This is a genomic window from Salinivibrio sp. KP-1 (genome assembly GCF_000968645.1).
In the GTDB taxonomy this organism is placed as follows: domain Bacteria; phylum Pseudomonadota; class Gammaproteobacteria; order Enterobacterales; family Vibrionaceae; genus Salinivibrio; species Salinivibrio siamensis.
This window is the reverse complement of record NZ_LAQR01000001.1, coordinates 865,073-921,297: the sequence shown is the minus strand read 5'-3', so window position 1 is coordinate 921,297 and position 56,225 is coordinate 865,073. Positions and strand designations below refer to the sequence as shown.

General features: G+C 51.7%; 57 protein-coding genes, 3 tRNA genes and 1 pseudogene (2 of these 61 running past the window's edge). 18 read left to right on the top strand and 43 right to left on the bottom strand.

Translation table 11 applies throughout. The features are described 5' to 3' along the window. A protein-coding gene (gene proB / locus WN56_RS04185) for a glutamate 5-kinase (RefSeq protein WP_046073743.1) crosses the window boundary here: on the top strand, positions 1-931 show its 3' portion. The gene continues 224 nt to the left of window position 1, outside the view; only the last 931 of its 1,155 coding nucleotides appear in the window; its start codon lies off the left edge, out of view; its stop codon occupies positions 929-931. 21 nt (positions 932-952) lie between these two features. Further along, positions 953-2,206: a glutamate-5-semialdehyde dehydrogenase gene (locus WN56_RS04180; protein ID WP_046073742.1), complete on the top strand. Its 1,254-nt coding sequence runs from the start codon at positions 953-955 to the stop codon at positions 2,204-2,206. Positions 2,207-2,278: 72 nt separating this feature from the next. Here the strand turns inward: WN56_RS04180 and lipA are convergent, their stop codons facing one another. From lipA to leuS, 12 genes and pseudogenes are all read right to left on the bottom strand, one after another. Beyond that, positions 2,279-3,244: a lipoyl synthase gene (lipA, locus tag WN56_RS04175; RefSeq protein WP_046073741.1), complete on the bottom strand. Its 966-nt coding sequence runs from the start codon at positions 3,242-3,244 to the stop codon at positions 2,279-2,281. Next, positions 3,241-3,891, bottom strand: coding sequence for a lipoyl(octanoyl) transferase LipB (lipB, locus tag WN56_RS04170; RefSeq protein ID WP_172969991.1), 651 nt, complete (start codon positions 3,889-3,891; stop codon positions 3,241-3,243). The genes lipA and lipB overlap by 4 nt, the downstream gene beginning before the upstream one ends. An 84-nt stretch (positions 3,892-3,975) precedes the next feature. Beyond that, entirely contained in the window at positions 3,976-4,245 is a 270-nt protein-coding gene (gene ybeD, locus WN56_RS04165) for a DUF493 family protein YbeD (RefSeq protein WP_046073739.1), read from the bottom strand. A gap of 129 nt (positions 4,246-4,374) precedes the next feature. Further along, the gene (locus WN56_RS04160) at positions 4,375-5,526 is read right to left on the bottom strand and encodes a serine hydrolase (RefSeq protein WP_369795687.1); all 1,152 of its coding nucleotides are present in this window, start codon (positions 5,524-5,526) and stop codon (positions 4,375-4,377) included. A gap of 112 nt (positions 5,527-5,638) precedes the next feature. Continuing rightward, positions 5,639-6,460, bottom strand: a complete 822-nt coding sequence (locus WN56_RS04155; RefSeq protein ID WP_046073738.1) for a septal ring lytic transglycosylase RlpA family protein — start codon at positions 6,458-6,460, stop codon at positions 5,639-5,641. A gap of 2 nt (positions 6,461-6,462) precedes the next feature. Beyond that, positions 6,463-7,581: a rod shape-determining protein RodA gene (gene rodA / locus WN56_RS04150; RefSeq protein ID WP_046073737.1), complete on the bottom strand. Its 1,119-nt coding sequence runs from the start codon at positions 7,579-7,581 to the stop codon at positions 6,463-6,465. Further along, positions 7,578-9,458, bottom strand: coding sequence for a penicillin-binding protein 2 (gene mrdA, locus WN56_RS04145; protein WP_046073736.1), 1,881 nt, complete (start codon positions 9,456-9,458; stop codon positions 7,578-7,580). The genes rodA and mrdA overlap by 4 nt, the downstream gene beginning before the upstream one ends. A 6-nt stretch (positions 9,459-9,464) precedes the next feature. After that, complete coding sequence (gene rlmH, locus WN56_RS04140) at positions 9,465-9,935, bottom strand: 23S rRNA (pseudouridine(1915)-N(3))-methyltransferase RlmH (protein WP_046073735.1); 471 nt, start codon at positions 9,933-9,935, stop codon at positions 9,465-9,467. A 3-nt stretch (positions 9,936-9,938) separates the two neighbouring features. Further along, the gene (gene rsfS, locus WN56_RS04135; RefSeq protein WP_046073734.1) at positions 9,939-10,256 is read right to left on the bottom strand and encodes a ribosome silencing factor; all 318 of its coding nucleotides are present in this window, start codon (positions 10,254-10,256) and stop codon (positions 9,939-9,941) included. 68 nt (positions 10,257-10,324) lie between these two features. Further along, the gene (gene holA / locus WN56_RS04130; RefSeq protein ID WP_046073866.1) at positions 10,325-11,347 is read right to left on the bottom strand and encodes a DNA polymerase III subunit delta; all 1,023 of its coding nucleotides are present in this window, start codon (positions 11,345-11,347) and stop codon (positions 10,325-10,327) included. Further along, positions 11,347-11,970, bottom strand: coding sequence for an LPS assembly lipoprotein LptE (lptE, locus tag WN56_RS04125; RefSeq protein ID WP_231637399.1), 624 nt, complete (start codon positions 11,968-11,970; stop codon positions 11,347-11,349). Before lptE ends, holA begins: the two co-directional genes overlap by 1 nt. A gap of 32 nt (positions 11,971-12,002) precedes the next feature. Beyond that, positions 12,003-14,561, bottom strand: a pseudogene (leuS, locus tag WN56_RS04120) (leucine--tRNA ligase); the annotation flags it as partial. Between the two features lie 106 nt (positions 14,562-14,667). Between leuS and WN56_RS04115 the strand changes: the two are divergent. Then, positions 14,668-15,153 (top strand): zinc ribbon-containing protein, encoded by a 486-nt coding sequence (locus WN56_RS04115; RefSeq protein ID WP_046073731.1) that lies wholly within the window; start codon positions 14,668-14,670, stop codon positions 15,151-15,153. A gap of 66 nt (positions 15,154-15,219) precedes the next feature. On the opposite strand, the gene WN56_RS04110 is transcribed toward WN56_RS04115, so the two are convergent. Genes WN56_RS04110 through WN56_RS04095 form a run of 4 tightly spaced genes read right to left on the bottom strand, consistent with a single transcriptional unit; the run spans position 15,220 to position 18,136 of the window. Further along, the gene (locus tag WN56_RS04110; protein ID WP_046073730.1) at positions 15,220-15,633 is read right to left on the bottom strand and encodes a DUF2069 domain-containing protein; all 414 of its coding nucleotides are present in this window, start codon (positions 15,631-15,633) and stop codon (positions 15,220-15,222) included. A gap of 33 nt (positions 15,634-15,666) precedes the next feature. Next, complete coding sequence (gene wrbA / locus WN56_RS04105; RefSeq protein WP_046073729.1) at positions 15,667-16,260, bottom strand: NAD(P)H:quinone oxidoreductase; 594 nt, start codon at positions 16,258-16,260, stop codon at positions 15,667-15,669. Then, entirely contained in the window at positions 16,257-16,613 is a 357-nt protein-coding gene (arsC, locus tag WN56_RS04100) for an arsenate reductase (glutaredoxin) (RefSeq protein WP_046073728.1), read from the bottom strand. The genes wrbA and arsC overlap by 4 nt, the downstream gene beginning before the upstream one ends. A gap of 23 nt (positions 16,614-16,636) precedes the next feature. Further along, the gene (locus WN56_RS04095; RefSeq protein WP_077605821.1) at positions 16,637-18,136 is read right to left on the bottom strand and encodes a M48 family metalloprotease; all 1,500 of its coding nucleotides are present in this window, start codon (positions 18,134-18,136) and stop codon (positions 16,637-16,639) included. Between the two features lie 125 nt (positions 18,137-18,261). Between WN56_RS04095 and WN56_RS04090 the strand changes: the two genes are divergently transcribed. The 3 genes from WN56_RS04090 (at position 18,262) to WN56_RS04080 (ending at position 21,113) form a co-directional block, all read left to right on the top strand. Further along, positions 18,262-18,480 (top strand): sulfurtransferase TusA family protein, encoded by a 219-nt coding sequence (locus WN56_RS04090; protein WP_046073727.1) that lies wholly within the window; start codon positions 18,262-18,264, stop codon positions 18,478-18,480. A gap of 10 nt (positions 18,481-18,490) precedes the next feature. Continuing rightward, positions 18,491-19,570: an AI-2E family transporter gene (locus WN56_RS04085; RefSeq protein WP_046073726.1), complete on the top strand. Its 1,080-nt coding sequence runs from the start codon at positions 18,491-18,493 to the stop codon at positions 19,568-19,570. A 106-nt stretch (positions 19,571-19,676) separates the two neighbouring features. Then, the gene (locus WN56_RS04080) at positions 19,677-21,113 is read left to right on the top strand and encodes an FAD-dependent oxidoreductase (RefSeq protein WP_046073725.1); all 1,437 of its coding nucleotides are present in this window, start codon (positions 19,677-19,679) and stop codon (positions 21,111-21,113) included. Positions 21,114-21,215: 102 nt separating this feature from the next. On the opposite strand, the gene bcp is transcribed toward WN56_RS04080, so the two are convergent. Further along, complete coding sequence (bcp, locus tag WN56_RS04075; RefSeq protein WP_046073724.1) at positions 21,216-21,686, bottom strand: thioredoxin-dependent thiol peroxidase; 471 nt, start codon at positions 21,684-21,686, stop codon at positions 21,216-21,218. 267 nt (positions 21,687-21,953) lie between these two features. On the opposite strand from bcp, the gene dapA reads away from it, so the two are divergent. Genes dapA through purC form a run of 3 tightly spaced genes read left to right on the top strand, consistent with a single transcriptional unit; the run spans position 21,954 to position 24,648 of the window. After that, positions 21,954-22,832 carry a 4-hydroxy-tetrahydrodipicolinate synthase gene (dapA, locus tag WN56_RS04070; RefSeq protein ID WP_046073723.1) on the top strand — a complete coding sequence of 293 codons (879 nt, stop codon included), beginning with the start codon at positions 21,954-21,956 and terminating at the stop codon, positions 22,830-22,832. Positions 22,833-22,847: 15 nt separating this feature from the next. Further along, positions 22,848-23,876 carry an outer membrane protein assembly factor BamC gene (gene bamC / locus WN56_RS04065; RefSeq protein ID WP_046073722.1) on the top strand — a complete coding sequence of 343 codons (1,029 nt, stop codon included), beginning with the start codon at positions 22,848-22,850 and terminating at the stop codon, positions 23,874-23,876. A gap of 58 nt (positions 23,877-23,934) precedes the next feature. Then, positions 23,935-24,648, top strand: a complete 714-nt coding sequence (gene purC, locus WN56_RS04060; protein WP_046073721.1) for a phosphoribosylaminoimidazolesuccinocarboxamide synthase — start codon at positions 23,935-23,937, stop codon at positions 24,646-24,648. Between the two features lie 68 nt (positions 24,649-24,716). On the opposite strand, the gene WN56_RS04055 is transcribed toward purC, so the two are convergent. Genes WN56_RS04055 through WN56_RS04040 form a run of 4 tightly spaced genes read right to left on the bottom strand, consistent with a single transcriptional unit; the run spans position 24,717 to position 27,110 of the window. Continuing rightward, a complete protein-coding gene (locus WN56_RS04055; RefSeq protein ID WP_046073720.1) occupies positions 24,717-24,911 on the bottom strand; it encodes a DUF2897 family protein in 195 nt (64 codons plus the stop codon). After that, entirely contained in the window at positions 24,899-25,666 is a 768-nt protein-coding gene (locus tag WN56_RS04050; RefSeq protein ID WP_046073719.1) for a M15 family metallopeptidase, read from the bottom strand. The genes WN56_RS04055 and WN56_RS04050 overlap by 13 nt, the downstream gene beginning before the upstream one ends. After that, a complete protein-coding gene (gene dapE, locus WN56_RS04045) occupies positions 25,594-26,727 on the bottom strand; it encodes a succinyl-diaminopimelate desuccinylase (protein WP_046073718.1) in 1,134 nt (377 codons plus the stop codon). Before dapE ends, WN56_RS04050 begins: the two co-directional genes overlap by 73 nt. A gap of 38 nt (positions 26,728-26,765) precedes the next feature. Continuing rightward, on the bottom strand, positions 26,766-27,110 hold the full coding sequence (locus tag WN56_RS04040) for an ArsC family reductase (protein WP_046073717.1): 345 nt from the start codon (positions 27,108-27,110) through the stop codon (positions 26,766-26,768). 224 nt (positions 27,111-27,334) lie between these two features. Here WN56_RS04040 and WN56_RS04035 point away from each other — a divergent pair, with 224 nt between their 5' ends. Further along, on the top strand, positions 27,335-27,613 hold the full coding sequence (locus tag WN56_RS04035; protein WP_025740011.1) for a helix-turn-helix domain-containing protein: 279 nt from the start codon (positions 27,335-27,337) through the stop codon (positions 27,611-27,613). Here the strand turns inward: WN56_RS04035 and WN56_RS04030 are convergent. Both WN56_RS04030 and WN56_RS04025 read right to left on the bottom strand, forming a co-directional pair. Continuing rightward, positions 27,610-27,990, bottom strand: a complete 381-nt coding sequence (locus WN56_RS04030) for a DUF1499 domain-containing protein (protein ID WP_052708012.1) — start codon at positions 27,988-27,990, stop codon at positions 27,610-27,612. The two genes, WN56_RS04035 and WN56_RS04030, sit on opposite strands and share 4 nt — an antisense overlap. A 65-nt stretch (positions 27,991-28,055) precedes the next feature. Continuing rightward, the gene (locus WN56_RS04025; protein ID WP_046073715.1) at positions 28,056-28,406 is read right to left on the bottom strand and encodes a DUF2956 domain-containing protein; all 351 of its coding nucleotides are present in this window, start codon (positions 28,404-28,406) and stop codon (positions 28,056-28,058) included. 121 nt (positions 28,407-28,527) lie between these two features. On the opposite strand from WN56_RS04025, the gene WN56_RS16520 reads away from it, so the two are divergent. Beyond that, entirely contained in the window at positions 28,528-28,977 is a 450-nt protein-coding gene (locus WN56_RS16520; protein ID WP_158011352.1) for a DUF2919 family protein, read from the top strand. A gap of 72 nt (positions 28,978-29,049) precedes the next feature. Here the strand turns inward: WN56_RS16520 and crr are convergent, their stop codons facing one another. The 5 genes from crr to cysZ all read right to left on the bottom strand — a co-directional run bounded on the left by crr (position 29,050) and on the right by cysZ (position 33,850). After that, the gene (crr, locus tag WN56_RS04015) at positions 29,050-29,559 is read right to left on the bottom strand and encodes a PTS glucose transporter subunit IIA (protein ID WP_046073714.1); all 510 of its coding nucleotides are present in this window, start codon (positions 29,557-29,559) and stop codon (positions 29,050-29,052) included. Positions 29,560-29,598: 39 nt separating this feature from the next. Beyond that, entirely contained in the window at positions 29,599-31,326 is a 1,728-nt protein-coding gene (ptsI, locus tag WN56_RS04010; protein ID WP_046073713.1) for a phosphoenolpyruvate-protein phosphotransferase PtsI, read from the bottom strand. A 50-nt stretch (positions 31,327-31,376) separates the two neighbouring features. Next, positions 31,377-31,634: a phosphocarrier protein Hpr gene (ptsH, locus tag WN56_RS04005; RefSeq protein WP_046073712.1), complete on the bottom strand. Its 258-nt coding sequence runs from the start codon at positions 31,632-31,634 to the stop codon at positions 31,377-31,379. A gap of 317 nt (positions 31,635-31,951) precedes the next feature. Beyond that, positions 31,952-32,920: a cysteine synthase A gene (gene cysK, locus WN56_RS04000; RefSeq protein WP_046073711.1), complete on the bottom strand. Its 969-nt coding sequence runs from the start codon at positions 32,918-32,920 to the stop codon at positions 31,952-31,954. A gap of 171 nt (positions 32,921-33,091) precedes the next feature. After that, the gene (cysZ, locus tag WN56_RS03995; RefSeq protein WP_046073710.1) at positions 33,092-33,850 is read right to left on the bottom strand and encodes a sulfate transporter CysZ; all 759 of its coding nucleotides are present in this window, start codon (positions 33,848-33,850) and stop codon (positions 33,092-33,094) included. 309 nt (positions 33,851-34,159) lie between these two features. Between cysZ and zipA the strand changes: the two genes are divergently transcribed. From zipA to gltX, 3 genes are all read left to right on the top strand, one after another. Then, positions 34,160-35,122, top strand: coding sequence for a cell division protein ZipA (gene zipA, locus WN56_RS03990; RefSeq protein WP_046073709.1), 963 nt, complete (start codon positions 34,160-34,162; stop codon positions 35,120-35,122). A 111-nt stretch (positions 35,123-35,233) separates the two neighbouring features. Next, complete coding sequence (ligA, locus tag WN56_RS03985) at positions 35,234-37,249, top strand: NAD-dependent DNA ligase LigA (protein ID WP_046073708.1); 2,016 nt, start codon at positions 35,234-35,236, stop codon at positions 37,247-37,249. 168 nt (positions 37,250-37,417) lie between these two features. After that, on the top strand, positions 37,418-38,842 hold the full coding sequence (gene gltX / locus WN56_RS03980) for a glutamate--tRNA ligase (protein WP_046073707.1): 1,425 nt from the start codon (positions 37,418-37,420) through the stop codon (positions 38,840-38,842). Positions 38,843-38,913: 71 nt separating this feature from the next. Here the strand turns inward: gltX and WN56_RS03975 are convergent, their stop codons facing one another. Further along, a complete protein-coding gene (locus WN56_RS03975) occupies positions 38,914-40,164 on the bottom strand; it encodes a uracil-xanthine permease family protein (RefSeq protein WP_046073706.1) in 1,251 nt (416 codons plus the stop codon). 260 nt (positions 40,165-40,424) lie between these two features. Here WN56_RS03975 and WN56_RS03970 point away from each other — a divergent pair, with 260 nt between their 5' ends. Then, positions 40,425-41,594, top strand: coding sequence for a DUF2066 domain-containing protein (locus WN56_RS03970; RefSeq protein WP_052708010.1), 1,170 nt, complete (start codon positions 40,425-40,427; stop codon positions 41,592-41,594). A 94-nt stretch (positions 41,595-41,688) separates the two neighbouring features. Here the strand turns inward: WN56_RS03970 and WN56_RS03965 are convergent, their stop codons facing one another. The 6 genes from WN56_RS03965 to miaB all read right to left on the bottom strand — a co-directional run bounded on the left by WN56_RS03965 (position 41,689) and on the right by miaB (position 47,816). Continuing rightward, positions 41,689-42,267, bottom strand: coding sequence for a YSC84-related protein (locus WN56_RS03965; RefSeq protein WP_046073705.1), 579 nt, complete (start codon positions 42,265-42,267; stop codon positions 41,689-41,691). A 74-nt stretch (positions 42,268-42,341) separates the two neighbouring features. Then, positions 42,342-43,907: an apolipoprotein N-acyltransferase gene (gene lnt / locus WN56_RS03960; RefSeq protein WP_046073704.1), complete on the bottom strand. Its 1,566-nt coding sequence runs from the start codon at positions 43,905-43,907 to the stop codon at positions 42,342-42,344. Beyond that, positions 43,894-44,766 carry a CNNM family magnesium/cobalt transport protein CorC gene (corC, locus tag WN56_RS03955; RefSeq protein WP_046073703.1) on the bottom strand — a complete coding sequence of 291 codons (873 nt, stop codon included), beginning with the start codon at positions 44,764-44,766 and terminating at the stop codon, positions 43,894-43,896. The genes lnt and corC overlap by 14 nt, the downstream gene beginning before the upstream one ends. 18 nt (positions 44,767-44,784) lie before the next feature. Beyond that, entirely contained in the window at positions 44,785-45,255 is a 471-nt protein-coding gene (ybeY, locus tag WN56_RS03950) for an rRNA maturation RNase YbeY (protein WP_046073702.1), read from the bottom strand. Then, positions 45,252-46,337: a PhoH family protein gene (locus WN56_RS03945; RefSeq protein ID WP_052708009.1), complete on the bottom strand. Its 1,086-nt coding sequence runs from the start codon at positions 46,335-46,337 to the stop codon at positions 45,252-45,254. The genes ybeY and WN56_RS03945 overlap by 4 nt, the downstream gene beginning before the upstream one ends. A 54-nt stretch (positions 46,338-46,391) precedes the next feature. Next, the gene (gene miaB / locus WN56_RS03940) at positions 46,392-47,816 is read right to left on the bottom strand and encodes a tRNA (N6-isopentenyl adenosine(37)-C2)-methylthiotransferase MiaB (protein ID WP_046073700.1); all 1,425 of its coding nucleotides are present in this window, start codon (positions 47,814-47,816) and stop codon (positions 46,392-46,394) included. 283 nt (positions 47,817-48,099) lie between these two features. Here miaB and WN56_RS03935 point away from each other — a divergent pair, with 283 nt between their 5' ends. Both WN56_RS03935 and WN56_RS03930 read left to right on the top strand, forming a co-directional pair. Then, positions 48,100-49,260, top strand: coding sequence for a 2-octaprenyl-3-methyl-6-methoxy-1,4-benzoquinol hydroxylase (locus WN56_RS03935; RefSeq protein WP_046073699.1), 1,161 nt, complete (start codon positions 48,100-48,102; stop codon positions 49,258-49,260). A 21-nt stretch (positions 49,261-49,281) separates the two neighbouring features. Beyond that, entirely contained in the window at positions 49,282-49,893 is a 612-nt protein-coding gene (locus WN56_RS03930; RefSeq protein WP_046073698.1) for an HAD family phosphatase, read from the top strand. A gap of 62 nt (positions 49,894-49,955) precedes the next feature. On the opposite strand, the gene WN56_RS03925 is transcribed toward WN56_RS03930, so the two are convergent. The 8 genes from WN56_RS03925 to lolB form a co-directional block, all read right to left on the bottom strand. Continuing rightward, positions 49,956-50,030: transfer RNA gene (locus WN56_RS03925), tRNA-Gln, on the bottom strand. Between the two features lie 17 nt (positions 50,031-50,047). Continuing rightward, positions 50,048-50,134: transfer RNA gene (locus WN56_RS03920), tRNA-Leu, on the bottom strand. A gap of 50 nt (positions 50,135-50,184) precedes the next feature. Then, positions 50,185-50,261: transfer RNA gene (locus WN56_RS03915), tRNA-Met, on the bottom strand. A gap of 269 nt (positions 50,262-50,530) precedes the next feature. Then, positions 50,531-51,622, bottom strand: coding sequence for a redox-regulated ATPase YchF (gene ychF, locus WN56_RS03910; protein WP_046073697.1), 1,092 nt, complete (start codon positions 51,620-51,622; stop codon positions 50,531-50,533). Between the two features lie 24 nt (positions 51,623-51,646). Continuing rightward, positions 51,647-52,237 (bottom strand): aminoacyl-tRNA hydrolase, encoded by a 591-nt coding sequence (pth, locus tag WN56_RS03905; protein ID WP_046073696.1) that lies wholly within the window; start codon positions 52,235-52,237, stop codon positions 51,647-51,649. Between the two features lie 192 nt (positions 52,238-52,429). After that, entirely contained in the window at positions 52,430-53,377 is a 948-nt protein-coding gene (locus tag WN56_RS03900) for a ribose-phosphate pyrophosphokinase (protein ID WP_046073862.1), read from the bottom strand. Positions 53,378-53,409: 32 nt separating this feature from the next. Then, positions 53,410-54,267 (bottom strand): 4-(cytidine 5'-diphospho)-2-C-methyl-D-erythritol kinase, encoded by an 858-nt coding sequence (ispE, locus tag WN56_RS03895; protein ID WP_046073695.1) that lies wholly within the window; start codon positions 54,265-54,267, stop codon positions 53,410-53,412. After that, on the bottom strand, positions 54,260-54,850 hold the full coding sequence (gene lolB / locus WN56_RS03890) for a lipoprotein insertase outer membrane protein LolB (RefSeq protein WP_046073694.1): 591 nt from the start codon (positions 54,848-54,850) through the stop codon (positions 54,260-54,262). The genes ispE and lolB overlap by 8 nt, the downstream gene beginning before the upstream one ends. 318 nt (positions 54,851-55,168) lie before the next feature. Between lolB and hemA the strand changes: the two genes are divergently transcribed. Continuing rightward, a protein-coding gene (hemA, locus tag WN56_RS03885) for a glutamyl-tRNA reductase (protein WP_046073693.1) crosses the window boundary here: on the top strand, positions 55,169-56,225 show its 5' portion. It continues 203 nt past the right edge of the window; 1,057 of the gene's 1,260 nt are visible here — the first part of the coding sequence; the start codon lies at positions 55,169-55,171; the stop codon falls past the right edge of the window.

Below are 56,225 nucleotides of genomic sequence, written 5' to 3'. Positions count from 1 at the left end.
CTATCCAGTACTCGCTGACACGGTTGCCAACAAGCAAATGCTGGCTGCGGTGGGTCAGTGCCGTTTAATACAAACCTGGGAGCATTTATTTGGTTTGTACGGCTTTCAAGTCGGACAGATGCTGCTTACCCGGGCCGATCTAGAGCACCGTGAACGCTTTCTCAACGCGCGTGATATGCTTCAGGCCTTACTGGACAATGGCATTGTGCCGATTGTGAATGAGAACGATGCGGTTGCAACGTCTGAAATCAAGGTGGGCGATAATGATAACTTATCTGCCTTGGTGGCCATCCTCGCCGATGCAGACAAACTCCTCCTTTTAACTGACCAACCCGGCTTGTTCACGGCCGATCCGCGTTCAAACCCGGATGCCGAGCTGATTCGTGAAGTCCATACCATTGATGAAACCTTACGCAAATTAGCAGGTGGCAGCGCAGGGGGCTTGGGCACAGGTGGTATGGCGACCAAGCTTCAAGCGGCTGATATTGGCCGTCGAGCGGGAGTAGAGGTGACCATCGCCGCGGGGAGTAAGCCTGAAGTGATTCAAAAAGTCACCGCTGGGGATAACGCAGGCACGCGCTTTTTGCCCTTAGAAAGCCCCTTAGAAAGCCGTAAACGCTGGATCCTTGCCGGACCGCCACCCGCGGGGGATATTGTCGTCGATGCGGGCGCCATTACCGCCGTGACGCAAAAAGGTAGCAGCCTGTTAAGTAAGGGGATTGTTGCGGTGAAAGGGGCGTTTGCGCGTGGCGAAGTGGTGCGTATTCTCTCGGTTGAAGGGAAATGCGTCGCGCGCGGTATTTGTCGCTATACCGCCAGTGATTTGCGCCGTATCGCTGGCGCTCATAGCCAGCAAATCGCAGATATTCTTGGTTATGAATACGGTCCTGTCGCGATGCACCGTGATGACCTAGTCGTAGTAGACAATTAAAAGAGCAAAGACGGGGACACAATGAGTTTACAAAACATGGGCAAAGAAGCCAAAGACGCTGCGCACCAACTGGCCGTCACATCGACGAGCAACAAGAACCGAGCACTCGCCATTATTGCTGACGAGCTGGATGCACAGCAAAGTGCAATATTAGCCGCCAACCAAAGCGATCTCGCCGCCGCTCGTGAGGCAGACATGGATCCTGCGATGTTGGACCGTTTAACCCTGACCCCAGACCGTTTAACCAATATGGCGAGCGATGTGAGGCAAGTGATTGCGCTGGCCGATCCAGTGGGCCAAATGCTTGATCATAAGCTGCTTGAAAATGGAATGTCATTATCAAAGCGCCGTGAACCACTAGGAGTGATTGGGGTCATTTATGAGGCGCGCCCGAATGTCACCATTGATATCGCGGCATTGTGCTTAAAAACGGGCAATGCAGCGATTCTGCGGGGAGGGAAAGAAACCTTCGCGACTAACCAGGTTTTAGTGAAGGTGATACAAACTGGATTGGAGAAAGCGGGGCTGCCGCATGCCTCGGTGCAATATATTGAAAAACCTGATCGTGCGCTGGTCTCTGAGTTACTGACTCTTGATGATTATGTCGACATGATCATTCCACGCGGTGGTGCCGGACTGCACAAAATGTGCAAACAAAACAGTACCATCCCTGTGATTATCGGGGGGTTTGGCATTAGCCACTTGTATGTCGATCACAGTGCCGATCTTGATAGAGCACCCGATGTGATCCTCAATGCCAAGACAGACCGCCCATCCGCCTGCAACGCGCTAGACACCTTGCTGGTTCACAAAGACGTGGCAGCACAATTATTCGCTCGCTTGCTGACGGCGTTTAATCAGCATGGGCTGCACATCGTCGCCGGATCAAGTGCGTTACCGTATCTGGATGGCGTGGCGCAACTGCGTGAGGCGCAATCAGGAGACTTTGATACGGAATGGCTCGGGCCAACCCTTGGAGTGGTGGTGGTTGATAGTGTGGATGAGGCACTCGCGCATATGCGCGCGCACAATGCCAGCCATTCCGATGCCATTTTGACCAACGACTTGCAGGCGGCAGAAACCTTTATTAATGGTGCCGGCTCGGCGGCAGTGTACGTCAACGCCTCAACGCGCTTCACCGATGGTGCGCAGTTTGGGCTTGGGGCAGAAGTGGCGGTTTCGACGCAAAAGCTGCATGCACGTGGCCCGATGGGGCTTGAGGAGCTGACTACCTATAAATGGGTGGGGCGTGCGGACTATTTATCACGTCACTGAGTACCCAAGGTAACCGATAATAAAAAACCGCTAGTCTGGCTAGCGGTTTTTTTGTCTCAACAGCTTGGGCGTTTATTTAATTTCCACGCCTTTTGCCTGTAGATCGGCATGGTAGGAAGAGCGAACAAAGGGGCCGCATGCGGCATGCGTAAAGCCTAAATCAAGAGCAATGTCTTTCAGCTCGTCAAACTCTTCAGGCGGGACGTAACGCTCTACTGGCAAGTGGTGGCGGCTTGGTGCCAAGTACTGGCCAAGCGTGAGCATGGTGACGCCGTGAGCACGCAAGTCCTTGAGAACCTCGATGATCTCTTCTTTGGTTTCACCCAAGCCCATCATCAAGCCCGATTTGGTCGGCACCTCTGGGTGCATCTCTTTGAACTTTTTCAGCAGATCCAGCGACCATTGATAGTTGGCACCAGGACGCGCTTTTCGGTACAACCGTGGCGCTGTTTCTAAATTATGGTTGAAAACATCGGGTGGGTTGTTTTGCAAGATATCGAGTGCGCGATCCATACGGCCACGGAAGTCAGGAACCAGTGTTTCAATTTGGATCTCTGGATTGAGCGCGCGGATTTCTCGGGTACAGTCAACAAAGTGTTGGGCGCCCCCGTCACGTAAATCATCACGATCAACCGATGTAATGACCACATAGCGCAGTTTCATGTCTTTGATGGTTTGCGCCAGATGCTTTGGCTCTTCGCTATCAGGGGCGACGGGGCGACCGTGGGCAACATCACAGAAAGGGCAACGGCGGGTACAAATCGCCCCGAGAATCATAAAGGTTGCCGTGCCGTGACTAAAGCACTCCGCCAAGTTAGGACACGATGCCTCTTCACACACGGAGTGAAGATTGTTTTTACGCATCGCGTCTTTAATTTCTTTAATACGCGCAGTCTCAGCTGGGAGTTTGATCTTCATCCAATCAGGCTTGCGCAGCACTTCTTTTTGCTCGGTCGGCATATTTTTGACCGGGATAAGCGCCATTTTGTCGGCGTCGCGGTACTTAACACCGCGTTCCATCTGAATCGGTTTGCTCATAAATCGCTGCTTTCCGTTGTAAACTCAACCTCAGAGTACGTCAGCTGTTGAGTTAAAGTGTCTACCAGCACAGGTTGAACGTCCTCGAGCGTGACTTTGCCAACCTGATCGCTCAGTTGCGTCATGGCCATACCAGCGTAACCACATGGGTTAATACGCTGAAACGGTGATAAGTCCATATTGATGTTGAGTGCCAGTCCATGGAATGAGCACCCGCGACGGATACGGAGCCCAAGAGAACATATTTTTGCGTCGTTAACGTAAACACCGGGCGCATCTGGGCGGGCGTAAGCGTCAACGTGGAAGTGTGCTAGTGTGTTCACCACAAGATCTTCAATATGGCTCACGAGCGCTCGCACACCGACTTTTTTACGTTTGAGGTTAATCAGGAAATAGGCGACGAGTTGCCCTGGCCCATGATACGTCACCTGTCCGCCGCGATCTGATTGTACGACAGGGATGTCGCCTGGGACCAACACATGTTCCGTTTTTCCCGCTTGTCCTTGGGTAAAAACCGGATCATGCTCAACCAGCCAAACTTCATCACGCGTATTGTCGTCACGCCGATCGGTGAAGTGGCGCATCTGTTCCCAGACGCGGAGATACGGTTGACGGCCAAGGTGCCTTACAACGAGTTGGTGCTGCAAACCCATTTCCCATGTTGTTGTCAGTGGCGATATTATAGAGGCTGGCAGCGCGATTTAAAGCCGCCAGTCGTGTGGGTATTCGAATTAGAGCACCATGCGGACGATGTCAATTTCACCCAGCTCTTTATAGAGGATTTCCACTTGCTCAATGGAGGTCGCCTTAATGGTGATCGACACCGAGTGATAGGTACCCTTGGCACTGGGCTTGACGGCTGGGCTATAGTCGCCTGGCGCGTGGCGTTGGATCACGGTCAATACATGATCGGGTAGCTCAGGTTTTGCCTGGCCCACCACCTTGTAGGTGAATTGGCAAGGAAACTCCAACAGATCTTTTAATTTCGGTTGCTCTTGCATGTTAACTCCCAACTGCAGGCTGATAGAGGCACGCGTTTGTGCGATTGATCACGATTAACGCGAAATACTAATCTGCCAAGCGCGAGAAAACAAGCCGCCCACCAAGTTGGTGGGCGGCACAGAGAGGGATTAACCGACGAGGTTTTTAAACATCATCACGATGTAATCTATTAAGCGACTAAAAAGCCCGCCTTTTTCAACATCGTTTAGGGCGACAAGCGGGTATTCCGCCACATCTTCATCATCCACTTGATAGAAGAGTTTACCGACGACATCACCTTTACTGATCGGGGCTTCCAATGTGTTGTCGAGGACAAAACTGGCTTTCAGATCTTGCGCCTTGCCACGGGGAAGCGTGACAAAGGTATCTTCAGTGACGCCGAGCGCGACTTCGTCTGTATCACCCATCCAGACCTTCTCAGTCACAAAGGTTTCGTTGGCTTTATGGGGGGCCACGGTCTCGAAGAAGCGGAAACCATAGTTGAGTAGTTTTTTGCTCTCTGCTTTGCGGGCGTTGGCGCTCTTGGTGCCCATCACCACCGAGATAAGACGCATGTCGCCTTCAGTGGCTGAGGTGACCAAGTTGTAGCCTGCACCGTCGGTGTGGCCAGTTTTGATACCGTCAACGTTCAAGCTTTTATCCCATAGCAAGCCGTTGCGGTTGTATTGCGTGATACCGTTGTAAGTGAAGGCTTTTTCTTTATAAATACGATATTCCGCAGGCACATCGCGAATCAGGGCTTGGCCGAGCAGCGCCATATCGTACGGTGTGGTGTAAAGATCTTTGGAGTCCAAACCGTGAACATTGGAAAAATGGGAACTGTCCATACCTAGGGTTTCGCCCCAGCGGTTCATCAAGTCGACAAAGGCGTCTTCTGACCCCGCAACATGTTCAGCCATCGCTACACAGGCGTCGTTGCCTGACTGGATGATAATGCCACGATTGAGGTCGGCCGCTTTCACCGTGGTACCCACTTCGATGAACATCTTCGAAGAGCCGGGAAAGTTTTTGGCCCACGCATTCTCACTAATGACGACGTCATCATCCATTGAGATATTGCCACGCTCAACTTCCTGACCAATTACGTAACTGGTCATCATTTTCGTCAAACTGGCAGGATTAAGGCGTTGATAGGCGTTGTTTTCAGCCAGTACCTCGCCAGAATGATAATCCATCAATACGTAGCCTTTGGCGGCAATTTGCGGCGCATCAGGGACAACAGCAGGTGCGGCTTGAGCGGTAGCAGAGGCGAATAAGGCTGCAGAAAGCAGTGTACGCATGCGGAAAACGGTTTTATTCATCATTGTTAGTACTTATGTCGGTTATCGATGTCGATACTGTGCCCTCACTATACCAAATTGCGGATAGAGGGACAGGCTCGATTTCTTTAACTTATTGATTGTTTGTTTTAGCACTTGTGACAGATGTGTCGCCATTAACAAGTGCTTCGGTGACGATAAATGCCCCCGGCAACTGATGCTGCTTTGCCGTGCGCATCGCTTGTTGCGCTTGGTCTCGATCATAAAAAGGACCAAAGCGAACACGATACACGGTATCACGGCGGGCGATATGTGTAGGTAGACCATGGGTCTTCGCCAATTGTTCCGCTTTTTGATTGGCTTTTAGGCCATCAGAGAGGGCAGCCAATTGCACATAATAGGCATGATGGCGAGCGGAATGCCACTCGTCATCCGCTGGTTTACTCGGTGAGAGTAGACGCAGTGACACGGGGGCTGTCCCCGTCTTTAATACATCCAGCTTCTTGGCCGCGGCATAACTCAGGTCTATCAAGCGCTTATTGTGAAAAGGCCCGCGGTCATTGACGCGCACAATGGCCTTTTTACCATTATTTTGGTTGGTGACTTCCACGTAACTGGGCAGGGGAAGGGTTTTGTGCGCGGCTGACATGGAGTACATATCATACACCTCGCCATTGGAGGTACGATGGCCATGAAACTTCTCCCCATACCAGGAGGCAATGCCCGCCTCTTGGTAGCCTTTTGGATCGCGTAAGATTTGGTAGCGCTGACCATTTAACGTGTAATCTTTGTTACCCGCGAGGCTGTAAGGCTCATACCGGGGTTGGGCGTTTTCTGCGTGAATAACTTGTGGCACCGTTTCGGGTGCTTTATCACTTTGCATGTCGTAGCGACCTTGCTGGCTGCTGCATGCACTTAATAAGACGATAGCGCTAGAAACGATAATAGCTCGCATGTTTATGCCCTGGATAACATTTTACGATGAGTGTGGATAGACATCAGAATGCCAAAACCGGCCATCAGTGTGACCATTGAGGTGCCGCCATAGCTGATGAGTGGTAAGGGTACCCCAACCACAGGAAGAATGCCGCTGACCATGCCAATATTGACAAAAACATAAACAAAAAAGCTTAACACGATACTGCCAGCCATCATTCGGCCAAATGCCGTTTGGGCGCGGCTGGCGAGCATTAGCCCTCGGCCGATCAAAAAGAGGTACAGGGCTAACAAGACACAGACACCGATCAACCCCCATTCTTCAGCGATAACGGCGAAAATAAAGTCTGTGTGTCGCTCAGGGAGAAACTCCAATTGAGACTGTGTCCCCTGTAGCCAGCCTTTGCCGCTTAAGCCACCAGAGCCAATGGCAATTTTAGATTGAATGATGTGATAGCCTGCGCCCAAGGGATCGGACTCTGGGTTAAACAGGGTCAGCACGCGGGTACGCTGGTAATCATGCATTAGGAAAAACCAGAGTACAGGGACAAAACTGGCCAGCGCAATCACCGCTGCTGTGATAATTTTCCAGCTTATTCCGGCCAAAAACAGCACGAACACCCCAGAGGCGGCAATCAGTATTGAGGTACCCAAATCTGGCTGCTTAGCAATCATAATGGTGGGCACAAACAATAACACTAGGGCGATGAGCAAGTGAGTAAATTTGGGGGGGAGCGGATCTTTGCCAATAAAGCGGGCAAGCATGAGCGGTACCGCAAGTTTAATGATCTCTGAGGGTTGGAAGGTGACCACTCCGAGATCAAGCCAGCGCTGCGCGCCCTTTGCGGTTTCGCCAACCAATAGAACCGCTGCCAGTAACACCACCCCCACGGCATACAAATAGGGCGCCCAAAACTCATAGTGGCGCGGCGGCACTTGGGCGAGGGCAAACATGACCGCGAGTGCCAATAGCATGCGGATCGCCTGGCGCTCCATCATCACCATGCTTTGGCCACTGGCGCTATACATCACCACTAGGCCGAAGCCCATCAGTAACAAAATGCCCACGAGCATGGGTAAGTCGAGATGCAAGCGATCGAACAAAGAGCGTTTCGCGCTGACTTGGGCAAGTGAACTCATTGTTTGGCCTCTTTGGTCTCTTTGTCTTCTAACAAGATATGGTCGAAGATCCGGCGGGCAATGGGGCCCCCGTTGCTCGAGCCCCCCCCTGCGTTTTCCAGTACCATAGAGACCGCGACTTCCGGGTTTTCAAAGGGGGCAAAGCCGATGAAAAGTGCGTGGTCTCGCAGGTGTTCAGCAATTTCGTCTGCGTTATATTCTTCATCTTCACCCAGCCCGAAAACCTGTGCGGTGCCTGACTTACCGCCCGATAAATACTCCGCCGAGCGGAATGAACGACGCGCGGTCCCTTTGCGACCGTGGTTAACCAGTTGCATACCTTTGAGGCCGACATCCCAATATTTATCGTCGACCCCTTTAATCGGTGGAAACGGCTCGGCGTCGGGTTTGTGGGTGCCGTGTTCATCACGTGTTTTGTTTAACAGTTTGGGGGCTTTGACTTCGCCACGGTTGAGCAGCACGGTCAAGGCTTTGACGATTTGCATCGGGGTGGCAGTCCAATAACCTTGCCCAATTCCGACGGGAATCGTGTCACCTTTATACCAGGGTTGACGGTAGCGACTCATTTTCCATTCACGGTTAGGCATATTAGCGCTGCTTTCTTCTTGAATGTCGATGCCTGTGTATTGGCCAAAGCCAAATTTTTCCATCCACATAGAGAGTTTATCGATCCCCATGTCATAAGCGATTTGATAGAAGAAGGTATCGACTGACTCCTCGATCGACTGCACGATATTTACCCGTCCGTGCCCCCAAGGGAGCCAGTCACGGAAAGGGCGCGTATCCGAGTTAGGGATCCGCCAATAACCAGGGTCGTTACGCGTGGTCTTGGTGGTGATAACGCCTTCTTCTAGCGCGGCGACAGCAATGAAAGGCTTCACGGTGGAAGCTGGCGGGTAAATGCCTAGGGTGGCGCGATTCACCAAGGGACGATCTTTATCATTGAGCAACTGCCGATATTGGGTACCGGAAATACCATGCACAAATAAGTTAGGATCGTAGCTGGGCGTTGACACCATCGCCAGGACGCCCGAGGTGTCAGGGTCGACCACCACCACCGCGCCTCGTCGGTCACCGAGGATGCCGCGCACGTAAAGTTGCAGGTCAATGTCGAGATTAAGAATCAGATCCTTACCCGGTTGCGGGGGCACATATTTAAGCGTACGTATTACACGGCCACGGCTGTTCACCTCAACTTCTTGGTAGCCCGCTTTACCATGCAGTGTTGATTCGTAGTATTTCTCTATCCCCAGCTTGCCAATATCACGGGTTGCTTTGTAGTTATTGAGCACCCCTTTTTGCCTGAGTTTGGCAATATCGCGATCATTGATTTTGGCGACATACCCGAGCACATGGGTCAGTGCATCGCCGTAAGGGTAATGGCGCTTTAAGTAGGCTTTGATTTCCACCCCAGAAAATTGATGCTGGTGCGCGGAAAAAATCGCGACTTCTTTATCGGTGAGCTGTGTTTTCAATGCCACGGCATTAAAACGTCGCGAGCGGCGACGCTCTTTTTGAAAGCGCGTAATGTCTTTGTCGGTCAATGAGAGTAAGTCTTTTAGCTGGGCGAGGGTTGCCGGCATATCATCGACTTGCTCAGGCGTCACTTCTAAGTGATAAACGGGGCGGTTTTCCGCCAGCAATTTCCCATTGCGGTCATAAATGAGGCCACGGTTAGGCGCCACTGGGACGACTTTAATGCGGTTATCGTTCGAGCGGGTTTGGTAGTCTTGGTGTTCGGTCACCTGAATATGATAAAGGTTGGTTAGCAGCACCCCAACCAACGCCATGATACCGACAAAGCAGACGATAGCGCGTCGCACAAACAAGGCCGCCTCGGCGCTGTGGTCTCGGATTTCAACTCGTTGGCGCTTCATCTTTGCTTATTCTCGATGATACGGGTGATTGGTGGTCAAGCTCCACGCTCGATATAGGCTCTCGGCCATAATGACGCGTACCAGCGGATGGGGGAGGGTCAGTGGCGATAGCGACCAGCTTTGCTCCGCGGCCGCTTTACACTGTGGTGCTAGCCCCTCTGGCCCACCGATCAAAATGGCGACATCGCGGCCATCAAGTTTCCACTTTTCCAACTGGTTAGCCAATTGCGGTGTGTCCCAAGGCTTGCCGGGAATATCGAGTGTCACAATGCGGCTACTACGGTTGACGGCCGCCAACATCGCTTCCCCTTCTTTTTGCAAGATACGGGTGATATCGGCATTTTTGCCCCGCTTGCCAGCAGGTACCTCTACCAGCTCGAGTGGCATGTCTTTTGGAAAGCGGCGTTGATATTCTTCAAAGCCTTGCTCCACCCATTTGGGCATTTTATTACCCACCGCAATCAATTGGATTTTCATGGTTTAGTTCCAGAGTTTTTCCAATTGGTAGAGTTGGCGTTGCTCCTCTTGCATGACATGCACCATAACGTCACCTAAATCGACCACAACCCATTCGCTGTCATCTTGTCCTTCCGTGCCGAGAGAGTCGATATCGACCGCTTGGGCCTGTTCACACACATGCTCGGCAATGGAGGCAACATGACGGCGAGAGTTGCCGGTGCACAGCACTAAAAAGTCGGTAATACATGATTTGTCGCGTACATCCAGAGTCACAATATCGCTGGCTTTTAACTCATCGACCTTATCGGTCACAAACTGTTTTAACTCGTTAGCTTGCAAAGAAAACCTCTATGTGTTGCTGATGGTCTTATTAGGCCAGTATACCATTTGCTAACCCGTTGGACACGCTAGGGCGTGAGTGGTTCGGACGCTTGGCACATGAGTGCACAAAAATAATGCAGATCTGGCCAAGGGTCGCTACCAAAGTCCGTTTTTAGCCTGATCTCTAACTGTGCTAAGCGGCGTAGCAGTGCGGTTAATCGGGCTTTGTTGAGCCGATTGAGAGCGGCGGTGAGCATGGGACGACGTGTTTGCCATACACGAAGTTGGTCAAAGATGGCATTCAGCGGCCTGCCTTTTTGCCCCTGCTCGTGAATGGTATACAACTGTTTGAGCTCCTTTTGGATCAGTCGTAAAAGGAGAGTGGGCTCTTCACCTTCAGCATGCAGTTGCTCAAGTATCCGTTGCGCGCGTTGTGCCTTTCCTGCTAGCAGCGCATCGGTGAGCTGAAAGGGTGTAAAGTGATGGTGGCGTGACAGGGCACTCTCTATGCGTGGCAGGGTTAAGGCGCCATCCGGATAGAGCAGTTGTAGAATGTGCAGGCTTTGTACCAATGCCAATAGGTTTCCTTCATGCCATTGTGCTAACAACTGTAGCGCTGGTTGGTCTGGCTTTAGCCCTAACTGGCGACACCGTTGCTCAATAAAACGCGGGAGTTGACGGGCATCCGGGGTATTACACACCACGTATAAGCCGTGTTGGGCGAGCGCTGAAAACCATTTAGCGCTTTCTTGCTTCTTGTTGAGTCTTTCCCCTTGCACCAATAGGAGGATATCAGGATGCAGATAAGCGGCCAGCTCGGTAAGCTGCTTGGCTTGCGTGCTGGTGAGGCCATTATCAGGGCAGGAAAGTTCAATAATTTGCCGAGAAGCAAACAAGCTAAGCGCTTGACAGCAGTCGATAACCTCTTGCCAATCTAGTTGCCCATCGATGACAAATTTATGATGCTCTTCAAAACCTTGGGTGCGTGCCGCGCTTGTAATGGCGTCACGCGCTTCGAGTTTGAGTAATGGGTCGGAGCCAAAGACCAAGTAAGTTTGGCGCAGCGGTTGATTGAGCTGCTGCGCCAATTGGTCGGGATAGGTTCTCATCATTGCGCGGTATTCGTCTCGGTTTGTCGCGTTTCGATGATCACGTTGGGCTCTGTTGGCGTTTCACCTTGCTCGAGCTTCTCCATGGCCGCTTGTTCGGCCTGTTGGCGTTCAAACTCGGCGATATCGCCTTTTAATTGGGAAAGTTGACGCATAATTTGCCGAGTGGCTTCTGTACGCATCTCAGCGACTAACTTATCTTCTTCCACCGATTTTGCCAGCGCTGTCAGCGGGTTATCTAGGAAATTACGGCTTAAGGTGGTGTTGTAGGTATAACTGCCTTTATCAGGCACGGTGACGCGATAGCGCGCGACATAGCGAAACTCTTTCTCCGCCACGCGGCTGTTTTGATAAAGCGATAGCGTCTGTTCGCTATTGCTTTCACCGAGCAAGTGGATATTGGCCACGTCCTTGGAAGGGGAGACAAGATCGACCTTGTGTTGACGTAAGGCATTTCGCATTTGCCGGGTGAGCTCACCATAAGGGTCAAAGCTCGTTAACGACACCTTATCAACCTCATCGGGCAGGTTGTAGCTGCCACGCAAGGCAAACCCGCAAGACGCGATGGTCAAACAGACCATCGCGACAAGCAGGGAGCGAAGCATTGTCTTAAACAGATTCACTCCATCGCTCCTTGTTAGTTGGCAACAATGTTAACCAGCTTGCCAGGTACATAAATCACCTTGCGCACGGTTTTGCCTTCGGTAAATTTCACCACGTTTTCATCTGCCATCGCTTGGGCTTCCACTGCGTCTTTCTCCGCATCTGCGGCGACGGTGATCTTGGCGCGTAGCTTACCGTTGACTTGGACGATAATCAGCTTTTCGTCCTCAACCATGGCTTCTTTATCTGCCTCTGGCCACGCTGCGTCATCAATGTGGGTCTCACCCAATGCATTCCACAGGCTAAAGCAGATATGTGGGGTAATGGGGTAAAGCATTAGCACCACCGCTTTGAGGGCTTCGTCGAGCACCGCGCGGTCTTGTTCGCTTTGTTGTGGGGCTTTCACCAATCGGTTCATTAGCTCCATAATCGCCGCGATGGCGGTGTTAAAGGTTTGACGGCGCCCCATGTCATCACTGACTTTCGCAATGGCTTTGTGCACCTCGCGGCGCAGCGCTTTTTGCTCATTGGTGAGCGCGCTAGCATCCAGTGCCACGACAGGTCCTTGTTGGCTGTGCTCGTAAACCAGTTTCCAGACGCGACGCAAGAAGCGGTGTGACCCTTCAACCCCTGATTCTTGCCACTCCAGCGTCATATCCGCAGGCGCGGCGAACATCATGAACAGGCGCACCGTATCAGCCCCGTACTTCTCGACCATGAGCTGCGGATCAATGCCGTTGTTTTTAGACTTCGACATCTTGGTCATGCCCGCATGGGTCACCGCATTGCCTTGGCTGTCTACCGCATTAACAATTTGCCCTTTGCTGTCACGCTCAACGGTGACATCGGTTGGCGAGACCCACACGCGCACGCCTTTGTCATCGGTATAGTAGAAGGCATCAGCCAGTACCATGCCTTGACAGAGCAGTTGCTTGAAGGGTTCATCGCTATCGACCATGTTTTCGTCACGCAGCAACTTGTGGAAGAAGCGTGAGTAAAGCAGGTGCATACAGGCGTGCTCAATCCCACCAATATACTGATCGACAGGCAGCCAATAGTTGGCAGCGCTTGGGTCGAGCATCTGATCGGCCTGCGGCGAGCAATAGCGTGCATAGTACCAAGACGATTCCATAAAGGTATCGAAGGTGTCGGTTTCACGCAGCGCTGGCTTGCCTTGATACTGGGTTTGTGCCCATTGTTTGTCAGCTTTAATCGGGCTTTGCACCCCGTCCATTACTACATCTTCTGGCAGGATAACCGGCAGCTCATCCGTCGGAACAGGGACCACGTCACCGTCTTCGGTGTTCAGCATTGGGATAGGTGCGCCCCAATAACGCTGACGAGAAACGCCCCAGTCACGCAAGCGGAAGTTGACCGTTTTTTGCCCTTTACCCAAAGACTCAAGCTTAGCGGCAATCGCATCAAACGCGGCATCAAAGTCTAAGCCATCGAATTCACCAGAGTTAAATAGCTTGCCTTTTTCGGTATGTGCTTGCTCAGACAAATCAGGTGCGTTGCCATTTTCATCCAGGATCACAGGCTCAATATCGAGGCCGTATTTGCTGGCAAATTCAAAATCGCGTTGGTCGTGTGCAGGCACGGCCATGACTGCGCCCGTCCCATAATCCATCAACACGAAGTTGGCGACAAAGATAGGTACGCGGCGGCCGTTTAATGGGTGCGTGGCGTACAAGCCCGTCGCCATGCCTTTTTTCTCCATGGTGGCCAGCTCAGCTTCCGCTACCTTGGTGTTACGGCACTCTTGCACAAACTCCGCCAAGGCTGGGTTATTCTTGGCCGCGGCATCGGCCAGTGGGTGACCGGCGGCAATACCGACATAAGTCACCCCCATCAGGGTATCAGGGCGGGTGGTGTAGACGCCCAGCGCAGGGTGATCGCCCTCAACATCGAAGGTCAGCTCAACGCCTTCTGAACGGCCAATCCAGTTGCGCTGCATGGTTTTTACCATCTCTGGCCAACCATCCAGTTTGTCGATGTCTTGCAGCAGCTCTTCTGCATAATCGGTGATTTTGATAAACCACTGTGGAATTTCTTTTTGCTCAACCGGGGTATCGCAGCGCCAGCAGCAGCCTTCATGCACCTGCTCGTTCGCCAACACGGTTTGATCGTGTGGACACCAATTCACTGACGAGGTTTTTTTGTATACCAAGCCTTTTTTATAAAGCGTGGTAAAGAATTCTTGCTCCCAGCGGTAGTAATCAGGGCTACAGGTTGCGATTTCGCGATCCCAGTCGTAACCAAAGCCCAGCATTTTCAGCTGGCCTTTCATGTAATCAATGTTTTCATATGTCCAAGGTGCAGGGGCGGTTTTGTTTTTGATAGCGGCCCCTTCGGCCGGCAAACCAAATGCGTCCCAACCAATAGGTTGCATCACATTTTTGCCTTGCAGGCGCTGATAACGCGAGATCACATCACCGATGGTATAATTACGGACATGCCCCATGTGAAGTCGGCCACTGGGGTAAGGGAACATAGAAAGACAGTAGAATTTTTCTTTGTTAGGGTCTTCATGAGCCACAAAGGTTTTATTGTCGTCCCAATGGGCTTGAACTTTTTGTTCAATATCTTGCGGGCTATATTGTTCTTGCATCGATGGCTTCCGAGATTCTGTGAGAAAGGTAAAACCTGAAAGAGAAATATCGTCATAGAATAACGAAAGGCAGAGACCGCAACAACACTTGAATCAGGACAGAACCATGAATAAAGAGAAAGAACCGCAACAAAGTATCATTGAGCGGGTAAAAGAGGCACTGGAAAACAGTCCAGAGGCTTTGTCTCGCTGGGTCGAGTTGTCTGATCAATATCTCAAAGCAGCTGCGGATCTTACCAAAGATGAGTGGGCGCTGATTGAGGCTTACTTCAAGCGCGATGTGAAAGCGTTTGGTGAGCAGTACGACAAATCTCAAGGCGAAGACATGGACAGTCAGGTGTTTAACGATCTGATTGCCAACTCTATTTGGGAACAGCTGGCAGAAATCACCGATCGCACTCAGCTAGAGTGGCGTGAAGTGTTTGACGACCTTCAGCACCATGGCGTGTATGAAGCGGGTGAAATTGTTGGGCTGGGCGTATTGCAATGTGAGCAGTGCCACCACCAGTCACGCCACAGCCGGGTGGATGTGATTGCGCCTTGTAGCAAGTGTGGCCACCGGTATTTCTCTCGCCGCCCGTACCCGGTGTAAGCCAAGCACGGTGCTTGGCTTAGCCGAGGCGGTTAAGATACCAAGGGCGAGGATAACGGTCAGTTATCAGTCAGACGAGGCGTTATCTTTGCCCTCAAAGCGTTGGCGCTCTTCGCGTTCCACTTGAGACAGGCGTGGCAGTTTTAGCCCTTGTGATTTTCCCATCCAACGCGCGAAGACGATATTGCTGGCGAACGCACAGGCGACCAAGACAAGCTCGATAGCGGCCAACCAGCGTTCCCCCTCATCGACATAAATAAGGGTCAATGCGTGCAAAAAGTAAAACATCAAAATAAAGTTCGCCCACGCATGAGTAAAGGCCTTTCCTTTCAAGATCCCCGGTAGCGGAAGGAGCAGCGGGATGGTCCAGCCGATCGTTACCGCCCAAGCATTGAGGTGTGGGTGGGGCGATAAAGACGCATGCCAGATTATTACCCAACCAATCAGGCCGAGGTTACTCAATAGCGAGAGCCTACGCATTAATGCAAGCCGAGAGTCAGTCACAGTACTATCCTATTGTCCCAAGTGGTGGTGAAAGGTTTGTGCAAAACGTGCAAGACGTTGACCTAAGGTTTTGGCGATTTGTTTCTCGTCTGCGATTAAAGGCAGGTTCGGCTCTGCCACACTCGACGCACCATAAGGCGAGCCGCCACCTTGCGTGGTATGTAGCGCCCGTTCGCTATGTGGCACACCGAGCAACACCATACCATGATGAAGCAGTGGCACTGTCATGGTGAGCAGGGTGGTTTCTTGTCCGCCATGCAGCATTGATCCGGCGCCAAACACGGCTGCAGGTTTATCAATCAGGGCGCCTGATAGCCACTCCCCACTGGTACTGTCGATAAATTGCTTCAAAGGCGCGGCCATGTTGCCAAAACGCACCGGACTGCCGAGGGCTAGGCCATGACAGTCCAGCAAATCTTGCCGAGTGACAAACGGGTCTTTCGCGGTTGTGTCTGGCACTTGGCCATCAGGGTAAGCGGGTAGCTCGGGCACCGTGCGCAATATCGCTTCAGCGCCTTGCGCCTCGATACCACGGGCGATTTGCTGGGCGAGTTTGCGTGTATTCCCCGAGCGGCTGTAGTAGAGCACTAATACTTTCGTCATTTTATTAGCGCGAGGACGTTTTCAGGTGGACGACCAATGACCGCTTTTTCGCCCTTGACGGCGATTGGACGTTCGATCAATTTGGGATTGTTAACCATGGCGTCGAGTAATTGCGCTTCGTCCACGGAGGCATCGCCCAAGTTTGCCGCTTTATAGTCTGCTTCTTTGGTTCGCATCATCTCCCGAAACGAGCTGAGTCCGAGTTGCTGTTTTAACATCGTCAACGCCTCAGCAGACAAAGGGGTGTCGAGATACTTGATGATGGTCGGCGTGACACCGTTGGACTCCAACAACTTGAGGGTTTCACGACTTTTTGAACAACGGGGGTTGTGGTAGAGGGTTATAGCGGTCACAACAATGATCCTTTTTGAGTGAATTAACGGTCGCTAAGCGCTTTAAAGCGGGCTTGTTGGCGACGAAGTTGATCAAGACGCGCATCATACCGTGCCTGCGCCAAGCTACCTAGTTCTGCGATCTGGGCGGCTTGGGTATAATTGCGAATGGCTTTGTCCCATTGTCCGCGTAAGGCATAACGCTCACCTTGGGCGGCCAGCTCACCGTCTCGATGCGTCCCGGTACTTTCGTACGCTTGTTGTAACAAAAACCAACCGTTGCTGTCATCTGGATGCTGGTGTGTATATCGCTCCAGCATGGAGATCGCCTCGCCTCCTCGCTTGGCTTTGACGAGGGTATAGGCACGATTGAGCAATAATACGCGGTTATTAGGTTGATGGTTCAATGCGTTTTCAAGGCGCGTCAATGCCTTGTCGTACTGTTTCTCACCGATGTTTAAATCGGTCATCGCATCAAGGAAAAATCGATTATTTGGTTGCGCCTTGATAAGTGGGGTTAATTTTTCTCGCGCATCGTCAAAACGACGTGCATCAATATCAAGCAACGCCATCCCGTAGTTGAGGCTTTGCTTTTCGGCCGGCGAGGCCTCTTTATGACGCCGTTCAAACCAATCCATCGCCGAGCGGCTGGCGATGCCGCTATATCGCGCGACGATACGGGCGCGCGCGAGTTGATAATCGGGCGAGACAGGTACCCGTTTTTGTGGGTATTGGCGGGCACGAGCGCGAGAGTCAGTGATCCGTGAAGCCGGTAAAGGGTGGGTGCTGAAGTACTCGGGCATTTGGCTGGCGTAACGGTACTCATCCGCCAATCGTGAGAAAAATCGCGGCATGGCTTGCACGTCAAAATCAGCACGTGCGAGGGTTTCAATGCCGATCCGATCGGCTTCTTCTTCATTGCGACGGGTGAAGTTTATTTGGTTTTGCATACTGCCCGCTGTCGCGGCGTGTGCCGCTGCAATCCCGGCTTCGGGAGAGGCAATCGCGAGCATCAACGATCCCACTAAGGCGGCGACGGTCAGCGGCGAGGTTTGCGCTTGCTCCTCCATGCTTCTTGCAAGATGACGCTGGGTGACATGGGCGATTTCGTGGGCCATCACCGATGCCAATTCGCTTTCCGTTTTTGCATGGAGGAACAGCCCAGAGTGCATGGCCACGTAGCCACCGAAAAAGGCAAAGGCGTTGATTGCCTGATTATCAATTAAAATAAAACGAAAGGGTGTGCGAACATCGTTGGCATTCGCCACCAGTCGATGGCCCAAGCCATTAATATACTCGTTGAGTAGAGGATCGCTGATGATGGGCTTGCTGGCTCTTAGCATCCGCATGTAGGCATCACCAAACTCTTTCTCTTTGGCAACTGATAAGGTACTGACGGCGGCGGTACCGATATCAGGTAAGTCACTTTGATATGACTCAACACGTGCCGACACAGGTGCGCTCGCTAAAACCCCCGCTAGTGCATAACAGAGCAGGCGGCGAGCGTTGTTGCCTTTGTGAGAGCCAAGTGCGCGAGATGACATAAGTATGATGACCTTTAAATGCAGGGTGTACTTAGGTACAGACCGATAAAACCCGTTAGGGTTTCGTTGGCGTTCTATCTAATGTCCATTACAATACTGACGATAATACCGACCGGTGAGCCAGAATGGAATCTCAAACACTTGATTTGCGAGAACATGTTTGTCCAATGGCGCTATTGCTGGCAAAGCGCGCCGCCGCGTTATTGCAGTCAGGTGAGCAATTGGTGATTTTACTCGGTGATCAAGGGGCGAAAGACGATATCCCCAAGTATTTTAAACGCGAAGGCTTCAGTATGAGGTGGTTAGACACGCCAGCTTCGCGGCTACTCATCACAAAGAAATAGCGGGCTTTTTATGTTTGATATGTTACATCGCTGGTATCGGCGACGTTTTTCTGACCCACATGCCGTGAGCCTGGTGGCGATCCTTCTTTTTGGTTTTATAACCATCTACTTTTTTGGCAATTTGCTCGCCCCATTATTGGTCGCGATCGTGATGGCCTATCTACTTGATTGGCCGGTAAATCGTCTCTGCCGGCTGGGTTTGCCCCGCATTTTGTCAGTGCTGGTGGTACTGACTGTGTTTGTCAGCTTAACCTTGATGGCGTTATTCGGGTTGGTGCCGACCATATGGAACCAGGGGGTCAGCTTGGTGGCCGATGTGCCAAATATGTTTAATAACATGCAAGCACTGATGCTGAGTTTGCCAGAACGCTACCCAGAGCTGATCAACCCCCATATGGTCAATACCTTTGTCGATACCTTGCAAAATAAAGTACTCAACCTTGGCGAAACATTGGTAAAAGGTTCATTGGCGTCTTTGGTGAACTTAGTCGCGGTGGCGGTATATCTGATTTTAGTGCCCCTGCTGGTGTTCTTTTTGCTCAAGGACAAAGCACAAATGTTGGCGATGTTCAAAGGCTTGTTACCACGCAACCGTCGTCTTGCCTCTCGAGTCGGCCATGAGATGAATCAGCAGATCTCCAACTACATCCGCGGCAAAGTGACTGAAATCATTATCGTCGGGGTGACCAGTTATTTGACCTTTAGCCTGTTAGACCTTCGCTATGCGGTCCTACTCAGTGTGGCGACGGGCTTCTCTGTCTTGGTGCCTTATATTGGTGCGGCGATTGTCACCGTCCCGATAGCCATTGTTGCCTTGTTCCAGTGGGGGCTTGAGCCTGGTTTTTGGTATGTAATGATCGCCTATGGCGTTATCCAAGCGTTGGATGGCAATGTGCTCGTCCCCGTGCTTTTTTCAGAAGCGGTGAATTTACATCCAGTCGCCATCATAATAGCCGTACTGGTTTTCGGTGGACTCTGGGGCTTTTGGGGGGTATTTTTTGCTATTCCATTGGCGACCTTAGTGAAAGCGGTGTGGCAAGCGCTGCCAGTGATTGAGCTGGATGACGATCCCAAGACAGATATTGAGTGATCCATCTTGTTTTCACGCCCCTAATAAAAGGGGCTGAGCGGCAGGTAAACATCGACACGTCGTGATCAGTTTGGCCCACAGAAGTAGTAATGAAAACAGGGTTGGCATGGCACAACACAGGCAAGAACAAACGCAAGTAGAAAAGTTTCGCGTCGCGGTGATAGGTGGCGGTGTTGCGGGAACCACAGCGGCAATGCGATTGGCTGAGCGCGGGGTGGACACCCAGGTGTTTGAGGCGGGCACCGGCTTGGTGAGTGGGCCGCCAATTTGCCATCTGCACGCGGGCGGCAATTTGTATCGTGAAATTTCACTCGATCAATGCCTGACCTTACTCGAACAGTCGGTGGCCACGGTGCGCATGTATCCGCATTCGGTCAATCGTCGACCGACTGTCCTTGCCGTTCCTCAGCAAGACCCAGGCTCATTAGACAGTGTGATTGCACGTTTAGAAGCCCTGCGTGAGCGTTATGCGCAATTGGTTGAGATCGATAGCGATAATAAAGTCATGGGTGAGCCGAGCGATTATTTCCGTTTGTATCAGCAAGAGGAACTGGAAGCATTGCGCGCTCAAGACTACCACAGCGTGATCGATGCTGCCGAACGATGGATGTGGCCCGTGGCGCAATCGCTCGATTTAAGTGCAATGAAATACCCTCTGGTCCTGGTGCAAGAATACGGGCTTAGCGTGTTTCGCTTGGCGGCGGAAGCGCAATTGACCCTTGCCGACGCGCCTCATTGTCAGCTTAATTTCAATCACAAAGTGATGGACACTCAGCCCATCTCGTCAGGGTGGCGGGTAACCTATCAAGACCAGTCAGGCCAGATACAGACCACCGACGTTGACTATCTTATCAATGCGGCCGGATTCCGCACGGGGACAATCGATGATATGGCCGGGTTTGGCCGCGAGCGTTTGGTCGAATACAAAGCCGCGTATATCGCACATTGGACACGGACTGAGTATCAGTGGCCGGAAATCATTGTCCACGGTCAACGGGGCACCCCACAGGGAATGGCGCAGTTGACTCCTTACCCGGATGGTTTTTTCCAGCTGCACGGTATGACTCAAGACGTCACCTTGTTTGAGCGTGGTTTAGTGAAAAGCTCTGCGGAGTCGGCGCAACCGACTGTCGATGCACGTTATGTGAAAAACATCGATAAAGGCTGGGACTGGCAAGAAGTGTGTGAACGCACTGATCGTGCGATTGACCATTTTGGCCAGTGGTTACCGGCATTTAAACAGGCCGAAGTAGGTGGCAAACCCTTGTGTGGTGCACAGCAAATCCCCGGGGATGATCCTTCGTTACGTGCCTCGGATGTGTCGTTTGATGGTGAACGTTATGCGCGTTTGGAAATTGTCAAAGCATCGTCGGCGCTGACGGCCATCAATAAAGTACTGACGCAATTTGAAGATTCAGGTTGGATATCTCCTACCTCTTATCAGCCATTGTCTCGCCCCAACACCGCGAAGATAATCGATACCGCTTGCGAGCTTGCGACACGCCGCGGATACCCTGAGGCGTTGGCAAAGCCTGTCGGCTAATCATACAAAAAAGCGCACGGTGTACGTGCGCTTTTAGTCAGCAGCATGTAGGCTGCTTTGTCGCCAAAGCTAACTTGTCGCCAAAGCCAACGTGGACTGACGTTACGCTTGGTTTAAGTAATCAAGCACCACTTGGTGGTGATCCTTGGTTTTAAACTTATTGAACACATGTTCTATCTTACCGTCTTTGCCAACCAAAAAGCTTAGACGATGAATCCCATCGTATTCTTTGCCCATGAATTTTTTCGGTCCCCAGACTCCGAATGCATCGGCGACGGCATGATCTTCATCGCTCAACAGCGTGAAGTTAAGTGCGTCGCGTTCAACAAAACGGGCCAGTTTTTTCACCGGATCTGGACTTATGCCAAGCACCACGGTGTCAAGTGCATCCAATTCGGCTTTCGTATCGCGTAGCGAGCAGGCCTGCGTTGTACAACCCGGTGTCATCGCTTTTGGGTAGAAATAAACCAGAACACGTTTGTCGCCTTTGAATTGGCTAAGCGTGACGGTGTCGCCATTTTGATCTTGCAGTGAAAAATCGGGCGCTTGTGCGCCTTCGGTGATTGTTTGCATGCGCTGCGTTTCCTTTTTGTCGGTAAACCGAATTCACGATGATAGAGGGTGCTCGCGATTACGCAAGTTTTTGATAATAGGATCACTGACTTGACAGGATTTGACTGCCCATTGACGCAGACTCACCCCTTCCTCGATTATAACGATAAGACACATTACCTATCGATGAAAAAATGTCGATTAAGACATGCCTAGACGCAGGGTTATTCTTGTGTTTGCCCTGCGCCAAAAGTAACATTGCAAGCATCACTAATAAGGGAGACGAACATGGTTTCTGGAAGCATTGTGGCGCTCGTCACACCAATGGATGCACACGGCGAAGTTGATTACGTTAGCCTGGAAAAACTGGTCGAGTTTCATATCCAATCGGGCACTGATGCGATTGTCGCAGTGGGCACGACGGGTGAGTCGTCGACAGTAACCGTGGATGAGCACATTAAAGTTGTGCTGAAAACCTTGGAATTTGCTAACGGGCGTATTCCGGTTATTGCGGGAACTGGCGCCAATGCCACCCATGAAGCAATCACTTTCAGCAAAATGTTTGCTGGCTCAGGTGTGGCGGCCTGCCTAAGCGTGACCCCTTATTATAATAAACCGACCCAGGAAGGTTTGTTCCAGCATTACAAAGCCATTGCTGAAGCCACGGACCTGCCACAGATTTTATATAATGTTCCCGGGCGTACCGCGGTCGATATTCAGCCTGAGACAGTAGCGCGACTGGCGGCATTCGACAACATCATTGGTCTGAAAGATGCCACCGCTGATGTAAGCCGAGTGGCGATTCACCGGGAACTTTGTGGCGACGATTTCCTCTTATTCAGTGGCGATGATTTAACGGGCTTGGATTTTGTCTTGGCCGGGGGGCACGGCGTTATCTCTGTGACCAATAATGTGGCGGCTGCGCAAATGGCTAAAATGATCAAACTGGCGCGCGCAGGTGAAGCAGAGCAAGCGCATGCCATTAACGAAACCTTGATCCCCCTACATCGTCACCTGTTTGACGAAGCCAATCCGATCCCTGTGAAGTGGGCAGTCCGTGAGATGGGCTTGATTGCGGATGGGCACCTTCGTCTGCCATTAACTGAGTTAAGCGAGCACTTGCGTCCAGATGTTCGTGAGGCACTGCGTGTCGCAGGTGCTGTTTAAGCCGTTGGAGTGTCAATGAAACCAGTATTTAAGCTCGGCCTATGTGCCATCATGGCCACCAGTGTGGTGGCCTGCAGTGGTGGCGTCGAGCAGCGCCGTCAAGCCAAAGATGACTTTGACTATTTGCAAACAACCCCGTTGTCGCCATGGCAAACCTTGCCGGATCAAGCGCCGTATTTTTCCACTAATTATCAAATCCCGACACAAGATTTTAATGGTGAAGTCGGTCAGAACGTTGATATTCGTCCACCGCGCCAAGTGCTGGATTTGATCCCGGGCGCACGGATACAACGTGATAGCCGTGGCGTCACCCTTGCCGTTGCCAATGAAAAGCAACTCGATAAAGTGTGGCAAACGGTAGAGCGTTTGGTTAGCGAGCAGACCATCCCAGTGTCGTCGCAAACGGCAGACCAAGTAGAAACCGGTTGGATTGCTTGGGAAAAAGAAGACAGCGCCCATCAAGCACGCTTCCGTTTATCGCGCCTTGAGCAAGGTCGCCGCTTTGCGTTAGGGGTGAATATGATTGACTCGCGTGCGAAAGCCAGCGATGAACCGCTCACCCCTGCGTTGCGTGAGCGCTACAACACCCTGATGACTAACCTTATCACGGTGAGTCACGATGCGGCATTGCGTGCCGAAGCGCGCCGCTTGGCTGAGCAGCGCCAGTCTGATATTCCGATTAGCTTTGGTACCGATCGCAGTGGGTTGCCGGTCATCATCGCGCGCGCCCCTTATGATGTGGTTTGGGAAAAGCTGCCCGCTATCATCAAGCCTTTAGGGTTCACGGTAGAAAGTCGTAACCAGTCGCAAGGCACGGTGAAAACCCGTCACGTCGCGCCAAATGATGAGCGTTGGCAATCCCTTGGCGTTGATCCGATTTCGTTCCCGGACAACAGCTATACCTTGTTGCTGGGCGATCTAGGCAACCGCACGTCACTTAACGTGACCAACAGCGATGGTAAGCCTGTCGATGAGGCGACGTTAGAAGCGCTGAGCCCAGCGCTCAAAGCGGTCATTGCCCAAGTGAACCAAGCATCAGAGTAATTTTATAGGGACGCGGTGAGCGTCCCTTACTTTTAGCGCCTAATGGAGAGTATAGGTAATGGAAAAACGTGCTGAGTTGTATCGCGGTAAGGCAAAATCTGTCTATGCCACAGATGATGAGCACCGCTTTGTTCTGCACTTTCGCAATGACACGTCGGCTTTTGATGGCGAGCGTGTTGAGCAGCTTGAGCGAAAAGGCGAAGTGAATAACAAATTTAATCACTTCATCATGCAAAAGCTTGAGCAGGCGGGCATCCCCACCCAAATGGACCAATTGTTGTCCGATACCGAGTGTGTGGTGAAAAAGCTAGATATGATCCCTGTAGAGTGTGTGGTGCGCAATATTGCAGCCGGTTCACTTTGCCGTCGCCTTGGCGTCGAGGAAGGGACGGCACTGACGCCGCCCACCTTTGAGTTGTTTTTAAAAAACGACGCGCTGCACGATCCCATGGTCAATGAATCCTTGTGTGAGTCTTTGGGCTACGCCACGCAAGCGCAATTGGCGACGATGAAATCACTGACCTACAAGGTGAACGATGTCCTCAAAGCGCTGTTTGCGGAAGGAGAGCTGTTGTTGGTCGATTATAAACTTGAGTTTGGTGTTGATCATCAAGGTAATATTGTTCTGGGTGACGAGTTTAGTCCTGACGGTTGCCGATTGTGGGATGCCAATACCCGAGAAAAACTGGATAAAGACCGTTTCCGTCAAGGCCTAGGTGGTGTTGTGGATGCTTACATCGAGGTGGCAAAGCGTATCGGCCTTACCTTGTAATTTTTGGTTTTAAAAAGCAAACGTTTGCTTTTTGCGCGCGAAAAATAGCGCCATCAATATGGCGCTATTTACTCTTTATGCTCGTCTGATTGCGCTTGATCATTCCCCGCATCGCTTTCTTTGGATGACGACTGTTTATCCGGCTTCTCTTTGTACTTAAGGCCAAACTTTGCGTTGGCGGTGTACTTGAGTGCCATGATATTACTGACCACCACGGCAACCACGATGGCAATAATGACATAAGGGTTGGTTAGCCATTCCATTGTTCCACCTCGCAGAGATTGGTGACGTAGGTTGAATATATCCAATCCAATTGGTCAAGAATAGTACGTTTACCACAAATAGGGGCATTGCCGATCGCGTTGGCAAGCATGTCTTGGCTAAATGCTGACAAAAGGGTGGCGCTGGTGGCGATATGGCTGATATGCCAAGGCTCCCTCGCAACACCGCCCTTATCCTCGGCATAAGGAAGGAAGAACCCCCATTGCGGGGCGTGGGTTTTAAGCCACTGAGAAAACGCGGCCTGAGGGCCATCATCATATTCCGGTGGGGTGAGCGCCAACCTTTGATGTGGAGCCAGTGCACGCTTGTCATACACGTCTAAATCTGTTCCCCAATGATGGCGGCTTGCCCCAGGCAAAGCTGACCAACGCAATATTGCCTTGACGCGCGCATCATCAGACAGTTGCGTGATATCCAGTGGCTGGCTGTCGGCATCTAGCACCGGTTTTTCGCCATTAAATTTACCATTCCAGATAGCCAACTGACGGGCAAACGAGCGATAGCCGCTGGCGACCATTAGGGTAAAGCCCGCTTGTGATGCCGCCTGTTGTAAGGCGGCAAAATCAGCCAGTACAGCCTGATGCAAGCATGGTGCATTAGGTTGGTTGTTGATCGGTGCGAGCACTGAGCCGTCTTGGCCAGTGAGCTGTGCGGACGTTGGGGTCAAGGGAGTGCTTTCTCCAACACCTTTTGATACATGTCCGTCAGCTTTTCTAAATCCGGGATACTGACACATTCATTCACCTTGTGGATAGTGGCATTCACCGGGCCCAGCTCAATCACTTGCGCACCCATTTGCGCAATAAAACGTCCGTCGGAGGTGCCGCCAGTGGTCAGCAGTTCCGGTGTTTGATGATTCACCTCTTCCACCGCCGCTACCACCGCGTCCAGCAACGTACCTTTATCGGTTAAGAAAGGGTCACCACTGTGCGTCCACTCAAGGGTATAGTCGAGCCCATGGGCGTCTAAAATAGAGTAAACCCGCTTTTTGATGGTTTCACTGTCCAGCTCGGTGCTGAAGCGGAAGTTAAACTGCGCATGGCATTCCCCTGGGATGACATTGGCCGCGCCTGTGCCAGCCTCGATATTGGGGATTTGGAAGCTTGTGGGGGGGAAAAACGCATTGCCTTTGTCCCAGAGTGTTTGCGCAAGCTCGGTGAGCGCTGGCATCGCCTGATGCACTGGGTTGTTGGCAAGATGCGGATAGGCGACATGGCCTTGTGTCCCTTTGACGTAGAGATCCCCGGTGATTGACCCGCGACGGCCGTTTTTCACCACATCACCGACATGGTGTGTGCTAGACGGTTCGCCAACAATACACATATCGATCTTCTCGCCGCGCGACATTAGGGTATCGACGACGCGGGTAGTGCCGTTAATAAACGGGCCTTCTTCATCTGAGGTGATTAAAAACGCGAGAGAGCCAGAGTGGTCAGGGTGCTGGGCAATAAAACGCTCAACCGCGACAACCATGGCGGCCAATGAGCCTTTCATATCCGCGGCGCCACGTCCATGGAGGTGATCGTCAATCACTGTCGCTTCAAACGGCGGTGTATGCCATTGTTCGCGCGGCCCTGAGGGAACCACGTCAGTGTGGCCGGCAAAAGCAAACAGAGGGCCTTCCGTCCCCCGCCTGGCCCAAAGGTTAGTGGTATCTTCAAACACCATGGTCTCAATGGTGAAGCCCAAGGCTTCTAACCGCGCAATCATTTGATCTTGGCAGCCGGCATCTTCCGGCGTGACCGATTCTCGGTTTATCAGATCTTTCGCTAAAGCCAGCGTGGCAGAGTCAGTCATCGGGGTTTCCTTACAACAAAAATGAATCGACTATCACATTACGCGAAAATATCAGCGTATTGGTTCTCTTTAAAGCCGAGGTAATAGCTACCTTTGTGTACGAGCAATGGGCGTTTAATGATCGCTGGGTTGTCGAGCATGATTGCGATAGCGCTGGCTTGGTCTAAATGGGCTTTTTGCTCATCGCTTAGTTGGCGGTAGGTGGTGCCACGTTTGTTGATTAACGCTTCCCAGCCCAGTTCGGCAACGAAAGTTTGCAGCATTTGTGCGTCTAAGCCATCTTTCCGGTAGTCGTGATATTGGTAGTCGATACCTTGGTTATCCAACCACTTTAGGGCTTTTTTTAGGGTGTCGCAGTTTTTAATCCCAAATACAGTTGTCATGGTCTTATCGTGATTGTTGGCAAAGGTTTAAGAGTGACACCACTGGTTAGTGAACGCAATACTTGGCGCGGCAGGGATGTACGCCATGTGATGGCGCAAAACCGTGTGAAATGCGTGGGTAAATGCGCCTGCAGCACGTCGATTTGATGGCGTTTTGATCAAACGCAAAACCTCTTAGCAGGCGCCATGAATAATGGGATCATTCGTAATTGTTGGAGGTTCGTATGGAACTCAACCCGGTATTCGCTCGGCGCTTGTATCTCGCCGCACTGGTAGAAGAGATGGAGCGCCCAAATGTTCCGCGTTTGATTGAGGCAACAGGCTGGCCGCGCCGCACTATCCAGGATGTGCTCAAATCTTTGTCAGGGCTAGGCATTGATATGACATTTATCCAAGATGGCAAGCGCCACAACGATGGTTATTACCAGCTAAAAGACTGGGGCCCGTTTCGTCGCGATTGGGTCGAGGATAAAAAGCGAGACATTCGCTCGTATATCAACTAGTGATCGCCTGAGGGACGGACCAGTTTCGCCTCGACCAGTGTGCGTCGAATGGCATCAGCACGCCGACGGTTTGCGCCAAAGTCGTAGTAGCCAATGCGAGAGGCAGAGCGAAGCGCGAGCTGGTTATCACTGAGTGAGACTTCAACATCATCGACAAAGCGCAGCACCCGGGTGGTGAAGCGTAAGTGTGCGTAGTTTTCTTGGGCTGCAACCACTTGAGCACCTGGCATTGAGGCAATTTTCTCAACAATGGTCGCCAAGGCCACATCGGTGTTAGCCAGCGGTAAGGGCGCTAACTGAAATGTCGCGCGCGTGTCTTCTGTTGAAACACAATTAGGGCTGTCACCACAGGCAGTGACAGGCGGTTGTTTTGCCATGGGGCCTCCTTTCGAGCAGCCGAACAGTGTAAAAAGTACAATGAGGCCGAGCAGATTTTTTCCCATTATGCCCCCACGAGCGTGTAACCAATAAACCCTATCCAGCTTACGACGAGTAAAAGCCAAGGTAAACGGCTGTGCCCTTTATCTTGTGCAGTAGGCTGCGGTGAAGAGGCAGGCTCGCTGAGTTGGTCGACAGCCGGTGTCGGTTTTTGCTGTTTCTTGCGCGCTTTGTCCTGCGCGCGCGCCTTTGCTTTTTGTTCTTTTTTGTACTGCGCAATCCCTTTCTCAATCCCTTGAGCAATCAGTTTCGTCTGAGCCTTGGTTTGTCCAGGCTTTTGCGTGGCTTTGGCAACGCGCATGGCGTCTTGTTGCGTCTCTGGCGAAATCGTTGCTTTGGCTTTTGTTTTGGCCATGAGGGCTCCATGTAACGCTAAATAAATGGCTCGTCCCTAGGATAACAAATTTTGCTTTTGCGCTTGCAGTTTTTATCGCATGTCGCCATGGTAAATGCGTGACTTCTCAATCAAAAATCTTATGGACACGTTTCATCATTTCGACGACAAAGGGTATATCAAGGCCCCCCAGATCGCCGTACTGTGCCTGCTACTGTTAAGTCGCGCATGGTGGCTACTGGCGATGGCCGGTGTCAGCCGAGAGCAGGGCAGCGAGCTGCTTGCGCTGGTTTATCCGGACACCGCTGCGTTTTATCTCAGTTTAGGGATTGGCCTGGTGCCGCTTGGGCTATTACTGTTGGTGGGGAACTGCGACAAGGCGCCTGAATGGTTAACACAGCATTGGCACTTAGGTTATTGGTGGGTGTGGCTATTGTGGACGTGGGAAGCCTATCAAGTGGTGCATACGCTCACGATGACGGGGGGACGATTTGATTGGTTGCTTGCCTTGCACGGGCTTTGGTTAGTGTGGGCGAGCCTTTATTGGCTGAGAAGCCAGCGCGTAAAGCGCTTTTTTTATCAGTTCACATAGACTGGGCAAACTCGGCCGGGCATAAAAAAACGCAGCACGAGGCTGCGTTTTTTCCTCACTAAGTAAACCTAATTACTTAGTAACGCGCAATACAGATGTTTCACCCACAGTGACGGCACCAGAGAGCTTAGTCAGCTCTTTGATTTCGTCCATGTTAGAGATAACAACCGGCGTTAGCGTTGATTTGGCTTTCTCTTCGAGCATGCCTAAATCAAATTCGATCACGGTATCACCGGCTTTCACCGTTTGACCTTCTTCCGCAATGCGCTTAAAGCCTTCGCCTTTTAGCTCGACAGTGTCGATGCCAAAGTGCACGAACAGCTCTACGCCGTCATCAGACTCAATTGAAAAAGCGTGGTTGGTTTCGAAAATCTTACCGATTGTGCCGTTTACCGGCGCAACCATCTTGTCGCCCGATGGTTTAATCGCAACACCATCACCGACGATTTTCTCAGCAAACACAACGTCAGGCACGTCTTCGATGTTGACGATCTCACCCGACAATGGGGCGATAATTTCAATGGCACTAGCGTCGTTGCTGTCTTCAGACACCAACTTCTTCAGTTTGTCGAACAGACCCATAGTGTTGCTCCTAAGCAGTGATTCTTTGCTGATTGTATATTAGCAAGCGGTTTTTTCCGCAATAAATTTTTCGACATAGGCCTCGATTTCTGCCGCAGTTGGCAGAGTGAGTGCTTTGTCGGCCATCGCTTTCACATCAGCAAAGTTGGCATTACGGATAATCTTCTTGATGCGAGGGATAGAGATGGCACTCATACTAAACTCATCCAAACCCATTCCCATCAATAGTAACGTTGCTTTCTCGTCACCTGCAAGCTCTCCGCACATACCCGTCCATTTACCTTCCGCATGTGAGGCATCAATCACTTGCTTGATAACCGTCAATACAGCAGGAGACAGTGGGTTATACAGGTGCGAAATCAGCTCGTTACCACGATCGACCGCCAAGGTGTACTGGGTCAAATCGTTGGTGCCAATGCTGAAGAATTCCACTTCTTTTGCGAGGTGGTGAGCGATCGCAGCCGCGGCTGGCGTCTCAACCATCACACCGATTTCCAGATCGGCGTCGAAGTCGTGACCTTCTTGGCGCAGTTCTGCTTTATAGGTCTCGATCGCTTCTTTCAGCTCTCGGATTTCCTCCACAGAAATAATCATCGGGAACATCACACGGATTTTACCGTGTGCCGATGCGCGAAGAATGGCACGAAGCTGATCGCGGAGAATTTCGCGACGATCGAGGCTAATACGGACTGCACGCCAACCCAAGAATGGGTTCATTTCTTCCGGCAAGTCCATATAAGGCAGATCTTTGTCACCGCCGATATCCATGGTGCGGATGATCACTGGGTGACCATCAATCGCTTGCGCTACCGCTTTATAAGCTTGGTATTGCTCTTCTTCGGTAGGAAGCGATTCGCGATCCATAAACAGGAACTCGGTGCGATAAAGACCGACACCTTCACCGCCGTTACGGTTCACGCCGTCACAGTCTTTGACTGTACCTACGTTACCGCACACTTCGACTTGGTGACCGTCCAGCGTGATGGCTGGCAGATCTTTAAGCTTAGCCAGTTCCGCTTTTTCGGCGATATGTTGATCGCGAATCGCTTTGAACTTGCTGAGCTCTTGGTCTGATGGGTTGATAACGATTTGGTTGTTAATCGCATCAAGCACCAGCATGTCGCCGTTTTTTACTTTGCTGGTTGCATCATTGGTGCCTACAATCGCTGGTAGCTCAAGCGAGCGCGCCATGATTGAAGAGTGTGAAGTGCGACCACCAATGTCGGTGATGAACCCAAGCACATAATTCAGGTCAACCTGTGCTGTTTCTGAAGGCGTCAGATCGTTTGCAACCAGGATCACTTCTTCGTTGATAGCACTCAACGACACCATGTTGATGCCAAGTGCGTTTTTGACGAAGCGTGAACCGATATCACGGATATCCGCGGCACGCTCTTTCAGATAATCGTCGTCGAGTGATTCAAGCGTCACCGCTTGTTCTTCGATAACGCTGTAGATTGCGTGATCAGCGGTTGCTAGGTTTGACTTAATGAAGCTGACGATCTCTTCTTCGAGCTCTTCATCTTCAAGCAGCATGATGTGACCTTCGAAGATAGCTTCTTTCTCTTCGCCAAAGGTCTCCCTTGCTTTGTCTTTGATCGCTTCAAGTTGCGTCTTAGACTGTTCGCGAGCATCCAATACGCGCTGAATTTCTTTGTCGATTTGAGACGCAGCAATCTTATCTTTATTGATGACAACGTCTTCTTCTTGCAGCAGCAGTGCTTTACCAAAAGCAATACCAGGTGATGCCAGGATGCCTGAAATCATAGCTTTACCTTACGTTTATCCAACTTAAAACCGATAGAAAAAGAGCCGGATTACTCCAGCTCGTCCATCAGTTTTACTAGGTGATCAACGGCCTGTTGTGCTTGCGCACCTTCAGCAGAGATAGTCACCTTAGTGCCTTTGGTCAAGCCAAGGGTTTGAAGTTTAAATAGGCTTTTTGCGCTCGCGCTCTTACCGTTAGATTCAACAGTGATGTCAGCGTCGTAGCTTTTCGCTTCTTTGACGAACTGCGCCGCTGGACGAGTGTGTAGGCCGTTTTCTGCAGTAATCTCAACTTGCTTCTGATACATGATTCACCCCGTTTCTCTATTTTTTTAAATCTATGTATTAAATATAAGGTTAGCTTAACCGCTAACGGGCGACTTCGCTATCCGTTGACGCTAACCTAACCAAGAAATCGACCCGATAGCTTAATCCATGTCAATTTCGTGTCATCTTTTTGCCATTTTTGACCTTCCACTCATTAGGCGCGAGGGCTTTTATTTTGATGCGGAAAATAAAAAGGCAGACGTGTTTTACTAAAGCTTAATATAAAAATCAAACAAAAAAGGCCCAATTTGGGCCTTTGCGAATAGGGGGTTATGGAGGCTGGTTGGCTAACCTGCTGTTACTGCTCGGTTTCCAGCTCGGTGAACATCCCAGCAAACAGTGGCGAGCTGAGATAACGCTCTGCTGCACTTGGCAAAATTGTGACGATCTTCTTATTTGCGAACTCGGGAAGCTCGGCAATTTTGTTTGCCGCAACCACGGCTGCACCTGAAGAAATCCCGCCCAAGATGCCTTCTTCTTCCATCAAACGGCGAGCCATCGCAATGGCTTCGTCTGAGCTGACAGAGACCACCTGGTCAACAAGCGTGACATCCAAGTTTTTTGGCACAAAGCCCGCGCCAATACCTTGAATTTTGTGAGGGGCAGGCTGCACGTCTTGGCCCGCGATCGTTTGTGCAATCACTGGTGATTCAGCAGGTTCGACCGCGACCGTGGTGATGGCTTTGCCTTTGGTGTTTTTGATGTAGCGGCTAACACCGGTTAGGGTGCCACCTGTGCCAACACCGGCAACAAATACATCGATTTCACCGTCGGTGTCTTCCCAGATTTCAGGCCCTGTGGTTTTTTCATGGATCTCAGGGTTGGCGGGGTTATCAAACTGTTGCAGCATCAGGTATTTGCCTGGCTCTGCTGCCATGATTTCTTCGGCTTTGGCAATCGCCCCTTTCATGCCTTTTGGCGCTTCGGTGAGCACCAGCTTGGCGCCCATGGCTTTAAGCAGTTTACGGCGCTCAAGGCTCATTGACTCCGGCATGGTAAGGGTCAGCTTATAACCACGTGCCGCCGCGACATAGGCGAGTGCGATCCCCGTGTTACCACTGGTTGGCTCAATCAATTCGATACCGGGTTTGAGGGTGCCTTTTTTCTCTGCATCCCAGATCATATTGGCGCCGATACGGCACTTGACGCTGAAGCTTGGGTTGCGTGCTTCAACTTTGGCTAACACGTTTGGCTTTGCCACGCGGTTTAGGCGAACTAGCGGTGTGTTTCCGATGGTTTGTGTATTGTCTTCGTAAATCTTGCCCATTGTATCGTTCCTTCATGACACCGATTTTAATCACACTCCAAGCATATCTCTGCTGCTTGGTTTTGAAAGGATCGGTTGGTTATATCTTATTGTGACATTAACCAATAACTGATTGGTTAACCGAAAAAAGCCCACACCGATGATGTGAGCGTTCGCGTAGACGATCACAGACTAATTGCGTCCCAATGACGCTTTGTGCTTATCCACCCACATGGCGGTCGCGCCGCATACGGCCGCAGGCATCACCAGTAGATTGAGAAAAGGGGTCATGGTAAATAGCATCACCACGGCGCCAAAGCCAAGCGATGCGCCCCGCTGTTGATTTAAGGTCTGGCGCATGGCGGGAAACGATACCTTGTGATTGTCAAACGGGTAATCACAGTATTGAATCGCCATCATCCACGCGCTAAACAAAAACCAGATCACTGGCCCCACAGTTTGTCCGACCGCTGGTATCCACAGCAGTAACAAAAAACCTATTGCTCTGGGGATGTAGTAAGCGAGCTTTTGCCATTCTCGTTTCATCACCCGCGGGATATCTTTAATGATGCCAGCCAAGCCATCATCAGGCGCACGCGTTCCCGACAGCTTTGCCTCCACGTGTTCGGCCAATAGACCATTGAACGGCGCCGCTATCCAGTTGGCCAATGTGCTGAACACATAGGAGAACACGACCAAGATAGCAACCACCACCAAAGGCCAAATCAAAAAAGAGAGCCAGGACAACCACTCAGGTAAGCTGGCCATCCAATGATCGATCCAGTCACCAACTTGTGAAAGCAAATAGATAAACGCGCCGCCAAGCAGCAACACATTGATCAAAATAGGAATGATCACAAACCGGCGTAAGCCGGGGGCCATCATCAGAGAAAAGCCTTGGAACAGGTAGCCAGCACCACTTTGGGGACGGGGGCGAGCATTATTCGCCATGATATCTCCTTGAGAACAATGTAGGTCACAACAATCCGCATGCATGCGGTCGATACAAAAATAACGGTGTGCGCTATATTACGGGGGGAATCCTTGCGATGACAACGACCCAATAATGGGAAAGTTTAACGATTTGTGTGTCTTGATTCGTTAAATTCTCCCCAACTTTTGATACAGTTAACTAAGTTGACCATTAACGCATTGCGTCAGCCAACGGGCCCCGCTTATGATCACACAAACCTTTGCAAACTGGTTGGCGTTGTGACATAAGCGAATCAAAACGCTGAACATAGATAGATTTGAGAATCGATGATGCAGGAATTGCGCCTTGTACTGATTGTGTTGGGAGCACTAGCAATCGCAGCTTTGCTTTTGCATGGCCTCTGGACAAACAAGAAAGAAAAGACGACCAAGTTTGGTGAAAAGCCGTTGGGAAAACTGGATGACGACAGTGACGAACAAAAGTTTGACCAAGATGGTATTGGTGCCGTCAGAGTTGTCAGTCGCGCTAAAAGCGAGAGCGATAAGCCTGCGCGCCAAGAGCCCGCGATGAACTTTGGTGATAAACCTGATGTGGATCCCTTGTTCGCAGGGCAAACTGGCACCGTGTCTGAATCTGAACAGACCCTGTATCCTTCAATGTCTGCGACTGATGATGAGCCGTCGCTTTCAGCCGCCACTCCGCACGTAATCGGTCAAGCTCACGAAGAACCAGAGGCGCCGCAGGCACACGCTACGGTGGCCGATGATGAGCCATCAGAGCCTGCGCCAAGCGTGCATCAAGGTGATACGGAGACGGCTGAACAGGGCGAGCCGCAACCCAGTGATGAACCACCAAAGGCGGATGAACCCGCGGATGAGACCGAAGTGCTTGTGTTGCATGTGCATGCGAACAATAGCGACGTGTTCAGTGGTCTTGAGCTGATCCCGACCCTTGAGCAATATGGCCTCCGTTTTGGTGATATGGGCATTTATCACCGTCACTCTGATCTATCGGGGAGCGGAAAAGTCTTGTTCAGTGTGGCCAATATGGTCAAACCCGGTACGTTCGATGTCAGTCATAGCGAAAGCTTTGAAACGCCTGGCATTAGCTTTTTTATGACGCTGCCGTGTTACGGTGAGCCAGAGCAAAACTTTAAGCTTATGCTGCAAACGGCCCAGCAAATCGCGGATGAGTTAGGTGGATTAGTGCTGGATGACTCACGCACGATGATGACGCCATCACGATTGGATGAATATCGCGAGCGCGTCAAAGCCTTCATGGCCAAATAGCCAGCGCTAACGCGACCACGGTTTAAGCATACAGCGGGACATGGCTCCCGCTGTATGTGATTTATAGATATACTTGCCCGCAACCGACTCTGCTCAGACGACGAATCAAACATGGCTTACAGCAAACAACAACTCGATGATTTAAAGCATCAGCTCAACTATCATGCCTATCGCTACTATGTAGAAGACAGCCCAGAGCTGCCCGACGCTGAATACGACCGCCTGATGCAAACCCTATTGGCCATCGAGGCCGAGCATCCCGAATGGGTAACCAGTGACTCGCCAAGCCAACGGGTAGGGGGCGCGCCCCTGAGTGCATTTGAAACCGTGACTCACGAGCTGGCGATGCTGTCACTTGATAATGCCTTTGAGCCCGCTGATTTGGATACGTTTGAACGTCGTTTGAAAGAGCGCCTATCGCTAGACGCTGAGCAAGCGGTGACCTACACCTGTGAACCCAAGCTCGATGGCTTAGCGGTGAGCCTGATTTATGAAAACGGTGAGCTGGTGCAAGCGGCGACGCGGGGAGATGGCACTACCGGCGAGAACATCACCCACAACGTCAAAACCATTCGCAATGTTCCCCTCACGCTACAAAAAGGGGATTGGCCAACGCGGCTCGAAGTGCGCGGTGAAGTCTTCATGCCGAAAGCGGGCTTTGAAGCACTCAACGAAGCGGCATTGAAACGAGGCGATAAAACCTTTGCCAATCCGCGCAATGCGGCGGCAGGCAGCCTGCGTCAACTTGACCCCAAAATTGCCGCCAACCGACCATTGAGTTTCTATGCCTATGCGGTGGGTGTCATGTCGACCCCGTTTGGGCAAGGGCAAAGTGAGCGCTTACAAAAGCTGAAAAAATGGGGCCTAGCGCTCAGTCCGGAAGTGAAACGGGTGGAAGGGCTAGACGGCGTGAAAGCCTATTACCAAGACATTATGGCGCGTCGTGATGCGCTGCCCTACGAAATTGATGGGGTGGTGATCAAGGTTGATAGCATTACCAGCCAAGAACGATTAGGTTTTGTGGCGCGGGCACCGCGTTGGGCCATTGCTTACAAATTCCCGGCGCAAGAAGAAATCACCACCCTTAACGATGTGGAATTCCAAGTGGGCCGTACCGGGGCGATTACGCCCGTCGCTAAGCTTGAGCCGGTATTTGTAGGCGGCGTGACGGTCAGTAACGCCACCTTGCACAACGGTGATGAAATCGAACGATTAGGCGTTCATATTGGTGACACCGTGGTGATCCGCCGTGCCGGTGATGTGATCCCGCAAGTGGTGGGTGTGGTGGAAAGTCGACGCCCTGAGCAGGCGAAACCGATTGTGTTTCCCGATGCGTGCCCCGTTTGTGATTCAGCGGTCACTCGCATCGAGGGAGAGGCAGTGGCACGGTGCACCGGTGGTTTGATTTGTCTGGCGCAGCGCAAAGAAGCGATCAAACACTTTGCGTCACGTAAGGCAATGGATATTGACGGTTTGGGCGATAAAATCGTCGAGCAGCTAATCGAAAAAGAGCTGATAGAAACCCCCGCTGATCTCTTTACCTTGACGCCAGGTCGGGTGACGCAGCTAGATAGAATGGGGCCAAAGTCAGCCCAAAACTTGGTTGATGCATTGGAAAAAGCTAAAGCCACCACCTTGCCACGCTTTATTTATGCCTTGGGGATTCGTGAGGTAGGCGAGGCAACTGCGCAAAATCTCGCTTTGCATTTTCACACCCTTGAGGCGTTGCGCGCGGCCGATGAAGACGCACTCATTAACGTGCCGGATGTCGGTGCAATCGTCGCGGGTCACATCGTCCGCTTCTTTGCCGAGCCGCACAACCAAAGTGTGCTAGAAGCCTTGCTGGATACTGGGATCCACTGGCCGGAAATCAGTGCGCCCTCTGAGCCAGATGCGCAACCGTTAGCCGGTAAAACCATTGTCCTGACTGGCACCTTATCGCAAATGTCTCGCAGTGATGCCAAAGCGGCGCTACAGGCGTTGGGCGCAAAAGTAACCGGCAGTGTCTCGGCAAAAACCGACATGTTAGTGGCGGGAGAGGCGGCAGGCTCCAAACTGACCAAAGCGCAAGATTTGGGCGTTACTGTGCTCGATGAAGATCAGATGATTGCCATGCTCAATCAGTAGCTTGTACCCATCACGCTGTGCGCTTCGCCGTGTAAGCGAATAACCGCGCACAGGCGCAATAGTTTACATGGCCATGTACCGTGTCTGGGCATGGCCTGATTGTGGAATTTACCTGTACTGGTAAACTAACCGTTACATATTATTCTCAGCACTGGGATAGGGATCCTAATGACGATTAAAACCCGCTTTGCCCCCAGCCCAACCGGCTTTTTGCATGTTGGTGGCGCGCGTACAGCACTTTATTCTTGGCTTGCAGCACGCAGCCAAGGTGGACAATTTGTATTGCGTATTGAAGATACAGATATTGAACGTTCAACCCAAGAAGCGATTGATGCCATTTTAGAAGGCATGGAATGGCTGGGCCTTAATTGGGATGAAGGGCCGTACTACCAAACGAAACGCTTTGACCGCTACAACGCGCTAGTCGATCAGCTGTTGGCAGAAGACAAAGCCTACAAGTGTTATGCCCCCAAAGAGCTGCTAGAGGAGATTCGCGAAGAGCAGAAAGCGAATGGCCTAAAAGCACGTTATGATGCCAATCACCCCAAGGTGATTGCGGCCAACAGCCAAGCAAACGCTGACGACCCACACGTCATTCGTTTCCGCAACCCCAAAGAGGGCAAGGTGGTGTTTGACGATAAGATCCGCGGTCGGATTGAAATTGCGAACAGCGAGCTTGATGACTTGATCATCCGCCGTACCGACGGCAGCCCAACCTACAACTTCTGTGTGGTGGTTGATGATTGGGATATGGGGATCACCCAAGTTGTGCGTGGGGAAGACCACATTAACAACACCCCGCGTCAAATCAATATTTATGAAGCCTTGGGTGCGCCTGTGCCTGAGTTTGCTCACTGCTCGATGATCCTTGGCGACGATGGTGCCAAGCTGTCTAAGCGTCATGGTGCGGTGAGTGTGATGCAATATCGCGATCAAGGTTTCTTGCCACAAGCACTGCGTAACTACTTAGTGCGCTTGGGCTGGTCTCACGGCGACCAAGAAATCTTCTCGATGGAAGAAATGATTGATTTCTTCTCCCTAGAGGCGATCAGTAAATCAGCCTCTGCCTTCAACACGGAGAAGTTGCGTTGGCTGAACAACCATTACATCAAAAACGGTGATCCAGCTGAGGTCGCGTCACACTTGCAATGGCACCTGGATCAGCAAGGCATTGATGCCTCGACAGGACCTGCTTTGACCCAGGTTATCCAGCTGGTGGGTGAGCGTTGTGACACCCTGGTTGAGCTGGCCGAGCAAAGCCGTTATTTCTATCAAGACTTTGATGAGATTGAGGCAACCGCCGCCAAGAAACACCTTCGCCCAGTGGCGCTTGAACCTCTGCAAGTGGCAAAAGGCAAGATTGAAGCGCTGGACGAGTGGACGGTTGATGCTCTGAAAGCGGTGATTGCGGATACCTGTGCAGAGCTAGACGTGGGCATGGGCAAAGTCGGGATGCCATTGCGTGTTGCGGTTACAGGCGGCGGTCAATCTCCGTCGGTGGATGCGGTGATGCACCTGATTGGTAAAGACCGTGTGGTGGCGCGTATCGATCAAGCCATCAAAGTGGTTGAAGCTCGAGCCGCACAAAGCTAAAAAGTCGCGAAACCGCGGCACAATCAAAAAAGGGCGCTGCGGCGCCCTTTTTTAGTTTTTCATCGCCTGTCTTAATGTGACTCTTCTTCCATCTGCGCACTATCAACAATGTGGTTCTCGCCCATTTTTCGCGGTAGGACAAGATTGAGCACGATGGCCACTAAACCACACAAGCTGATGCCTTGTAAGCTGAAATCACCAATGCCGAAGGCCATCCCGCCAATCCCAAAGACCAAGGTGACGCCGACAATCGCGAGGTTGCGCGAGTCGTGGAGATCAACTTGATTGCGAATCAAGGTATTGAGGCCCACGGTGGCGATAGAACCAAACAGTAGGATCATGATACCGCCCATCACCGGCAAAGGAATGGTTAATAGCAGTGCACCCAGTTTACCCACAAAGGCGAGCACGATGGCAGTGATCGCCGCGTAGGTCATAATCTTAGGATTAAATGCTTTGGTAAGCATCACCGCCCCGGTGACCTCACTGTAGGTGGTATTGGGCGGGGCTCCAAACATTGATGCGGCGATAGTGGCCGCGCCGTCACCTGCCATGGTGCGATGAAGGCCGGGCTTTTTAAGGTAGTCTTTGCGAGTGACGTTGGAAATGGCCAGCATATCGCCCACATGCTCCACCGCGGGCGCTATCGCCACGGGGATCATAAATAAAATGGCGTTAATGTTAAATTCTGGCAAGGTAAAGGCGGGCATCATCAACCAGCTGGCATTTGTCACCTGAGTAAAGTCGACAATCCCCATCACTAGGCTCGCCACATAGCCAATTGCAATGCCAGCCATAATCGGAACCAGCTTGAAAAAGCCTTTGGCGAAGACGCTGACCGCGATGGTGGTCAGTAATGAAAGCAGGGAAATCCAGATAGCGATATCACCGGCGATGAGTTGCTCACTGCCGTCGCCACTTTTACCTAGCGCCATATTGACGGCGGTGGGGGCCAAACCAAGCCCAATCACCATAATCACAGGGCCAACCACCACGGGTGGAAGTAGCTTGTGAATAATGTCGACGCCTTTGAGGCGAATAATGCCTCCCATAATGAGGTAGATAACCCCGGCGGCCATCAGTCCACCCATGGTGGCAGGAATACCGAAATTGTTAACGCCGTACAGAATGGGGGCAATGAAGGCAAACGAAGAGGCGAGAAAAATAGGAACAGAGCGGCGGGTAATAACTTGAAAGATTAGCGTACCTATCCCGGCCCCGAAGAGGGCGACGTTGGGGTCAAGCCCGGTTAACAGCGGCACCAACACCAAGGCTCCAAATGCGACGAACAGCATTTGTGCCCCTTGTAAAACTTGCATCATGATCTCACCTCCAAAAAAAATCGCGCAATGCTAGCACAAAGCGTTTCTGTGATTCCTGTCATGTTTTTAAATGTGAGACCGGTAGCAAATAAATGATGTAACGGATTTCATAGGCAAGGGGTAATTGTGAAATACGCCTTTTTGCAGCGACGACTATCACTTTATCGCGTTTGCCCTATCTTTTTTACAAATGAGGATTGCTGAACCTAGAGCTGTCAGCTTATGATCGCTCCACGCCCATTTATCCATGTGGAAAGACTATGAATCGATTTGTGTTGGCCTTAATTGCCTGTCTATGGTTGCCCAGTGCGCTGGCAAACGATCTTTATCACGCCAGCATTCCGCTCGAGAATGGCGCGCAAACCTCGCAACAAGCAGCCAAAAAACAAGGGTTAAGCGCGGTACTGACCAAGGTATCCGGTCAGCGGAATCTGTCCGACAATCCGGCAGTTAAACAAGCGCTACAAGAGGTAGATAGCTTGATTACCCAGCTTGGGTACGGCGAGAGTGATACGGCAGGTGGGGCACCGACGCGTACGTTAGAAGTCGGGTTTGACAGTCAACAAGTACGGGAAATATTGCGTCAAGCGGGGCTACCTTTGTGGGGAAGCCCGCGCCCGTCGGTACTGGTGTGGCTGGTGGATGACCGCGGCCTTGAGCGACAAATTATTTGGGAGCAAAGTGAGCGTCCCGTGATTGATAAGCTGCGTCAAGCGGCGGCATTGCGTGGGTTGCCTGTTCTGATCCCTGTGGGCGATTTTGATGATCTGATGGCGATTTCGAGCAGTGATTTGTGGGGCGGGTTTATTCAGCCCGTTGAAGAGGCCAGTGAGCGTTACCAGCCAGACGGTATCGTGATTGCCAAACTGACTGACCAAGGCATTCGTTGGCAGCTTTTCCCTGAAGCAAACCAAATGCAAACCAATCAAACCCGTGGTCAGGCGCGTAACGCAGCCGCAATGATTCATTCACTTGCTGATTATTACGCGCAGCAAACCGGTGTGATCCTCGATCAAAACGATGACAGTGCGTCTGTCGTGATCGCGGTCGGTGGTATTAATAACGGCAATGATTATGTCGCACTCGAGAAAACACTGGCAAACTTAAATGCGGTACAAGGTGTACATTTACGCCAGCTTAATGATGACACCCTGGTATTCGATGCGCAGTTGGCCGCGTCACAGCAAGCACTGATTAAAGAGCTAACTGCCAACCGAGAAGTGCGCTTAATGACTTCTCAGGAGCAAGAGGCTTATACGGCGAACACATCGCCAACTGCCAGCGATGCGCAACATACCACACAGCCGGCTGTTGAGCTGGAACAAGGTGAGAAGGCGGACGAACAGGGGGAGAGCGATAGCACACAAACGCTTGTTCCCGACCCACAACCGTCGTCGGAAAAGCGTCTGTGGTTTGTTTGGCAGCCGTAACGGTGCAGTGACAACCCAATCTAAAAAAGCTAGCCAACACGGCTAGCCTTTTTGATGGGCAGATGAGGCGTTTACGCTCTGTACGCGTCAGTGACTACCAGTTGGCAGGACTAAACTGTTGACCGGCGAGGGCAGCTTCTACCATCAGTCCTCCCTTTGCATGGGTAAAGACAGTCAGGCCATTGACGTAATAAGCTTTCGACTGACGGTTACTGGCGGAGGCTGAGGTGCCAGAGGTACCAGTTTGCGCCGATGCCCCCTCGGTCAATGCGGTGGCAGACGCTTGCGCGCCGAGCTCCACTTGCCCTTGCATAAAGCGGTCATACGCTGTTTTGTCTTTAAAGAAAACAATTTCACTGAACGCTTGACCACCAAAGGTCAGCCCGACCGATACCTGTTTGAGCTCCACGGCACTCACTGGGGAGCCTTGACGATAAACGACGCCCTTACCATAGGCACCGCCTACCCAAAAACCCCCTTTGCCGACAGAGGGGAAGACGGCATAGCCGTAGGCGTTATCAAAAAAGGGTTGTGTTTGTGGGTACTGCTTAAATTGTTCGCGCGCGAGGTTGGCTTGACGAACCTGATCTTGCTGCGAGCTAGCCGCACAACCGGTTAATGCCGTCAATGCGACAATGACCAATGCTAACCAGCGATGAGAAAGACGTAACATGTTTGATCTCCTTATGGCGTCAATGAAAATGACCAAAAGCGCAATCAGGTTACGTCAGTTTCTCGCGGATAATGTCAGAGGTTTGTCGATATTTTCGCTTGCCGGCTGGGATCGCGACGCCACGCAATGAAACCGATACACCCGCTTATCAGTATCCAAAGCCATAGCGGGGCATTGCCCCATTGGCGGTAAGGCGTTTCCCCTCGGGTGCGGGTGACTTGCGTGGTGAGCACCTGGGTTTCAAATTGCGGCAGGGTAGTTTGAATCTGGCCGTGCTCGTCCATCAAGGCTGTCACACCGTTATTGGTCGCGCGTATCACTGGCAAGCCAAACTCGAGTGCGCGCATGCGTGCAATTTCAAGGTGTTGCCAAGGGCCAATCGAGCGACCAAACCATGCATCATTCGACAGTGTAATGATGGCGTCACTGTCGGCATTCAAGTTGTCGCGGATCTGCGCGGGAAAGGCAATTTCATAGCAAAGCGCGGTGATATAGTCCCAGCCGTTGGCGGGCAGGGCAGGTTGAACCGGCTCGCCCGGTGAAAATGATGACATCGGCAGGTTAAACAGCGGGGCGAGCGGGCGTAATAATGCCTCAAATGGCACAAACTCGCCAAACGGTAGCAAATGATGTTTGCTGTACTGGGTGGGGGCCGGATAGCGATACTCGGGTGTCCCTGCACCCAGTGCCAGTACATTGTTAAAGTACGCGCCCTGTTCATTTTGGTCGGGCGCGCCTGTGATCACCGTGGTTTGGTTATGCTTGGCGGCTTGATCAAGCTGAGAGAAAAAGCGGGGCAGTTCGCGCTCCAGGGCCGGGACGGCGGCTTCTGGCCAAATAATGACATCGCTGTCCCAATGCAGGCGGGTTAAATCTAGGTACTTCATCAGCGTTGGCCAGCGCTGATCGGGACGCCATTTCAGCGCTTGCGGCACATTACCTTGAATTAACGAAATCTGCTGCTGTTGGTCGGTTTTTGTGACCCATTGAATCGTACCGAGGCCAGAGGTAACCGCGATAAGCCCTAACCCGGCGGCGACGGCACCATAGCGTGCTTGTCCTTGCCACTGGCCCCAGCGAGGTGTGATGAGCGCGAGTAGGCCAGCCAGTATAGCCAAGACAAGCGTGATCCCCTGCACGCCGAGCACAGGGGCAATGCCAGCCAGTGGACTGTCGATTTGGCTGTAGCCAGGCCAAAGCCAAGGAAAGCCGGTAAATACCCAGCCTCTAAGCCAATCAATCACAAGCCATAAGGCGGGTGCGAGGATTAACCACTTAATACCCGGCTGGCGACTGGGCAGTTTGTTGACCAATGCGCCGAACAACGCCGGATAGAGGGAGAGATAGGCAATCAGCAGGCCCATTAATGACAAGCCTGCAATGGCCGGCATGCCGCCAAAATGGTCAATGCTCACGTAAACCCAGCTAACGCCGGTAGTAAATTGGCCCAGTCCCCAGCAAAATCCCAACCACGCACTGCGCTTGGGCGAGGCGTTTTGTAGCAGGGTGAATAAGCCCCACAAGGCAACCAGCATCAATGGCCAGTACGAGAAGGGAGAAAAGGCGAGGGTGGCGCTGGCACCAAAAGCGGCAGCCAGTAATGACTGCCCGCTTTGGCGTAAACGGTTAGGCGTTTTCACTGTTTGTTTCGCTACTGTCTGGGACGGTGACTTGTAGCTGAATGATACGACGACTATCGGCGGCCGTCACTTTAAAGTGATAATCACCAATATCGACTTCTTCACCGCGATCAGGGAGATGGCCAAAGCTGGTCATCACTAAACCACCAATGGTATCGACCACATCGTCTTGGAACTGAGCGCCAAAGTGTTCATTAAAGTCTTCCAAGGTCGTCAGGGCTTTGACCGAGAACGTATGACGGCTGAGCTGGCGGATTTCCTGCTCCTCTTCGTCGTCGTACTCGTCTTCGATTTCACCGACGATCTCTTCTAAGATATCTTCAATGGTCACTACCCCTGACACGCCCCCGAACTCGTCAATGACAATCGCCATGTGGTAGCGCTCTTCTTGGAACTCTTTGAGTAGGCGGTCAACCCGTTTACTCTCAGGTACCACCACAACAGGGCGTAACACTTTTTCGATGTCAAAGTCTTCGGCATCTGGGCGCAGGTAGCGCAACAAATCTTTCGCAAGCAAAATGCCTTCAACATGGTCTTTGTCATCACTGATCACAGGATAACGAGAGTGTTGGGCATCAATAATAATATTAATGATCGCTTCCAATGACTGCGATCGTTCAACGATTACCATCTGCGAGCGGGGTATCATGATATCTCTCACACGCATGTCAGAGATTTGCATCACACCTTCCAGCATGTCCCGTGTGTCGTGATCGATCAGGGCGTTTTGCTCTGAGTCTCGGAACACGTCCACCAGCTCTTGTCTGTCTTTTGGATCAGCTTGGAAAAACTGACCCAGCCGCTCGAAGAAGGTCTTCCTACTCGGACCGTCTGAGTTTTGCGAATTATCGTCGTTCATTCAGTTTCATTCAGTTAGTTAACGCTCGATGAAGTCGTTAGCATAAGGGTCACTGACCCCCATGGCGGCGAGAAGCTCTCGCTCCAATGCCTCCATTTGCTCGGCTTCATCATCCTCAATATGGTCGTAACCCAGTAAGTGTAAGCTACCATGAACAACCATATGTGCCCAATGATCCATCAGTGCTTTGCCTTGTTGTTGGGCTTCTTGTTCAACAACTTGACGGCACACGATGAGATCACCAAGCAAATCAATTTCCACCCCAGGAGGGGCATCAAACGGAAAAGATAACACGTTTGTAGGCTTATCTTTGCCGCGATAGTCGCGATTTAGGCTTTGGCTCTCACCTTCGTCGACAATACGAATCGTCACTTCCGCTTGAGGGCGAGCGGCACGCACTGCCTGCTCAAACCAAGCTTGGAGCTGATCGTCACTGGGCAAGCCTTGTTCGTTCTCACAGGCAATTTGCACATCGACATAGTAGCTCATGACGGCTCCTGTGAGCCTGGCACGGCAGGTTGCGCTGCAACTTGCTGGGCTTCACGTGCTTCTCGACGACGAGACTCTGCTTCTTTTCGCGCTTTGGCGTCTTCCGCTTCCCACTTATCATAGGCTTGGACGATGCGCGTCACCACATGGTGGCGGACGACATCATCCGCTTGGAAAAAGTGGAAGCTAATTTCGTTGACGTCGGCGAGCACCTCAATCGCATGGCGCAGGCCTGAGCGTGCATTTCTCGGTAAGTCGACCTGGGTCACGTCACCGGTGATCACGGCCCGTGAATTAAAGCCAATCCGCGTCAAGAACATTTTCATCTGCTCGACCGTGGTGTTCTGGCTCTCATCCAAGATAATAAAGGCATCGTTCAAGGTTCGGCCACGCATATAAGCCAGAGGTGCCACCTCGATCACGTTACGATCGATCAGTTTCTCGACCCGCTCAAAGCCAAGCATTTCAAACAGTGCATCGTAAAGTGGACGTAAATAGGGGTCGACCTTTTGGCTTAAATCACCGGGCAAAAAGCCCAGCTTTTCGCCGGCTTCAACCGCTGGGCGCGTGAGCAAGATACGACGGATCTCTTGACGCTCAAGTGCATCCACCGCGGCGGCGACAGCAAGATAGGTTTTACCCGTCCCCGCTGGGCCAATACCAAAGGTGATATCATGATTGACCATATTGGCGATGTACTGCGCTTGGTTGGGCGTGCGCGGTTTTATCACCCCTTTTTTGGTCTTAATGTTGATTTCTTTACCGTAAGGAATGCTCGACTCGGTGTTTTGCTCCAACACCCCCGACTCTTTGATCGCCAAATGAATCGCTTCTGGCTCAATGTCTGGAGAGCTGCCTCGCACCGGGGCGGTGTCAACGTATAAGCGTTTTAAAATATCAACCGCGGCATTGGCTGTATGGGGCTTACCCATCACAGTAAATGCATTATGGCGGTGACTAATTTCCACCCCCAAGCGGCGCTCAAGCTGTTTGATATTATCGTCAAACGGGCCACATAAGTTGGCAAGACGGGTGTTGTCGGCAGGTTCTAGGTTCAGGTCAAGAGAGATGATTTTAGACAAGATTATCCTCGCTTTCGGCGCCGGCTATCCGGCGCCGTTGAATTGATGAACGCGTTATGGCGTGAAAACACCAACACCAAGCTCGTTTTCATTGCGCGTCTTCGCCATGATTTCGGTTGGCGAGACGGCGACCCGCAAGTCCATATCTTTTTCGGTACGAACCAGCTCGCCGCGCAGCGAGTTTGGCATCACTTCAGTTATTTTGACGTCAACAAATTGGCCAATCAAATCGACAGAGCCTTCAAAGTTGACCACTCGGTTGTTCTCGGTACGACCACGCAACTCCATCAGGTTTTTGCGTGATGGGCCTTCAACCAAGATACGTTGTTCGGTATCTAGCATCATGCGCGAGTAGCGCATGGCTTGGCTATTCACTTGTTGTTGCAAGCGGTACAAGCGCTCTTTTTTCACTTGCTCTGGCGTATCGTCAGGCATATCGGCAGCCGGTGTGCCTGGACGAGATGAGTAAACAAAGCTAAAGCTCATATCGAAATCGACATCTTTAATCAATTTCATGGTCGCTTCAAAATCTTGCTCGGTTTCGCCAGGAAAGCCGACGATAAAGTCAGAACTGATAGTGATATCAGGACGCGCCTGACGCAACTTACGGATTTTTGATTTGTACTCAATCGCCGTGTGCGGGCGTTTCATCATGGTCAAAATCCGATCTGAGCCGCTTTGTACCGGCAGGTGCAAGAAGCTTGCAACCTCAGGGGTATCACGATACACCTCAATAATATCATCGGTAAATTCAACCGGATGGCTGGTGGTGTAACGGATACGGTCAATACCATCAATGGCCGCGACATAACGCAGCAGCTCCGCAAACGTGCATACATCACCGTCATGGGTGTCACCACGGTAGGCGTTCACGTTTTGTCCCAACAGGTTAACTTCACGCACACCTTGTTCGGCCAGCTGTGCAATTTCGAACAATACGTCATCCAGCGGGCGGCTGACTTCTTCGCCACGGGTGTAAGGAACCACGCAGAACGTACAGTATTTTGAACAGCCTTCCATGATCGAGACGAAGGCGGTCGGCCCTTCTGCACGAGGCTCAGGCAGACGATCGAATTTTTCGATCTCTGGGAAGGTAATGTCCATCACTGGCGCATGATCCGAGCGCGACTGCTTGATCATCTCTGGCAGACGGTGCAAGGTCTGTGGGCCAAAAATCACATCCACATAAGGCGCACGCTCACGAATATGGTCGCCTTCTTGAGTTGCCACACAGCCACCGACACCGATCACCAGCTCTGGGTTTTTATCTTTGAGGGTTTTCCAACGCCCGAGTTGATGGAATACCTTTTCTTGTGCCTTTTCTCGAATCGAGCAAGTATTGAGAAGGAGAACATCTGCGTCTTCTGGTTGTTCGGTCAGCTCATAGCCACCGGCAGAATTGAGCAGATCTGCCATTTTGGATGAGTCATACTCATTCATTTGGCAACCCCAGGTTTTGATCAGCAGTTTCTTAGCCATGTAACTTCACGCTCATTGTTAATCTTATGGACGACATTACCCTTTCAAGCTGTATGGTTTTTAATCAGTCAATCAGCTTGGCAAGCCGCGTATTGTACTGCTTTCCAATATCGCTGACCAGATCACAGGCTCGGAGAAATCGTGTCGATCCGGCTAAACGTTTGAGCGGATGCGACAAAGGCCAACTCGGAAAAGCGAATTTGCCCTCACTTTGATCGGATTGATATCGAATTCTCGTTTACCTTCAGTAGAATGCTTGCATCAACGGCACAAAGAGACGGTCATGAATCAATTTGAAGTTATTATAGTCGGTGGTGGCATGGTTGGCGCCGCGGCCGCACTCGGGCTTGCTCGCCAAGGCCGCCAGGTGGCGTTAATCGAGCGCCAGCCCCCTGAGCCTTTTGAACCTTCACAACCGATGGACCTGCGAGTGTCCGCGATTTCTCAGGCATCGGTGAGCCTGCTCAAGGATCTCGGTGCGTGGGCGAGTGTTGAAGCCATGCGTGTTTGCCCCTACCGCCGCCTAGAAACCTGGGAAGCGGAAGACAGCCGAGTATGTTTCAGTGCCGACCAACTCGACTTGCCACAATTAGGATATATGGTCGAGAACCGCTTGATTCAACTCGGCTTGTGGCAGCAGTTTGCTCGTTTTGACAATTTGCACCTCGTCTCACCGGCCTCGATCACGCGTATGACGCAGGCGGGCGATCTGCATCAAGTCCAATTAGAGAGTGGTGACACCTTGAGTGCTCCTTGGCTTATCGGCGCAGACGGTGCCCACTCCAAAGTGAGAGATTACGCGCAAATCGGCCTTACCAGCTGGGATTATCGCCAGCACTGCATGCTCATCCATGTCGAAACGGCCGCCCCCCAACAAGACATTACCTGGCAGCAGTTTTTCCCCACCGGGCCGCGCTCGCTGTTGCCGCTTTGTGGCCACAATGCCTCGCTAGTGTGGTACGACAGCCCAGCGCGTATTCAACAGTTGTGCCAGCTCAATGCCGAACAGCTCAAAGCCGAGATCGTGAGTCATTTCCCACCGGAAGTGGGCGACGTCACTCCCATCAATTGGGGGGCATTCCCGCTGACACGCCGTCATGCGCAGCAGTACCATCGCAATGGGGTTGTGGTAATTGGTGATGCCGCCCACACCATTAACCCGCTGGCAGGGCAAGGCGTGAACTTAGGCTTTAAAGACGTCGCCGCATTGCTGGATGCGTGTGCGGATGCAGGCGCACAATGGCAAGCGGAGTCAACGTTAGCGGCATACGAAAAAGCACGCCGCACCGATAACATGATGATGCAAACCGGGATGGATGTGTTTTATGCGGCGTTCAGCAATCAGTTTACGCCGCTAAAATTAGCCCGTAACGCGGTGTTTAAACTGGCTGAACACAGTGGCCCGGTGAAAACGCAGGTGTTGAAATATGCACTTGGGCTCTAGTCTTCGCGACAAGGAGGTGAAATGACTGGCTACCAGAATATTATTTTTGATATTGGCAATGTGATCGTGCGTTGGTCACCAGAAGAAATTATCCGCTTAACCTTAGGGGAAGCAGCGGATACGGACGTTTATGCCAACCAAGTGTTTCAGAGTGACACTTGGCAAGCGCTGAATCGTGGCACGCTCACCGAGGCGCAAGCCAAGCAGCGTTTTGCCGATGACACGGCGCTTAGCCCCGCGCAGCTTGAAGCGCTGTTTTATTACATCAAACAGACTCAAATTTGTCTTTACGGCAGTGTTGATTTGCTTCGCTCGGCCAAAGAGGCCGGATACGGGGTTTATGCGTTAACCGATAATGTGCGTGAAATCGTGGCGTTCTTAAAACAGCACTACGCATTTTGGTCACTGTTTGATGGTGCGATTGTGTCAGCCGAAGTAGGGTACTTAAAACCCGAACCTGCTATTTATCAATGCTTGTTGGATGATTACCATCTCGACCCAGCTTCTTGTGTGTTTTTGGATGACAGGACGGCGAACGTCGAGGGCGCGAAAGCACTCGGCATGGCGGGCATCCCCTTTACCGATGCACAGCAAGGTCGCGTAGAACTCGCCAAGCTGGGGATCGTGGTGTAGTGGAAGCGGTCAACATGAGCCTTTAAACGCAAAAAAGCCCACATGATGTGGGCTTTTTTATATGGCTGGGGTACCAGGATTCGAACCTGGGAATGACGAGATCAAAACCCGTTGCCTTACCGCTTGGCGATACCCCAGTAGGCGTTGCCTAACTTGGTGCGGAGAGAGGGACTTGAACCCTCACGTCCTTTCGGACACTAGCACCTGAAGCTAGCGCGTCTACCAATTCCGCCACCTCCGCAAAAGGTGGGTAACTCGGCAATAAAAACGCTGCCAAATTACAAAAATACATGGTGGCTACGACGGGATTCGAACCTGTGACCCCATCATTATGAGTGATGTGCTCTAACCAACTGAGCTACGTAGCCACGCTATAAGGCAAAAGCCTTAAGACGGAACGGATTATGCGGATCGAGAGCCTGAGCGTCAAGTATGGCTACCCATTTTTTTATGATTTTCATCTCGTTGGCTGCAATATTCACCAGTTTGTGCTGATTTTGCCAACAGTATGCGTATAAGGCTTGCTCTGGACAGTGGTGAGGTCAGCTGTAAGACAAAAAAAGCCAGCCCGTAGGCTGGCTCAAGATCATCAGGGTGGGGTCTCGACAACACACCCATGGCGCTTAACGCTTGCGCGTTAAACGTTGAAACGGAAGTGAATGACATCGCCGTCTTTAACAATGTACTCTTTGCCTTCAAGACGCCACTTACCCGCATCTTTGGCACCGCTTTCGCCATTGTTAGCAATGTAATCATCATAGCCAACGACTTCGGCGCGGATAAAGCCTTTTTCAAAGTCGGTGTGGATTTTACCTGCCGCTTGTGGCGCGGTAGAGCCAATCGGCACTGTCCAGGCGCGCACTTCTTTCACCCCTGCGGTGAAATAGGTATGCAAGGTAAGCAGCTCGTAACCGGCGCGAATAACGCGATTAAGGCCTGGCTCTTCCAGGCCCATTTCATCTAAGAACGCGGCCGCTTCTTCGGCGTCCAGCTCGGCAATTTCGCCTTCAATTTCGGCGCACACAGCCACCACGGTCGCGCCTTCTTGAGCGGCGATGTCGCGCACTTGATCCAAATATGGGTTATTTTCAAAGCCATCGTCGTTAACGTTGGCAATGTACATGGTGGGCTTGAGCGTCAAGAAGTTAAGATATTGCACCGCAGCGGCTTCTTCTTTGCTCAGTTCGACTGAGCGCAACATGTTGCCTTCTTCTAGCACAGGCAGCAGTTTTTCCAATACCGTCAGCTCAAACTTGGCGTCTTTATCGCCACCTTTGGCTTTTTTAGCGTTGCGCTGCATCGCGCGCTCACAGCTTTCTAGGTCGGCGAGCGCCAATTCGGTGTTAATCACGGCAATGTCATCAGCAGGATCGACTTTGCCCGACACATGGACAATATTGTCATTTTCAAAACAGCGCACCACATGGCCAATGGCGTCGGTTTCACGGATGTTGGCCAGGAATTTGTTACCCAGTCCTTCACCGCGTGATGCACCCGCGACCAAGCCGGCGATATCGACAAACTCCATGGTGGTCGGTAGCACTTTTTGTGGGTTCACAATTTTGGCTAACGCATCCAAGCGCAAGTCAGGCACAGGCACCACGCCCGTGTTTGGCTCGATGGTACAAAATGGAAAGTTAGCGGCGTCAATGCCCGCTTTGGTCAGTGCGTTAAATAGTGTGGATTTACCTACGTTTGGTAGGCCCACGATGCCACATTTAAAACCCATGAGATGGTAACCCTTTAATCAAAATTACTGTGCTTTGAAGGTATGTAAACGATTTTGCGCTTTAGCAAGATCGTCTTTGAGCAGTATTTCAAGGCTGCGAACCGCCTCATCAGTGGCCTGTTCTAACAGACTCTGCTCATTGGCGGGGGCTTTGGTAAGCACATATCCCGCCACCTTATCCTTGTGACCCGGATGGCCAACACCAATCCGGAGTCGATAAAATGATTTATCATTTGCCAGTTTGCTGATGATGTCACGTAGCCCATTATGGCCACCGTGCCCACCACCTTGTTTAAACTTGGCCACACCGGGTGGTAAGTCTAGTTCGTCATGCGCCACCATGATGGCGTCGACGGGAATATTGTAAAAGTTGGCGAGTGCTTGCACGGCCTTCCCGGACAAATTCATGTACGTGGTTGGGATCAACAAACGCAGATCTTGCCCGTGGACATTGATACGGCCCGTCAAACCAAAGAATTTTTTTTCTTCTTTTAACGGTGCATTGTGGATCCGCGCAAGCTCTTGCACGACCCAAGCGCCCGCGTTGTGGCGTGTTTGGGCATATTCTGGCCCTGGATTGGCCAATCCAACTAGTAAGCGGATCTGATTACTCACAACGTTTCTCGCTATTTGTCTACTTATCGTAGCCGGTGAGCATCGCGCCCACGCAAAAAGGCGACATATCCTACCATTGTTGTGACTAAAGGGTCGAGCCAGCACCGAAAAATGGCAGATAAAAAAACACCCCGCACAAGGGCAGGGCGCTTAGGGGCTGTTGCTGAGGTTAACTCAGTGACGATGGCTAACTTACGAGTTAAACATCGCAGAGATAGACTCTTCGTTGCTGATGCGGCGAATCGCCTCAGCGAGCATGCCAGAGAGCGTTAATTGCGATACGCGGCCAGTGGCCTGGATCTCAGCGCTCAATGGGGTGGAGTCTGTTACCACGATTTCATCAATCACAGACTCAGCGATATTTTTCGGGGCATCGCCAGAGAAAACCGGGTGAGTGGCGTAAGCGAAGACGCGCTTAGCCCCGCGGTTTTTCAACGCTTCGGCGGCTTTACACAGGGTGCCACCGGTATCAATCATGTCATCAACGATGATGCAGTCACGCCCTTCGACGTCGCCAATCAAGTGCATCACTTGTGAGACGTTGGCACGTGGACGACGCTTATCGATAATGGCGATGTCAGTGTCATCCAGCAGCTTCGCGGTTGCACGCGCGCGAACCACGCCGCCAATGTCAGGAGACACAACCACAGGGTCTTCCAGGTTCTTCGCCAGCATGTCTTCAAGCAGAACAGGGGTACCAAAGATGTTATCGACCGGTACGTCGAAGAAGCCTTGGATTTGTTCAGCGTGAAGATCCACCGTAAGGACGCGGTCAACACCCACGTTAGAAAGGAAATCTGCAATGACTTTTGCGGTGATAGGAACACGAGAGGAGCGGACGCGGCGGTCTTGACGGGCATAACCAAAGTAAGGGATCACAGCGGTTATGCGGCCAGCCGATGCACGTCGAAACGCGTCTATCATCACGACCAGTTCCATTAAGTTGTCATTGGTCGGGGCGCAGGTGGACTGGAGGACGAACACGTCACTACCGCGCACATTCTCGTTAATCTGAACGCACACTTCACCGTCAGAAAAACGGCCTACAGTGGCGTCACCCAGTGACATGTAAAGACGGTTTGCGATACGTTGGGCGAGAACGGGTGTCGCGTTACCAGCGAACAGCTTCATATCAGGCACGGTGGAAACCTCGGGTTGCATCCATTTAGTAGTCACTGACCGACGGTTTGTTGCTGCAGCACATCAAGTAGGGGTGAACGATTCAACCCACGTGCAACAAACCCTGTCAGCCAGTTAGGCATAGTGTCGAGTGTGGCCTGGGCATCTTGTGCAGTGTCAAACTCGGCAAACACGCACGCGCCTGTCCCAGTCATCCTAGACGGCGCGTATTCTAGCAGCCACGAAACAGCCTTATCAACCTCGGGGAATTGTTTACGGGCTATCTTTTCGCAATCGTTTTCGTATTTTTGTGCCATTAGCGCAGAAACTGTGCGCTTTGGCGTGTTTCGTTGCAACTGAGGGTGAGTGAAAATTGCAGCGGTTGAGATAGACACGTCAGGCTTTACCACCAAGTAGTATTTCTCGCGCGGCGCGACGGGCGTAAACACCTCTCCAATGCCTTCTGCTACTGCCGCCTGGCCATAAATGAAAATCGGCACATCGGCACCCAGCGTCAGGCCAAGTTGCGCCAGCGCTTGTTGGCTGACTTGGGTTTGCCACAGATGATTGAGTGCGACCAGCGTGGTGGCCGCATCGGATGACCCACCGCCAAGGCCGCCGCCCATAGGAAGGCGTTTTTCCACGTCAATATGTGCGCCTTGTTGGCATCCCGTATATTGCTGCAACGCTTTCGCGGCTTTGACAATCAAGTTGTCGTTTTCACTGACCCCCTCTATCGCGGGACTGAGGCTGATCGTGCCACTCGCGTTCGGCGTAATAGCTAGTGTGTCGCCATGGTCGAGAAACTGAAACAGGGTTTGCAGCTCATGATAGCCATTGTCGCGACGACCGGTGATGTAGAGAAACAAGTTAAGCTTGGCAGGCGCGGGCCAAAAGGTGGCTTTAGTCATTATCGAGCGTCCAATCAGAAATCATTAACTTAATGGTTTGCTGGCCTTTGGTAAGGGTAATACGCGTGGGTAGCGCAGGCTGCGTGTCAGCGCTGTAGTCTTGATAATCAATGTCCCAGCCCTGCGCTCCTTTGAGGGTCGCGACACGGTTATCTGGCCCAAGCAAAAAGGTGTCTTGCGCGCGCGGTAGGCCAATGAGCCAAGGGGCAAGGGCATCAACAGGCAATGGCGCGCCAGTTAAGTAGGCCATCAGACGCGCAGGATTAGGGTCTTGATAAGTCTTACCTTGGTCATCAATCACGGTCGCGCCTTGGGCATTCATGGTTAGCGACAGCAAGGTGGTGCCGAGAAAGTTGGTGAGCCGCAGTTGAGATTGGGCGGGCGAGTGCCGCCAGTACAAATTGGCAGAAAAACGCGTGCTGGGGGCAATAAACGCGACTTTACCCCGTGCGGTGTAGCTATCCACCGATGCCAAGGCGTCGCGATGGCTTTGCCACTCAGTCGTGGGGGCTGGGGCAGTGGCACACCCCGCGAGTAGCGCTAAAAACAACGCCAAGACGCTCACGCGTAAAGAGGAGAACATCAAACCGAGTATCCTTTTTGTTTTGGTCAACCGAGCATGGGTTTCGTCAGCCGACCATGGGTTTGGGTCAGACGACATCAATCGCTGTGTAACGCTACTTTGCCACAAGCGCCGGAATGAGAGAAGCCAGTCAAGCGCTTGGTTGTGTGGAGGAAAGAAAGGAATGTTTGTGGTTGTACACCTTTACATCGATCTCGTGAGGCTTCACATTTCCGTGCCACGAAAATGCTGCGATACAATGTTCGCTTTAATTCGCGGGGGGCATCAAGTAAAATCCTCCGCTCCAATCCTTACTGGTGCTGTCGGTAACAACGCGTCATGAGCCTGTTAGTTCTCGGAATTAATCACAAAACGGCCCCCGTCGAGCTGCGGGAAAAGGTCGCCTTTTCGCCGCAACAACTTGAGCAGGCGTTAGGGCAGCTTTCCGAGCATCCGCAGGTGCGCAGTTGCGTGATCGTTTCAACCTGCAACCGTACTGAGATTTATGCTGAGTTAAACCAGCCGGGTGTGGGGGTATTGGTGGAATGGCTAACGCGCTTTCATCAGCTCAGTAGCGACAGCCTAATGGCCAGCATTTATTACCATGAAGAGCAATCTGCGGTGAAGCACTTGATGCGGGTGGCGTGCGGGTTAGACTCCTTGGTGTTAGGCGAGCCGCAAATACTGGGGCAAGTGAAGCAAGCGTATGCCAGTGCTGGTGACGCGGGGATGATTTCTGGCTCATTGGAGAAATTGTTTCATAAAGCCTTTGCGGTGGCGAAGCGGATCCGTACCGAGACCGAGATTGGCGGCAATGCGGTGTCAGTGGCCTTTGCTGCTTGCACATTGGCGCGCCAGATTTTTGAGTCGTTATCCGACGTAACCACCTTGCTCGTGGGCGCTGGCGAGACCATTGAGCTGGTGGCCAGGCATTTAAAAGAGCACCAATGCAGTCAGATTATTTTTGCTAACCGCACACAATCACGCGCGCAGGCACTTGCTGAGCAATTTGACGCGAAAGTATCGGGGCTCGATGCCCTTGAAGAGCAACTCTGCCACGCTGACATTGTGATTAGCTCGACGGCGGCGCCTATGCCATTGATTGAAAAGGCGATGGTAGAAAAAGCCTTGAAACAGCGGCGTCACCAACCCATGTTGCTGATTGATATTGCCGTCCCGCGTGACATTGATGAAAACGTGGGCAGTCTCGCGGACGCGTATCTCTACAGCGTGGATGACTTACAGTCGATTGTGGAGCACAACCGCGAGCAGCGAAAACTCGCGGCGATTCAAGCCGAAGCGATTGTGACCGAAGAAAGTGCTGATTTTATGCGCTGGTTACGCTCACGCGAAGCGGTAGACAGTATCAAGCAGTACCGTACACAGTCTGAACACA

What these genes read in the sequence shown, in the direction of transcription:
- cysK (WP_046073711.1), bottom strand. Translation starts at nt 32,920, where the DNA reads ATGGGCAAGATTTACGAAGACAATACACAAACCATCGGAAACACACCG.
- dapE (WP_046073718.1), bottom strand. Translation starts at nt 26,727, where the DNA reads ATGACTGACTCTGCCACGCTGGCTTTAGCGAAAGATCTGATAAACCGA.
- dapA (WP_046073723.1), top strand. Translation starts at nt 21,954, where the DNA reads ATGGTTTCTGGAAGCATTGTGGCGCTCGTCACACCAATGGATGCACAC.
- zipA (WP_046073709.1), top strand. Translation starts at nt 34,160, where the DNA reads ATGATGCAGGAATTGCGCCTTGTACTGATTGTGTTGGGAGCACTAGCA.
- holA (WP_046073866.1), bottom strand. Translation starts at nt 11,347, where the DNA reads ATGAGAACCTATCCCGACCAATTGGCGCAGCAGCTCAATCAACCGCTG.
- purC (WP_046073721.1), top strand. Translation starts at nt 23,935, where the DNA reads ATGGAAAAACGTGCTGAGTTGTATCGCGGTAAGGCAAAATCTGTCTAT.
- WN56_RS04160 (WP_369795687.1), bottom strand. Translation starts at nt 5,526, where the DNA reads ATGCGTACACTGCTTTCTGCAGCCTTATTCGCCTCTGCTACCGCTCAA.
- WN56_RS04040 (WP_046073717.1), bottom strand. Translation starts at nt 27,110, where the DNA reads ATGACAACTGTATTTGGGATTAAAAACTGCGACACCCTAAAAAAAGCC.
- ptsI (WP_046073713.1), bottom strand. Translation starts at nt 31,326, where the DNA reads ATGATTTCAGGCATCCTGGCATCACCTGGTATTGCTTTTGGTAAAGCA.
- bcp (WP_046073724.1), bottom strand. Translation starts at nt 21,686, where the DNA reads ATGCAAACAATCACCGAAGGCGCACAAGCGCCCGATTTTTCACTGCAA.
- WN56_RS04095 (WP_077605821.1), bottom strand. Translation starts at nt 18,136, where the DNA reads ATGTCATCTCGCGCACTTGGCTCTCACAAAGGCAACAACGCTCGCCGC.
- ligA (WP_046073708.1), top strand. Translation starts at nt 35,234, where the DNA reads ATGGCTTACAGCAAACAACAACTCGATGATTTAAAGCATCAGCTCAAC.
- miaB (WP_046073700.1), bottom strand. Translation starts at nt 47,816, where the DNA reads ATGGCTAAGAAACTGCTGATCAAAACCTGGGGTTGCCAAATGAATGAG.
- crr (WP_046073714.1), bottom strand. Translation starts at nt 29,559, where the DNA reads ATGGGTCTGTTCGACAAACTGAAGAAGTTGGTGTCTGAAGACAGCAAC.
- WN56_RS04085 (WP_046073726.1), top strand. Translation starts at nt 18,491, where the DNA reads ATGTTTGATATGTTACATCGCTGGTATCGGCGACGTTTTTCTGACCCA.
- ispE (WP_046073695.1), bottom strand. Translation starts at nt 54,267, where the DNA reads ATGACTAAAGCCACCTTTTGGCCCGCGCCTGCCAAGCTTAACTTGTTT.
- ybeY (WP_046073702.1), bottom strand. Translation starts at nt 45,255, where the DNA reads ATGAGCTACTATGTCGATGTGCAAATTGCCTGTGAGAACGAACAAGGC.
- WN56_RS04055 (WP_046073720.1), bottom strand. Translation starts at nt 24,911, where the DNA reads ATGGAATGGCTAACCAACCCTTATGTCATTATTGCCATCGTGGTTGCC.
- gltX (WP_046073707.1), top strand. Translation starts at nt 37,418, where the DNA reads ATGACGATTAAAACCCGCTTTGCCCCCAGCCCAACCGGCTTTTTGCAT.
- bamC (WP_046073722.1), top strand. Translation starts at nt 22,848, where the DNA reads ATGAAACCAGTATTTAAGCTCGGCCTATGTGCCATCATGGCCACCAGT.
- WN56_RS04025 (WP_046073715.1), bottom strand. Translation starts at nt 28,406, where the DNA reads ATGGCCAAAACAAAAGCCAAAGCAACGATTTCGCCAGAGACGCAACAA.
- mrdA (WP_046073736.1), bottom strand. Translation starts at nt 9,458, where the DNA reads ATGAAGCGCCAACGAGTTGAAATCCGAGACCACAGCGCCGAGGCGGCC.
- cysZ (WP_046073710.1), bottom strand. Translation starts at nt 33,850, where the DNA reads ATGGCGAATAATGCTCGCCCCCGTCCCCAAAGTGGTGCTGGCTACCTG.
- WN56_RS03965 (WP_046073705.1), bottom strand. Translation starts at nt 42,267, where the DNA reads ATGTTACGTCTTTCTCATCGCTGGTTAGCATTGGTCATTGTCGCATTG.
- wrbA (WP_046073729.1), bottom strand. Translation starts at nt 16,260, where the DNA reads ATGACGAAAGTATTAGTGCTCTACTACAGCCGCTCGGGGAATACACGC.
- rodA (WP_046073737.1), bottom strand. Translation starts at nt 7,581, where the DNA reads ATGAGTTCACTTGCCCAAGTCAGCGCGAAACGCTCTTTGTTCGATCGC.
- WN56_RS03975 (WP_046073706.1), bottom strand. Translation starts at nt 40,164, where the DNA reads ATGATGCAAGTTTTACAAGGGGCACAAATGCTGTTCGTCGCATTTGGA.
- WN56_RS04035 (WP_025740011.1), top strand. Translation starts at nt 27,335, where the DNA reads ATGGAACTCAACCCGGTATTCGCTCGGCGCTTGTATCTCGCCGCACTG.
- rlmH (WP_046073735.1), bottom strand. Translation starts at nt 9,935, where the DNA reads ATGAAAATCCAATTGATTGCGGTGGGTAATAAAATGCCCAAATGGGTG.
- lipA (WP_046073741.1), bottom strand. Translation starts at nt 3,244, where the DNA reads ATGAGCAAACCGATTCAGATGGAACGCGGTGTTAAGTACCGCGACGCC.
- lolB (WP_046073694.1), bottom strand. Translation starts at nt 54,850, where the DNA reads ATGTTCTCCTCTTTACGCGTGAGCGTCTTGGCGTTGTTTTTAGCGCTA.
- WN56_RS03930 (WP_046073698.1), top strand. Translation starts at nt 49,282, where the DNA reads ATGACTGGCTACCAGAATATTATTTTTGATATTGGCAATGTGATCGTG.
- WN56_RS04115 (WP_046073731.1), top strand. Translation starts at nt 14,668, where the DNA reads ATGAATAAAGAGAAAGAACCGCAACAAAGTATCATTGAGCGGGTAAAA.
- WN56_RS16520 (WP_158011352.1), top strand. Translation starts at nt 28,528, where the DNA reads ATGGACACGTTTCATCATTTCGACGACAAAGGGTATATCAAGGCCCCC.
- WN56_RS04180 (WP_046073742.1), top strand. Translation starts at nt 953, where the DNA reads ATGAGTTTACAAAACATGGGCAAAGAAGCCAAAGACGCTGCGCACCAA.
- WN56_RS04050 (WP_046073719.1), bottom strand. Translation starts at nt 25,666, where the DNA reads ATGTGTCAGTATCCCGGATTTAGAAAAGCTGACGGACATGTATCAAAA.
- WN56_RS04110 (WP_046073730.1), bottom strand. Translation starts at nt 15,633, where the DNA reads ATGCGTAGGCTCTCGCTATTGAGTAACCTCGGCCTGATTGGTTGGGTA.
- WN56_RS04030 (WP_052708012.1), bottom strand. Translation starts at nt 27,990, where the DNA reads ATGGCAAAACAACCGCCTGTCACTGCCTGTGGTGACAGCCCTAATTGT.
- WN56_RS04155 (WP_046073738.1), bottom strand. Translation starts at nt 6,460, where the DNA reads ATGCGAGCTATTATCGTTTCTAGCGCTATCGTCTTATTAAGTGCATGC.
- WN56_RS04080 (WP_046073725.1), top strand. Translation starts at nt 19,677, where the DNA reads ATGGCACAACACAGGCAAGAACAAACGCAAGTAGAAAAGTTTCGCGTC.
- ptsH (WP_046073712.1), bottom strand. Translation starts at nt 31,634, where the DNA reads ATGTATCAGAAGCAAGTTGAGATTACTGCAGAAAACGGCCTACACACT.
- ychF (WP_046073697.1), bottom strand. Translation starts at nt 51,622, where the DNA reads ATGGGTTTTAAATGTGGCATCGTGGGCCTACCAAACGTAGGTAAATCC.
- WN56_RS04090 (WP_046073727.1), top strand. Translation starts at nt 18,262, where the DNA reads ATGGAATCTCAAACACTTGATTTGCGAGAACATGTTTGTCCAATGGCG.
- WN56_RS03935 (WP_046073699.1), top strand. Translation starts at nt 48,100, where the DNA reads ATGAATCAATTTGAAGTTATTATAGTCGGTGGTGGCATGGTTGGCGCC.
- corC (WP_046073703.1), bottom strand. Translation starts at nt 44,766, where the DNA reads ATGAACGACGATAATTCGCAAAACTCAGACGGTCCGAGTAGGAAGACC.
- ybeD (WP_046073739.1), bottom strand. Translation starts at nt 4,245, where the DNA reads ATGCAAGAGCAACCGAAATTAAAAGATCTGTTGGAGTTTCCTTGCCAA.
- WN56_RS03970 (WP_052708010.1), top strand. Translation starts at nt 40,425, where the DNA reads ATGAATCGATTTGTGTTGGCCTTAATTGCCTGTCTATGGTTGCCCAGT.